Consider the following 57,671-nt stretch of genomic DNA (forward strand, 5'->3'; position numbering starts at 1 on the left):
TTGTCGGTAGAGTTTTTCCAACTCTTCGATACTTTTGTGTGGTTCTAGCTTTAACAATCTCGGCATGGCGATCGCCCAACTCTTACTATTCATCCCTTAATTTATCAGGTTTAATTTTTTTATACCGATGCTACCGGATTTGATATAATTAGTTATAAAAAAACTTTCTCCTTCTTCTCCTGTTGTTCTTCTTTATTACCTCTTTCCTCCTGACTCCTGACTCCTGAATCCTGACTCCTCCGTAGTTATTTATTTATCACTGTTTAACCGGACATGATATAAAATCACTAGCGACACTCTCAACTGGTGAGGTATTTCCTGGTGCTAAATCTTATAGAAAGTTAGAAGCTAAACTCTCTCAGTTGCAATATTTAAACCGACATAAAACTAAGTTCTCTAGCAATGGGAAAAAGGCTAAACTATAGCTGGAATCTGCTGTATGTTGGGTTTCATTCTTCAACCCAACCTACGCCTGTAGCAAGATTCTATGTCACAGATTACTTTTGACTCTTGACTTCTAAAACTCCTGTTTTTTCAATTTGACAAAAATATCATAATTAGTTGTACGATTATTACTTACAATAGACGTCACTCCAATAGATTCCATACCATCTATCCAAACTTTTTGATTTGGAGGTAGTTGCGGAATAGAAAGATTTTGAGGATTGAAACTTTTACTAATATCAAGGAAAAAATTACCGTTAAAAGATTCTGACTCTGGTGGTAAACTTTTTTGTAATACCGCACTTTCAGCCATAGAAGTTGTTGGCGCGGGTAAAATTTGATTCTCTACAGAACCTCCTAATGTAAAAAATGCCACATTCCCATTCAACCAACCACGAATTACGGTAAAACCACCAAATGGTGAAGTCCACTTAACAACAGCTTCTCCACTGGCAACAGCTTCACCTACCTCAAATTCTTGGTTTTTCATGGCCTCATCCAACTTTTTCAGTGACTCCTCCGCAGCACGGCGATCGCTTGTTTTGATCATAAAGACAAACCCCGCAGCAAATTTATTTAACTCATCCTTACTTTTAGGGATAGGCAGCAAAGACAAAGAATATTCTCCTGCCATCCAGTTGAGAAAATCTTCTTCTAAATTCATACCAGTTGTATTCTTAACAGCTTGACGCAATGTTTCTGGGTTAATCGGAGCTACTGGGTTAGCTGCTGCATTTTTGACATAATCAGACCACATTTTCTGTAAATTACTGCCAGATATCATCATCAAAGCATTTCCCGGAATTCGATTTAACATTTCCATAGCTTTGTTTTCTACGGTAAACTTTTTCTGACTATTAGGTTTTAGCCAAGAAATAGCTTTTAAATTTATACCTTCAGGAACTAAATTGATGCTAGCTGCCACTCCTTGGTTATCCTCAAGTTGTTTGAGATTTTCCTCAGAAACAGGAGTAATAGATTTACTAGAACTATAAGCAGCAGCAACAGGAATATTCACATATACCAAACCAAAGGGTGAAGGAGTTTCCAGTTTCTTGATCGCTTCTGTATAACCAGGAACTTTTGCCAGAGACTCGTCTCCTTTATAAATATCGATCGCCTGATTTATTGAAGTCTGGGAGTCAGTAATTACTAAATACTGATTCCCCAATGCTGCAGCAGAAATATCTTGCTTGGGCACTCCTTCCGTTTCTGTGATTTCAATACCTCTATAAGTACGTTTAACTAATTGACCTTTTTGAAGAGAGCGTGGTCGGTCTAAAACTTGTTTGGCCTTAACTGGATCGGCGATCGGCAAGACCACCACAGTTGCTTGTTGAGCTGGAGGTGGAGGAGGAGAGTCGGGAGCAGTAGAGTTAGCTGGTTCTAGAGTTTGCTTGCGCAATAAAGCAATCATTATTTCCTCTCCTACCCAAGGTTGAATATCTCGTTGATAGTTATAACCATAAGTCGTGAGAAAGCGATCGCGCAGTTGCCCCAATAGATTTTTAAAAGCAGTTTGAGATTCTGGTGTGCCAAACTGTTGCAGTCTTTCCCATTGACTGGGGTTACTAGAGACAGAAATAGTCATCATTACATCTTTGGGCACAACTTCAGCACCTACTGGCAAATTATCTGCTGTTTCTTTGGAAGCTACTATAATGTAGCCAGCGACACTACCAATAATCATTAATACGGTTGCCCCTAGTAAGGTTAAGGGTAAGGTTTTATCTTGTTTTTTCATTTTTAATTAAAATAGGAAGTAAGGAATAGGAGTTGGCTAGAGGTAATAATATTTGTATCAAAATATTTATTCAAATGGTATTATAGATATATACAAAAATAATTTGCTATAAATTCAAAATTATATCAAGACTTATCCATAAACGCTATTGGTAGGGTGTGTTAGCGGTATCTTAACTGAGCAAAACCCTATATCTATTGTCAGCGCGTAAGTTCCGATATAGGCCCAGTAGGGTGTGCTTTGCTGTCGCATAACTCCGTTAACGCTCCACGACATGTTTGCAGAGCATGACTATAGGAAAAAGCGGTAGTGTAACGCACAAAACCCTATATCTATTGTCAGTGCGTAAGTCCCGATATAATTATTCAAGATAGGGAGTAGAGGAGATGGGAGCAAATTTCAACCTTTTTCCCTATTCTCTAACTGAACCTCCTGACTTCTGACTTTTGAATTATGACTTTTGACTTCTATGATAGTTGTTTATTGTAATTTAACGCTTATCACCCTGTGAGGACATTATCCCATACCTTACCCATTTTCTGATACTCACGCCTAATTCCTTGTAAAAGATGTTCCATCATTACTGCACTGTCAGCTTCAGCAGCGAGGAACGCAGCAGCTAAGGCAATATTTTTAATATTCCCACCACTCAATTTAAACTGCCTTGCCAAAAAATCAAAATCTATATCTGGTGACAAGGGGATTTCCTCAGTCCAAATTCCTTCCCAAATCTGCCGACGACTTGCTTCATCTGGTGAGGGAAAGTGAACCGTAAACGCTAACCTACGCACGAATGCTTCATCCAAATTTTGACGCAGATTTGTCGTCAGAATTGATATACCTTCATATTCTTCCATTTTCTGCAATAGATAGCCAATTTCAATATTGGCGTAGCGGTCATGGGAATCTCTAACTTCAGAACGCTTGCCAAACAAAGCATCTGCTTCGTCAAACAGCAGGATGGCGTTAGCTGTTTCCGCAGCTAGAAAAATGCGGTTCAGATTTTTCTCTGTCTCCCCAATGTATTTACTGACAACCTGGGATAAATCAATTTTGTATAGTTCAAGCTGTAGTTCATTGGCGATAACTTCCGCAGCCATTGTTTTGCCTGTACCCGGTGGACCAGAAAATAATACATTTAAACCTTTACCAATAGACAGCTTGCGGTGAAAACCCCACTTATCATAAACGATATGACGATACTTTGCTTGATTGCAAATTTCTTTGAGTTGAGCAAGTTGATCCGTTGGTAAGATAATGTCTTGCCAATTATACTTAGAGTTAACTTTGCGAGCTAATTCAGTTAAATTATTACCAGATTGCTCGCGAGCTGCTACTAATAGATCGTTTAGACTAGGTTGAATTGTATTGTTTAATGGCAATTCCTCAAATTCTGAAGCAGCAACCCACAAAGCTTGATTAGAGGCATTTTTAACTGCACCAGCTATTTGTTCTGAATTCAAACGAAAACGATTAGCAAGGGTATCTAGTTGGCGATCGCTAAGTACAATTCCTTTGGATTCCAAATTTGCTTGCCAGTGTATACGCCGTTGGGAAAAATCAGGCAGAGGAAAAGGCACAGTAATCACACCCTTCATATCGAAAGTTGCTACCCACGACTGTACTCCCGATAAGATTACCACATCTTTCACCTCAGCTAGTCTATCAAGTAAGCTTTTATATAACAGATGCTGCTCTTTCGTCTGTAGTGCATCTAAACTTTCCAGATAGAGGATAGCATTGTGAAAACAAGCTTCACGGAACAATAATTTGAGCAATTGGTCAAAGTCTTCCTTAATTGCTAAAGCTTGAGGTAAGTCGGCAATTAATAACTGCCTGTTAAGTTGAGCTGCAAGAGCGATCGCCCCACGGCGTTTCTCAGCAGGATGCAAACCAGAGAAATAGATAAGTAAAAGTTGGTGTGTATTTTGAGCTTGGGTGATTAGTTTAGGAAGTATCCGCTTGATTTCATCCCGAATGGGGAATTTTTCCTCAACAGCAGGATGAGCTAATAATTGACACCATGATTCTAAACGTGGTTCAAGTCCCTTTTGTTTTAAGAGAAAATGGATAACCTGATCGTCTAGCTTCAGATAATAGGATAATATTGGTGGCTTAACCTGATGGGGGTCAGGAATTAAGTGAAGTAAGCCATGTTTGATTAAGGGTGCATCAGGAGCAAAATGGACTCGTTGCAGCAGTTTTGCTTCAGCAGAAGGACAGAGTAAATTTAGGGCTAAATCAACACTAGGTCGCTTGCGAGTAACATCATCCTGAAGATAGGCATAGAGACGCTCGTAACGCAAATCAATTTCTGGAGCTAGAGCAATTAGCATCAAGTCCAAATCAAATTCAGACAAATCGAAAGTTTGTTTTAGCCAGTTTAATGGTATAATTTTAGTTTGAACAGATTCAGTATCTACTGCAAACAAAGGTATCCCGGGTTGACGATCTAGGAGTCTGTTGACCTCATCTGGATCGATACGAAGACCTCGATAAGGGTCATTAGCAGCTTCTGAACCGTAGAAAGTTTGTGCTTTTATTACTGCTTGCTCTAGTAATTTATCTAGCTTTTGTAATGCTGAGAGCAGGTCATTGAACATTTGTGGTATTTTAATATGTGTAGTTCAGAGAATTTATCAGTTTGGATGTATCGCACTACAAGATCCTGCGGTCGCTTTCGATGATGGCGATCGCTTCTTCTGGTAAGATATTCTCATCCATCACTGCCCGGATACCCGGTAAGTAGTAATCCATAATCGCAACGTTAGCATACACCAACCGTTTGATGACTTTATATGTCAGGATGTTGCCTTCAACAGCAATGCTGGTTTTGTAGCGAATTTCACCATCGTTAAAGTCCATCTCGAAATTGCCGATGATTAAACCATAGTTGATACGGGTGAGTAGTTCTGCCATGGCCAATCGTTTTTCTTCAGAGACCAATTCAGGGTAGATCGAATAAAAAACAAATTGTTCTTCAGTTTCTCTAGCTTGAGCATAACAGTTCCAGAGACCGTTTTTGCCCTGGTAGGCCATTTGTAAAACGGATTGTCCTTGGAGTTTGGTGAAGGTCCAATCGTCTTTCGTGAAGTAGGCAATGATGGTTGTCAGGATGGATTCTTCACGGGCCAAATCGTCAGTCTCGTTATTATCATCCTCAGAAAAAGCGTTATCGAGCCAGGTTTCAAATCCTTCAAAGAGGTTGGTGATTCCTTTGACGAGTTCCTCAGCAATATCTTCGGTTGCAGCGCTAAGGTTGGCAGCAGCCCAGTTTTCGGCAAAGTTGGTGATGCCTTCGGCAATTTGTTCCCTGGCGGTTTCCGGATGGTTAAGGATTGTTGGATTGACGTAATTCCAAAAGGTGGTATAGCCTGTTTGGCCAGAGTCTTGGTCTTGTTTGACAGATAGGCAGAACCAATTTTCGGTGTTGAGGAGGGGATTGGAGGACAATGGTGACTGTGGTTCGGTTTCAGAGGGGGAAGCAGTTGGAGGCAAAGAAGTCTGTTGGCTGAGGTTAGTGAGATAGGTCGCAACAGCTTCAGGGGTGTTGGCGTATTCTGAGAGTTGGGGGAGTAAGTCTGGTTTGAGGGTGATTTCCAGTTTAAGATTACGATCAGGCAAGAAATCACCGTTAGAGAAGGTACCACGAAATTCAGGGTTGAGGTTAAAGAGGGAGTGGGTTTCGATTTGTTGGTAGGTTGCAGGACTGACTTGGAGGGTCAGACGACATTCGTTGGGAGTGTTTTCTTGGTTAGTGAGGGCAAGGTTGACAAAACGAGTGGTCAAGGAAACTTGCGTGTCACTATTAAAAATTAAATTATGATTGAGTTGATAATTATCCATAGCTAAATTTTTGGAAATGTCTAATAATACCAGTTCGCGTTCAGAAACGTAACTTTGAATTAAGTTCCTAGTCTGCTTTATTAAGTTAGATAAGCTGTTTCGGATTCACTCAGATTTTGAAAATTACACTTTAGAAGGCGAATTGGTATAAATAAATCTAAGTTAATAAGTGAAGAGGAAAAAAATGACTGCCATTTACTTGTGTGAAGCTGTAGAAAAGAAAGATACTTTTTTGAAGCTCCGTGTTTATATCATCAATCCTGAGTGTCCTAGATTCTACTACTCCAAAAGTTTTATTTTAAACCTCCTATTTGATTATAGTAACCCTCAAAAAAGTGGTGACATTCTCGTCAAATTACCACTTTATCTATCTATTCCTCGATATTCGTTTAATGTGCACAATTATTTTCTTGAATTAAAGGATGAAATCATCAGTGATATTAATGTAAGGCAACAAATCAACTATTATCCCGATGAAGGGAGTCTAGAAATTCAGAATTGGAAAACACAACTAGCTGAGCTTCCTCTATGTGTTTTTGATATTTGGTTAACTGATAAAAAATGGATAATGCATATCGATGAAAAAGATAAATGGACTTCAGGCGCTACTGACTGGGAGTAATATTATAGAAGAAAGATAGCATAAGTAATTCGACAGAATTATTTCGCAGACTTTCAGGCTGTAAGTGTGATACAAGAACCTTTGTGCTGAAAGTGCAAAGTCGTTCAGTTTATCTAGGTTCCTGAAATTATGGTGGAAATACCCAACTTCTTCATCTTTTCTTGTGACATTAGCTTCAATCCTAGGCTGGTCGCCTCGGCCTCATAAAATGATTTGATATTTTGAATATCTGTTTTATCTAAAAATTCTTTTTTTATGCTTTTCTCGATATTAGTAGTCAAATATCTTGCCCATGTATATGCAGTTTTTTGTGCATCTTTTTGTTCTTTTCTAGCTTTCAAATAACGCTGAATATTGTTCTTAATACCTCTTATATTATTGTCTTTCAAAACAGTCTTTTGTTGAGCAATCATAGCAGCATCTCGATAAGGAATAGGTGCTCCAGGAATAATATGATTTTTCAACTGTGTTTTATAAGGCATATTTTTATTGGCTTCTTTATACTGAAGTGAAATCTTGAAGTTTTTAGGAAAATAACTAGCAGCAGCTCTTAATTCTGTTCCATCTTCTTTAGTTTCAACAACATCTGGTCCAGAGTTATAGTTAACAAAGACTTCAAATTTGTAAATATATTTATCACTATTATCCTTGATAAAATTTTCCACTCCAGTTAAGAATTGAGAATTTACTTGTGCTGTACCCCAAGCGACATTCCATACTTTGAAGGGACCATGCATAGCCTCAGTCAAAAGATGTACTTTTCGCCAATCTCTCTTTGAAGTTTTGCCACTTTTAGATAAAGTTGTTTTATTAATATATTCAATGACTTCATCTGCACCAATTTTAAGACTAGTATTAGTTCCTTCACCTCTTGTATTACCCTCGACCTTAGTTAAAGGATCGGCAACTACTCGTTTGGCTTTGCCGTTAGCCATGGTATAAGTGACTTTCGAGGCGACAAAACCCTTGGGTAAAGCATCGCCATTTGCTAATTCTGTAGTAAGTTTTTTTAGGCGTTGATCTATCTCGGTTTTAATATCTTTAGTTCTATTGGTTTGATAGCTCTTGCTAGCTGTACTTAATTGAGCTGAGGTTGTTTCTGTATATTCTCTCAAATCTTTAGAAATACCTTCAGCATTACTGAGTGCTTTACTCTGACTGGCAGTCAGTTTAGGCTCCGAGTTCCTTCGTTTACTTATAAGTTCTTCTATAGTCATTGCTTCACTAGCTACCATTAGTACAGCTTTCTTGCCCTTTCTAGTGAAATAAGCAGTATGCATTTGACCATCACTTGCTTTAAATTTCTTCTTAATTTTCCACCATGCAAGCAAAGCTGACACACCAGCCTTAACTTTTTTCTTAGCTTTCTTAGCAACTGCTTTCCCCTTCTTCAACAACTTCTTCGCAAATTTGACCATCCTGTCAATCAACTTATCAACAATCTTATTGACAGGTTTCGCAACTTTACCGATAATATTTTTCACCGTCTTACCAATACCACCTAAACCAGCAAGGGATGCCAGCAAACTAATCACAACAGGCAAGCTCCGACTCAAGGCATCTTCAACGGCTTGTTTTGCCTGGGAAAGATTACCAGAGGCAATGGCTGTAATGGAGTTGTAAACCGACATAACAAAATCTTTAATTTGCTGGAAACGTTCTACCAGGAACATGACAAAATCAAATATCAGTTTCAGCAACTTGGCGATCGCTCCCGCAGGAGTCAACAAACCCAACAACCAGGCAATACCTTCTTTGGCAACGGTCTTAATCACAAAATCCTGAATCCCAGATATCACAGTTTCTTTGAGATTGGAGAAACTCTGTTTGACCTCTTCCCATAAAGCTGCTGGCCCTTCATTGACCAGTTTCTGAACAATTTCTATTCCCTTTTCTACTCCATCAATTACCTGGGCAGCGGGCGGGAATTTCTTGATCACCTTGGCCTTGATATTTTCATAGGTTAATCCCAAAATCTGCATCACCAGAGATAGAATTCCTTTGGCATCAAAAGTTTCCGGTAGGGACAGATTCACTTCTGACAGTGCCCCCGTCAGCCAACCAATCAGTCCTTTAATCAGATGTTGTTGAATATTCTTGGTAAAATTACTAACCCCGCCGCCGATCGCCTCCATTACATTATTGAAGAATGTCTTAGGATCTTTCAGGATGGCCATGACTTGACCTGCGGCGCGATCGATAAAGTCAAAGATAGGTTTAGAGTCAATTCCAGCAATATCACAGGCAGCCTGAAGAGCAACTTTTAGAGCTTCAGCAAAGTCGCCAGTAATTACTGCACCAGCAATCTGTACTGCTGCCTTCAAAGCAGTTTGGTAGACTGAAAGAATCTTATCCAGTCCAGCAGCTAAACCATCAGCAACGGCTTCCACTCCAGCTATGGCTGCATCTGCCACCACATTTACTCCCTCGATCGCCGTATCGACTACGCTATCAATGCCGTCATTAATCCGCTTGGCCAGATTTGGGAAACGGTCTTTGAGGTACTTATTAACCTGATTTTTAGCCCAATCTCGGAATTTATTCAGCTTGTCAATCACCCAGTTACGAGCCTTATTGATGAGTGCTATTGCTGCATTCTTAGCTTTCTCGATAATGGTTTTGACCGCATCACGCAGGGCTGTAAAAATATCATCAATGGCACTCGTAATCGCCTTAACCGCACTTTTAACCGCACTAACGGCTCGATCCCACCAACTATCCTTTTCCTGAGACTTTTCTAGTTCCTTCTTCTTATCCGCTGCTTTTTTCTCACTCGCTTCTTTCTCTTTTTCTGCCTTCTCCTCACCCTTTTCCAGTTCCTTATCAGCTTCTCCTTCCGACTTCTCCACCCGATCGCCAATCTCCTTGCGGTTGGCAACCTGTTCCCGATCGGCTTCAGTTATAAATTCATTGACCTGATCGTAGGAATCATCAATGCCCTCTTGCTGCTGCTGGGCTACTTCCTGGCGATTGGCTACGACAATATCTCGTTGATCCTTGTCAGCTTTCTGATTAACGGCGACAGCGTCTAACTTAGCCTGATTAATTTTCGCAGCTTTATCCTTATCCCGCGTTTTGACGGCATCCTGAGTCTGGGTTTTTGCCTCTGCCAGGTTAGCATCTAGGGTAGGTTTCAACAATTTATCTGCATGGTTACGGACATCCGGTGGCAAAGGCGCATTGACATAATCCATTGCCCCAGTATCAGCAGGTGTTTCAATAGAGACAAAAGCTTCTGAACTCAGTTGAGCTGTTTTCTCTTCATTCACCTCCTTCGGTTGAATATTCTGTTGTCCTGGGTGCTGCTTAAAGGTATTCGCCGTCATGTCTCGTTGGGCTTTGAGCTGAGATTCCGCATCACTCTGCTGATTAGCCATGCGTTGGGGATCTGCTTCGCCCTTAAGTTCCACATTTTCGCGCTCTCCAGCACTGGTGTTTACTCCTGCATCAGTAGAGATACTGCTGAGAAAACCCTTGATATTGTTGCGAAACCAGCCTAGGAAAGAATTGTCATCTTGTCGATCTACCAGTTTTTCCTTTTCTTTATTGTTAGGGAGTGTCCCTAAATTTTCTGGAGGACTGGCTTTCAATTCACCCGGATCTGTCTGAGTTACTCCATCACTGATTTCTGCCCCCCCTGCCGAAATCTGTTCAGGAGCTTTCACCCCTTCCTCCACTGTGCCGCTTGTCTTAGCAACTAAGGTAGGAGCATTTTCAACCTCAGCTTGCTGCTCCTGTTTCAGGTTGCTGTCAAGCTGAGTACCGAGGTTGGGTTGGGTTGCTGCGATTTCGGATGGACTGGACTCCATAAACTTGCTCAGTGCCTGGTCGGATGCTCCTTCGAGAGAAAGAGAGCTAACCTCTGCAACCTCTTCCTCTCCAATGGCAGAAGGTTTTTCTAACTCAAGTGCAACGTCTGATTCCGATTCCTCTGCCGTTGATTTGAGAGATGGTTCGGTGTCCTCAACTTTTGTTTCTACACTCTCTTGAGAAGCAACATCATTTTTACCCCCATCTGTTTTGGGTTCAGGCTCAGTTTTAGTGTCTAGAGACTTATTACCACCTGCCTCCTCAGAACTTAGGGGTGGCAAGGAAGGTTCTAGCGCAGTTGGTGCTTGCTCAGGGTCAGATGGCTCTGCAACAAAGGCAGAAGGCGACTTAGGTTGTTGCTGGAGAGTGTGAACTAATTCATGGGCAAACAACTGCTTTCCTACGGTGGACTCAGGGGCGTAGCGACCGCTGCCAAAGAAGATATCCTGACCGACGGTAAATGCTTGGGCGTTGAGATCGCGGGCGGCACTGGCCGCTCGGTCGTCTGTATGCACCCGCACGTTGCTGAAGTCATAGCCAAAGCGCGGTTCCATAAAGGCACGGGTTGAGTCTGACAGGGGTTGACCACTCCCTCTAGCGGACTGGATGCGAGCTTCTAGATTGGCAGATACGTTAGGGGTTTGACCAGGGGCAGCTTTGGTTTGAACCTTTTCCTCCTCTTCGTCAGTTTGTCGTTGGAGCATTTGGACTTTTTCGTTTTCTTCCTCTTCTTCCATTTGACGTTGAACTAAAGGAGTAATGGGCTTGGCCTGAACCTCCTCTTCTTCTTCCATTTGACGTTGAACCAGAGGAGTAATGGGCTTGGCTTGAACCTCCTCCTCTTCTTCCATTTGACGTTGAACCAAGGGAGTAATGGGTTTAGTTTGAACCTCCTCCTCTTCTTCCATTTGACGTTGAGCCAAGGGAGTAATGGCCTTGGTTTGAACCTCCTCCTCTTCTTCCATTTGACGTTGAGCCAAGGGAGTAATGGCCTTGGTTTGAACTTCCTCCTCTTCTTCCATTTGACGTTGAACCAAGGGAGTAATGGGTTTAGTTTGAACCTCCTCCTCTTCCGTTTGACGCTGCACTTGTGGTGCTGGGGTACGCATTACAGTAGCTGCGACCTGATCAGCTTCTTGTTCATAAGTGTCCCCAGGCTGGCCAACTGTCATTTTTGTTTGAATCAGACGATTAACTGCCTGATTGCCCAGTTGTTGTTGGAGTTGCAGAATAGGGTGAACTGGGCTATTAATCGACAACGGTGGTTGAGTAGCCACTGAAGCCTTTCTCTGATTGTTTGCTTCTGTTGTTTTGATTTGAGTTGTTCGTTGATTACCCATAAGGTTCACCTTAATCAATTAGTTAGGGGACTTGTGGCATCTTCCTCAAGATTTTGAGCGTCGTTTTCTTCTGGTGTTTGAGATTCAGCTAGCAATTCTTCTAATATCTGTATTGCACCACTTATCCGAAATAAAGTCTCTCTGAGGTTGGTCTGTTTGGTCTCCAAATCAGACAGCGTTTTTTTTCCAGATTCAAATTCAGCTTTTAGACTAGCAATGCGTTTTTCTATTTTATCTTTCATATAGCAATCAGGAATGATTTATGAGACAACTTGAGGCTATAACTGAGTTAGGCAGGCAATCGGATCTCACAACTGTCCGGATAATTAGTGATCAAAAAACTTGCTCCTCCTGTTCCCCTCCACGGTCGGGGGAGGGGCGAGGGGTGGGTTTACTCCCTCGTTATTTAAACTATTCAACCGGACATGATATTAAGCTACTGTATGACATCTCTTATAGTATCGCCAACTATGACATCTCTTATAGTATCGCCAACTATGACATCTCTGATAATACCATCGCCACGAGTCGATGAACCTGCTCTAAAAGTAATTCCATCTAAAGAAACCCAAGCGCTACTTCCACTAATTCTTTGTACTCTTCCATTAGAAAAAATATCAACCCTACCAATAGTATTATTATAAGTTGCAACACTATGAAGTTCTCGAGCAGCAGGTCTATATCCTACTGGCAATGTAAAAATTGTGTTGGCTGTGCCATTTCTGACTAGACCTTTAAGGTGAACTATACCTAGGCTATCTTTAAAGTAGCCAGCACTGTTGTAACCACTACCGTAATTAACCCAGCCATTTTGGAGTGTTGGAGTTTGCCAGCTTTCTTGCTGTAAAGTAGTTTCACCTCCGGTAACAACTAATTTAGCACTTGGGTTCTTTGTACCGATACCAACATTGCCAGATCCTCTAATAACAAGTGCAGTTTCTTCAATTCCATCGTTACCTGTATTAACAAAAGCAATACCTCCATCAGGGTTACGGCCATTACCATCAGTTTTTTCGATCACTAAAGCATCTAGAGGACTTTCAAAGAAATCGGCATCGTACCTGAGTCGGAAACCATCACCTGTAGGCGGACCAGATTCATTGGTACTATGGAAGAGCAAAGTTCCAGTCTTTGCTAATTTTAAAGCACCTGCCACCTCTAATATGGCGCTAGGATTTAATGTACCGATACCAACATTGCCATTCTGAACAGTTAGCACGTCAGCCGTATTGCTACCAAGCATTAGTCGGTGGGTTCCGCCTTGAGCACAAATACGAACATCGCCAGCACCATTTCCACTTGTAGCAACTCCAATCTTTAAGCGATGGGTATTGTTGCCAATTTTCAAGTCGCCTTCTGTAGTTGTTAAATTCCAATTTCCTCCACTTACAGTCAGCGGACCTGTAACGTTTAAAGCATCATCTATTTGTAATATTCCAGAGGAGTGGGTGGAACGCAACACCCCATTAATGCTAACTTCATCGTTATCATCATTACCCAAGGAAACATTACCTTCAATATGTTCTGTATCACGAGCAATCACATCTCCAGTTATTTCAAGATTGCCCGAAACAGTTAAGTTTCCACCAATGCTAACATTGTTAGTAACATTCAGGGGAGTATTCACATTTCCAGTTACTGCAAAATCTCCAGAAACTGTCAGGTTGCCACCAATGTCAACATTACCACCAACACTCAAAGCATCTTGAATATTCAAAGGTCCTGAGAATTCTGCTCCCGGTGGAATATGAACACTAGCTAACCTGCGGACGGAATTATCAATAGTATCAACATCAACATTACCACTATCATCCAATTGAACCTCAGCTAGGAGAACCACTGCACCATCATCAGCAGGCTGTGTACTGCTTGTTTCAAGTTGAGGACGCTCAGTAGTACGAGTATATTTGATTTCACTCCCCAATGTGTAGCTGTCTGCCTCATCCTCGAAGTCTTGAACAGCAAGTGTAATATAAACTGTACTTCCTGCTGCAAATTCAGATAAGCTTACCGTTTTTATATCAGCAGGTTGCTCTTCTAGAACAACAATTTCCTTACCTTCGCTATCAATAGCCATCCCATTATTAACTGAGACTTGTTTATCTCCAGATTTATTAATTTCTAGTCCTGTTACCACACCCCAAGTATGCAGGGAGCGATTATGCAGATGGCGCATTCGGCGATGGTAAGCTTGTTCGTCCCGAAAATCGTTTTCTACTAAAAATTGGGATGTAAAATAGTTCAAACGTTTAATTTCAGTCATAATTTTTATCTCCAATAAAAAATCAGTTGCTAGTGCAGGATGGCGGAAATAACTAACCAGTTAAAAAAGGTTCAAAAGCTTGTACAATAACCTTTCTTCCCTTCTGCCTTCTGCTATCCTAGATAACTAAAGCTATCCTAGATAACTAAAGCTATCCTGCCTTCTGCCTTTTTGCACTAGGTCTCAGAAACAATTCCCAGTAGTGTATTAATCCCTACGGTTGAATATTTACCAATTCGCATACTGGGAAACTCAATATTAAGTTTGTAATAGGTATGAGCAGGCTTTTCTAATTCAATAATGGCACGAGCTATTGCCTCTTGTCTTGCTTGTTCTTTGGGAGAAGCTCGTGGTAGAGCTATGGTAATCTCGAAGAAGTGAGCTGGGCCACCACCAACGTAGGTATTTTGACCAACAGTTGAAGATACGCCTACCTGAAATGCTGAAACAACAGGTTCTTTAATAATGGGTTCGCCTTTAGTAAAAATTTTCAGCAGTTGTATCAGGTTTTCTTTAGTTCCTCGAAAGCGATAGCGTTGCACGATGCTGGCTACAAAGTCACGCTGTACCCCTGGTGCTAGATCTGCCCGTAGGCTTAAAGCTGTCCAACTAGCTAGCCACGACAAAAACTCTTTGGGTGTCTCTTGGGGATCGAAAAGTGTGGCAATATCCGCAATAGTTGTTTCTAAACCTTGAGGTTGAAACTTGATATCTTGGCTCAGAGGCGGAAATTTAATATCATCCTTAATACCCAATAATACCTTTTCAAATGCTAGCAAGAATTGACCGAGAAAAGGCTCGGTGTGATGGATGAGGGGCAGATAATCTAGAAGTTTACTTGGCGATCGCCTGGCTTTAGATGACATTAGCTGTCTCCTTATTTTTCAAGATGGGAATGAATTTTATACCAAATTCAAAAAAGGTAGTTACATCTTAGTTGATGATTTCTTCCTACAAGAAAAAAATATAAATTCCATAAATTCTAACAATTTAACCTTTTTTTCTCTTTTTTTATTCTGTTTTTCTTTCCCTATTCCCTATTCCCTATTCCCTATTCCCTGTGCCATGACTGTAGCAATATTTTATGAAATTGGTATTACTCTGATTTTATCGGTGATTCTGTGATTAAATCAATCTCTGCTTCAACCAGTTCATGGGACTTAATTTGTATCCCAATGAGTTCTTCGTTAACATTGCGGATGAGACGTTCAGGTTCACCACTTACCAATTCATCAATTAACTGAACTTCATCAAGTTCCTGTTGTGTTTCTACCTCCTGAGTTTTTTTGACATAATCGACTCCAGATACGCCATCAAGTAGTTCATAAATTTCTGAGATATAAACATTACGACCAAAAGGCCATCCTTTTCCTTCGGTTCCTCCTCTTAACGGATCGAAAAAATCTTCTAGAGTTTTGAAGGCTTTTGATTGAACCTCTGCTTCTGCTACATCCTGGTTCAGAAACACAGTTAACTGAACGCGAATTTTGACATAGCGTGCTTCAACAACATGAACAGCAGTAGTCAATAAACGCCTGGGTTCAAGATAGTCTTTGACAACCTGTTTCAAGTTATGTTGAATCTGAATTCGTAATACTTGTGCAACTTGACTAGGGTTGGTCTCAGTTGAAACTCTTAACCAATATCGTGTTGTACCATTTATATCAATTTGTTCCCAGTTATCAGGAACATTAAACTGAATTAAACCATTTTCATTCCAATTGGATGTTTGGTCTGTTAGAGAGTGAAGTTCAAAGGTCATCTCTACCCATTCCGAGCCATTAAAATACTCAATTTTGAGTTGGTAATTTGTGCCTGGTGTTCCAAACCGGAACTCAACAGAGCGAAATGTTGTTGTTAATCCCAAATAGAGAAAATGCTCGGGAGCGCTATTGAGTTCTAAGGGTGTTTCATTGTTTACTTGTGTTGTCTGGGTGTAGTCTGTATAAGTTCCATCAAAGAAGAAAATCTGAGGAGCGATCGCTATACCAGGAACAATAATCATGCTAATATGTCCGGGACTTTCTCCATACTGATTCAGGGGGTCTAATTCCAAATTGCGCTTTGGTACGCAATGAGTTCGAGCTATTCTAGAATCTGCTTCTTTTGCTAATTCTTCAAAATCCTGGCAGGTGACGGCACGATACCGCTGGCGTACTCCTAAAACTGCCAATCCTACTTCTTCTTGTAAATCTCTAGTCTGCTCCCAACTAGGTCCGTTGAGCAATTTCAAAAACATCCGCATATTATCATCTGTAACTCGATTTTGCCGATAAAGCAGCATTTCTGTTAAATAGGCAAACAGCTCAATTAGAGTAATCCCTGGATCGGAAGGATTATGATTAGTCCATTCTGGTGCATAGGTGGGAATCATACTCAGCGCTTCTTGCACTAAATCATCATAAGTCCGGTCATCAAGATTAGATAATTCTATTGGCATAACAATTAATTCCTCCTCAAGATTCAACAAATGTTAAACTAATCTCATGGTTGCCGGAATACACTAAAAAGCGACCTGTCTGTTTAGCACCTGTTAGTTCTTCCATTTCATCCACCTCCAAATTACGAATATGATCGACTCCAGCTATCCCCTCCAGAAGTCGGTAAAAATCAGATTTGTAGGGTTCGCGACCAAAATCCCAACCCATCCCCTCAAAACCACCAGTTAGAGGATGCAGAAAACTAGCTAATTTTTGTTCCACTGCTTGTGATACCTGACTGCCTCCTTCTAGGGAGATTAAAGCAACTTCTACAGTAATACTGACACGGACATAGAGAGGACCTACTACCGAGATATTAACTGTTGGTGAAGCATGAGTTTCCAGGTAGTCTTGGACACGGTTAATTAACTCTAAACTGGGCAAGGGTTTAGCTTCAGTTGAGCGGGGTACAATAATCACGCTGACTGCTCCCAATAATTCTCCGGTATCTAGGGGGTTGACTTTTAAATTTGTAAGTGGTATGCACTTGGCTCTAATAACTTCTGGTGAAGCCAGTTTGGCCAAGTCTTCGTAATCTTCTAGGGTGACAGCACGCTGACGATGACGAATTTCCCTCGGTGCGCGTTCGATGAGGGAGTTGAGGGTTTCTGCCTCTGCACCTCCTGCTGCTGCTTGATGGTTAATTACTTTGTCCACATAGGGGACTGTGGTTTTGAGTTGGACAATCGACCCAACGGCTTTGTTTCCGGCTTTTCCACCGCCTGTTTGATAGCGATTCATACGGATATTGCCTCTACCAGGGGGAGGAATTAATCCATTACGCCCATCGCCGAAAGTAATTTTTCCGGTAAGGTTGTCAAGTACATAATGGCGATCGCGGGTTCCTGACTGATAAAAATCTTTGACTTGGTGCCAACGTACCCAGATTTCTTTAGGTCTTCCGGTTGCGTCAGTGATAGAAGTAATAGCATCTTCTCCTTCTTCAAAAACAATTTTTTGCTGTTCTTGAATAGAAGGTATTTCTCGTTCCCGAACTTCGAGTTGTTGACCTGCTAAAATTGGTTGCTTAGTTGTTTGAAACTTTTGATTTTCATTCCCATCACTAGAGCCAAGAATTTCTTTTTGAATAGTCAATGTTTGGACTGCCATTGTGGTGTTAAGTAAGACTCGTTTTAGTCTAGGTTCAACTTCGTATTCACCACTTAACCATTGAACTCTCAGCCAATAACGGGGAGATAAATTAAAGTCTTTTCTTAATGCAAAATCTGATGGTGGGAGAAATTCAATTAAACCCGGACGGGTAAAGTTTTCTGTTTCATCTCTTACTGTCAGGTTTCCCCATTTTTTGCCATTCCAGTATTGCCAAGATAGTTTTATTTGCTCATTCTTCGGCAATTCTTGACCTACAAAAGTCTCAATTGTTGCATTATAAATAATTGATGAATTATTAACTTGCCTAAGTTGTAAAAAGCAGCGATCGCTACTATCTAATTCAGCTTCATCTGGAATTTCTACGCTTACTTCTACCTCCTGTACCGAATCAGCTTCTACTTCTAATGAATCCTGCACATTAGTATCCCAATTCATTCCCAAAATAGTCAATTCAAATTGCACTGATTCAGAGGTATTATTAGTTAGCCAAAACTTATGAGTAACTGTTGAATTAGCTGCTCCAATTATTCGACTTTTAGTAGGGGAAAGTGGCACTAATTTTTCTCCATATTTCACATCAGCCATACTGTTAAATAAGCTAATAGTACGATTGGGAAAATCTGTTCGGCCAGGGGGTAAAGTAAAGCCAAAATAGCAAGCTGGTTTATCAGTTTCTGTTTTCTGAAAAGGAATTAAAGGTTTGGGAAAAACTTGATTCTGGTTATCAATACGTTGAATTAGGTTATCTGAATAAACTGTGTCATTATAGGTCAAAATAATTTCTGGTTTTTCTTGTTTTGTTAATGTATAGTTAACCGTAATTGAGTCAATCAAAGGTGGAGCAAAAGTTGCCTCAATAAATCGATATCCTTGTGATTCTCGTGCTAGTGATGACTCTCGAATAGATTCTCGTGCTAGTGATGGCTCTGTCGCAGATGTGGCAATGTTCTGGTAGCGAACTTCTCTACCATAGTTACCAGAAATAATTCTCACACGAATCCAAAAATCTTTGATTCCGTTAACAGTTGTTGGATAAGGTTTTTCAAATAAGTTAAACTTTACATGACCTTTTTGAGTAAAAGCCCGGGTGGTATCTTCAAATCCAGCTTCTTCTTCAGCAGTTGTTAATTCTTTCCACTGTTTACCATTCCAAAATTCCCATTTTAGTTTGAGATTTTTAGAGGCTTTTGTGGGTTTAACAAATTCTTCTTCATTATCTTCTGATGCTGGATTAGTTAAATTTATCTGAATAGTAATGTCAGCATTTTGTTGAGAAAAAGCTTGATTATTTGCTAAATAAAAGGTATCTCCAAACTTTGGTTTTTCACCAAAAGGAAAGAAATCTTTAGTTACATCTACTGGTAATTGATTGGCAAATGCAGTTTCAATTAATAAGTCAATAGAACTAATTCTGGCCTCAAGTTTAATATCCTCAATTTCTGGCAGTTCACTAGCAGATACCATATCAGTTGCAGATTCATCGGCAAGACTAATAGGAGTTAATAAACGGCAACGTAGCCAACGATTAGTAACTGAATTAACTGTAGTTAAGGGAACAGCATTAATATTGGTAAATTCAATTTCGCGATTTTCTCCACTTTGAGTGAAACCTTGAGTCCCATCATTCCTCGGTGTAATTTCCTCCCAATTAGCTTCATCTTCAGTTTCCTGCAAAATTTGCCATTTTATCTCCCCTCCTTCACCAAGAGCTTTTGATAAATTAATCTTGAACTTGAGACTTTCAATTTTAGGAAATCCCAAAAGTTTGCTATGTCCAATATATAAAATGTGTTCAATAGCTTGATTTCCCCGAAAAATAGGAACGCCCAGTAATTCAGGAGTAGTAAGAATTGAACTGGACTCAGTATACAGGTCTTGTTGTGGATCGCGCACAAAAATAGACTCTAATTTTGCTGCACTTACCACTAATTCCCGTTCCGTTTCAAAAATTACGGGGTCTTTTTCGCCTTCTGCTGGGGGTGCAGCAACTTGCGTCCTTTTTGGTACTACTGCATCAACCGTCGTTCCAGCAGCTAATAAAAATGTCAGAGGTACTCGTGCTGGTTGGGGTGGTAAGCGAGAAGCTCCTAATAAATCCAAAAATGCTAAGAAATTTTTATCTGGAACTTGATTTAGCCTTTCAATAATAATCTCGGAAAAACGAGCAAATATATTAACTAATGCTGCCCTAGTTCCTTGAATTGGTTTATTTTCTCCTGTATATTGTTCCAGAAGTTCCTGCACCTGAGCAGCAATATCCTCTGCGGTGCGTCCATCTATTTTGGGCGCTAGTTTCCCCATTAACTTCCACCTCCTTCTAGATAAAACGGATAAACTAAGTTAAAAACGTTATTAGTTGCCCGTACTTGATAATCTATAGTAACCAGCATCTTCTCCCTCTCTTGATTTGATGGAGATTGGACTCGCACATCTAAGACATCAATACGAGGTTCAAATAACAGCAACGCTTCCTGAACAGCTTGGGATACTTTGCCAGCAGTGGACGGTGAGTTAGGCTCAAAAACTAAGTCGTAAATGCTACAACCAAAGTCAGGGCGCATAACTCGCTCACCTTTGGCAGTACCAAGGATAATTAAGATTGACTGGCGTACACTCTCCTCATATTCAGCAAGTTGGAAATCTCCCTCCGCATCTAAACTGACTGGAAATCCCACACCTACACCTAAAAATGGTTTAGACATCATGCCCTCCGTTTCATCCAATAAAAACTGTACTGACTGCCACTACTTGACCCACTGGTGTATCTACAGGATCGTTACAAGTTTCAGCAGTATCTCCATTCCTGGCTGCTGATTTACCGTTGATATTCACCGTTGGGCTACCAATTTTGACCGTGCCTTTATTAGCCGGGGGATTTTGAAAGCCAGTCCCTGGAGGTGTCGGAATATGAGGTGGAGTATTGTCAGCAGTGCTATCTACAGTTGCTGCTGGCATTCCCATAATATTGATATCACTGCTGAGGTTGCCGTTGATAATACCAGAAAAAGGATGAGGTAAGGGAGTCGGTGTTCCTGACGGTGTTATGACAATGTGAGTATCAACTGCAATAATTTGGTCGCCTTGTTTTGCTGCTGGTTGTCCCATAGACATCTCCAATAATAAAAAATAAAATCAATTATCCTACATAAATTCTCAATTCTTTTCATCCTGGGAGGGGGGGTCCCTACTCTACTCCCTCTTTACTAATTGAGATTAATAGTTTGACCTTTAAGATTCATGGTGCTGCTAGCTTGAATATCCACTCCTGCGTCAGCTTTAATTTTTGTCTCTGCTGCAGATTTGATTTCAATATTCTGTGCTTCTAGCTTAATATTGCCTTGTGCTGCTGATAAAGTTATGTCTCCATCGGAGGTAATAGCAATCGTGTTAGTAGCAGTATCAAAAACAATGCTGTTTTTTTCTGTTTTATCAACAATTTCAATAGTTTCTTTACCCTCTTTATCATTGAGACGGATTACATGACCGCTACGAGATTTGATGACTCGGATATTATTGTTGCCATCTTCATTACTGGCGGGAGGTTTATCCTGACCATTCCATAAAAACCCGATAATATAAGGAAAACGCACATCCCCATGTTCAAAAACTACTAAAACTTCCTCATCTACTTCTGGCAAAAAATAAATACCTCTTTCATTTCCTGCCATTGGTGCAGCTATTCGCGCCCAGTCACTTTCATCTTCATCACTCAACCAGGGAAATTTCACTTTGACTCTCCCTAGTCCTTCTGGGTCTTCATTATTGGTAACTACACCAACCACAACACCATAAATACGAGAGGCGATCGCTTCTCTTTGTTCATTATCCGTCAATAGGTCAAATAACCTCATACTGAGTTCCTCCGAACTGTAAAATGAGTGCGATATCCAGATTGTGCTTGATAACGATTCACAGTAGCAGTAACATAATACTGACCGCTAAAGCGTCTCCCTATCCCATCAATTTTGATCGTCTTGCCTGGCCGTAAATCTGTACGTCCCCAACAAACTCCTTCACCAGTAATTAATGTCAGTGCGAGATTATTGAAACGAGCTTTGGCAAATTGATCTGCTTCTGCTTGAGTTAAAACTGGGCGATCGCTGATTCTAGCAACTGCTGTACCGAAAGCATCTTCAACAATTGCAGCACCGCTATTTTGTCCCCCCATAGTTGAAACCTCATCCCCTACTCTTGCCTGTCCGACAATTTCTTGCTTTTCTTTAGGATTCCAGCCTCGCACTGTTAACTCACTAACTTGACCCATAGAAGACAGACGGGGATAAAATTCCATCAAGTCATCATCAAAGCTAAGTGTTAAAATTTCACTTTCTGCATTGCCTACAGGTCGGAAAAATAGAGTTTTATCTTCAACGACTACCTCATAGTTAATCCGCTTTGCCCTCTCTTGCAAAAACTCAATGTCCGTTTGGGACCCTTGTAAAATATAATCATGCACCACTTGGCTATCTTCAACTTGAGCAGTGAGTCCTGCATCCTGGGCAATTTGGGTAGCAATATCACTATCTTTTTGCTGGACAAAAGTTTTGGTCTTGCGACCTCGCTGGAGACGATGGCGACGATCATAGCCACGCACAGTTAAACTAGGTAGGCGATCGAAGGCGAATTCTGGTTCTATACCCGTAATTTCACCAATAATCAGGGTCTCTAAATCATTAGCATAGCCAAGTTTAACTTCAACGACATTGCCAATGGCAAAAAGTTCTTCGTCATCAATCCAGATAGTTTCTTCTTCCTGGCTATCTGAACCTGTAAGTTCCAGTGTAAACATTCCAGGTAAGTTAACATCATGGTCAACGGTAAGGCGTTGGACGTGCAATTTTGCTTCAACAGGCAAAGGTGAGCTGTTGATAATAATCTCAAAATTAGGAACAAGAGGGCTTTCGCGATTAGCAACTGGCATAGATTATTTCCTTCATATAGAATCCGGTTATATAGAAGCCATTTGATATCTTTGCATGCGGTACGGTTTTTTTTCGCAAAGGAGTCATTTCAGTTATCAGTTATCAGTACCTCCTACTAAAGTACGAGGCTTGAAATACTGAATCAACTTTTTTTCATCCCCTTGTAGAGCGACAGCTCGTGGCGCAGCCAAGGGGAGGCTTGAGACCTTATTTCTTGGTTAGGAATCAACCCACCGCTAACCCCTCCTGGGAGGGGAAGTCCGGAGATTGATAAATAAAAGATATTTCCATCTCCCTATCTCCCTATCTTCCTATCCCCCCATCCCAACTATATAACAAGTATTCAACCGGATTTGATATCAACCCAGTTTTGGAATAGTTAAGGTGCGACCAATCTGCATTTCTAGATTGCGTGGATCGTCAAGCTGATTGGCTTCAGCAATAATCCGCCATAGTTTAGGATTTCTGTAAACTTGGGCTGCTATACTACTTAAAGTATCACCACGCTTGATAATACGGGTGGTCAGTTCAGGATCGGTGTGCCGTTTGTCTACTAACGGAGCTAGAAATTCTAAGAAACTAACGCTCAAATTTGCTCTCAGGGGTTTTCCATTGCCTTTAAAAAGCGTAAAATTTTGCGTCAAACTGGTAATTACGCCAATAAAGGGGAAATCAGAACCTACAGGAGCCTCACCCCAGGCCACTTCGCAAACTCGCGGATGAGCTTCGTCTCGCTCAATCCGAGTTAGAGCTACAATTTTATTAGTTTCTTGTCGCACATCCTCCCCATTAACTGCTTCAGTCACGTCGAAAAATAATTCCAAAGTGAGCTGACGACTGCCACCGCCTTTAAATTCCACAGTGGGCGCATTAACTTGTCTTTGAGTGTTTGTTCCTTGTCCACTGGAATTTTCCGGTGGTCCCCAGTTGACGGATTTAGTGATAGAATAAGCTTCTGGATTAAATTGCACTGAAATTGCCTTTTTCAGCAACCTGTTGTACTGTTCCCCCTGCTTTTCTAAAGGAGTAATTGTCAATTTTGCTAATTTTTGTTGTCCTATTACCATTTCCCAATCCCCCGACGTTCCCTTTCTACTGCAAGTTGACGACCCAGAATCCTACTTACTTGTTCAGCAACTTTGGCGACATCTACCGATGCCCCTGATGCTGTTTCTGGAGCAGACATTGGCGTTGTAGAATTTCCGTCCATTGCCAACTGAACTGTAGAATTATCTACTGTATTAGTTGTTTGACGAGCGAGGACACCATGAGTATTTATGGGAGTTATTGCTAGAGGTAGAGCAATTTTCTCACTATAAGGATTTTTGGTGGATAATCCCTCATTAGCTTGTAAAGCATCGGTGCTTTTGAGCCAAACCATGTTTAACTCAGAACTAGGGTTACTGGCGATCGATGGTTCTGGCGATCGTTGTAAAGGTAAGTTTGATTTTTGTCCCTGTAAGGATAAAGGCCGAGATTGAGAAAGGTCAGTCTTTGGTACGATTGAAGTTAGGTTAAAATCTTCTGGTTTAGTTTGAATAATCCCTTTAACTAGAGGTAGATTAGTTTTTGGCTGGGTCCCAGTTACTAAACTATTGGGATTAACAGAAGTATCCGCTTTCCTTTGAACCGTACTTGTCGATAATTTAGTAGCTCGGGTAAGAGGCAAATCCTGATTCTGTTTAAAGTTAGGTTCAACTTCAACCCTAGCTCCTAGATTGCTGGCATTAACTTCTGAAACAGTTGCTTTGCGACTAATCCGAAAATTATCAGTGGATAGCTCCTCATTTGCTTTAGTTTGAATAATCCCTTTAACCAGAGGTAGATTAGTTTTTGGCTGGGTTGCAGTTACTAAACTGTTGGGATTAACAGAAGTATCTGCTTTCCTTTGAACCGTACTTGCCGATAATTGGTTAGTAGCTTTGGGAAGAGGCAAATCCAGCTCCTGTTTAAAGTTAGGTTCAGCTTCAACCCTCGCTCCTAGATTACTGGCATTAACTTCTGAAACAGTTGCTTTGCGACTAATCCGAAAATTACCAGATGTCTCAGGGGAAGCAGGTAGGGAAGCTCTACTGGTTTGAAGTTGAGTTTCAGTTACTGTAGGATGAGAATTTGAATGAGTATCTACTTGCCGTTTTCCAGAATCAGTCTTTGGTACGATTGAAGTTAGGTTAAAATCTTCTGCTTTAGTTTGAATAATCCCTTTAACCAGAGGTAGATTAGTTTTTGGCTGGGTTGCAGTTACTAAACTATTGGGATTAACAGAAGTATCTGCTTTTGTTTGAACCGTACTTGTCGATAATTGGTTAGTAGCTTGGTTAAGAGGCAAATCCTGATTCTGTTTAAAGTTAGGTTCAGCTTCAACCTTAGCTCCTAGATTGCTGACATTAACTTCTGAAACAGTTGCTTTGCGACTAATCCGAAATGGTCGGTTTGTTTCTCCCCTACTTGTCTTCACAACAGAAGTGTCAGATTGTGGTTTTTTTTCCACTGGCTTTGTCATTACCGTTGCTTTCTGGGTTATAGATGGCTGCAGGGGATTTGTGTGATATCTGCCTAATTTATTAGTGCTTCTCCCTTGAATCTCCCTACTATTCTGAAACTGCCTTGATTGAGGCGGTATAGAACGTTGAACCATTTCTCCCATTGCTGAGTGAGCGTCAGGAGTTGCTGGAAATTGCTCATTAAGAACCTCCGCTGATTCCGTGCGCTGTCGCTGCAGACGTTGAATTATTGATGTAGGTTGCAAAACTCCAGAGCCATAGCGGAATTTTACCTGTTCCGGTAACCCTAACCTTTGTACAAGTCGTCCAGCTATTCCTTGAGTAGCTTGGTAATGGCAATGTAGCTGCTGGGTATTAATTACCCCAGCAGGTTCAACCACTCGTCGCTGTATACGTTTGCCCAAGGTTAGACTGCTTGAATTATTAGAAGGGTGTAAAGGATAATCTTCCATCTATCTTAAAGTACCAATAGTAATATTATCAAAACTTACGCAAAGGCAATATATATAGAGTATTGCTTAGTTACGCTAGCACTAACACGCCCTACTGGACTGGCACACCTAAAAATGTAGGTTGGGTTGAACGATAGTGTTAGCGGAGCTTCCCGGAGGGAAACCCAACAAAACCTTGCCAATGTTGGGTTTCGTCCCTCAACCCAACCTACGCCTTAGCCTTTAGGTAAAATCTATCTGCCCAGCTCCTGATCAAGCTAAAATGGTGCGTTACGATGGATTGTTAAATGCCTTTCACAGTCTAAATTTTGGCCGTCTAACACGCCCTACTGGACTGGCACACCTAAAAATGTAGGTTGGGTTGAACGATAGTGTTAGCGGAGCTTCCCGGAGGGAAACCCAACAAAACCTTGCCAATGTTGGGTTTCGTCCCTCAACCCAACCTACGCCTAATGCACTACTCCCCCAGCCCCTGGCTCAAGTGGGCATTCAAACGCCTATTAATCTGGGCAACTTCCTCAACCCACCGTCTCCTTTCCCTGTGTTCCATTACCATGATTGATTCATAGTGCCAATGGAAGTGATATGCCAGATAGGCTACCTCCTGATGGAGTTGGTCTAGGGGGTAGCCTAAAATTCCCCCGATAGATCCAACTCCACAGCAAAATCCTTTTCACAGTGAGGACAGATAATTTGGATTGATCGCGTTCCATTGCCATTAATGCGATTGTACAAATCCTGTAGATAGGATAAGTCAGAAGCGAATAACCCTTCAATCACTTTAGGATTAATCGCTTCTACAGAACCTAGTCTAGTTATAACTCGAGATAGCAGAATGACAATTAAGTAGGCTGGGTTAGATTGTACGCGAGGGTCTTTCAGGGGTATAATTTCATCGGCAGCAGTTGCCAATCGCATTATCCCTTCCCGATGTAAAGTGCCTTCTTTGTCCACATAACCTGCTGGTAATGTAAATTCATACTCAGTTTGCAGCATAGCTGTTTGCTCAGGAATACTCAGATTAGTCATTTCAAATCCGTTTTTCATCAAAAATTTTGTTTTCCCATCACCTTATGCTCGCACCAGAAGTTCACAAACCATAGTTAGGGTCACAACGGCAAATTCACTTCCCTTCGCATCCAAACCAGGTGCTTCATACTTACTAGCCCAAGCCTGGAAAAAGTTCCAGCGCACTTTCTCCTGTCCTGTATCATCAAGCACAATGATAGAACCATTTTTACGTTCAATTTGTCCATTGACTGCAGCTAAGTGCCAATCATAGAGTTCACGGGAATCAGTTAGTCCCCATTTGAGGGAAATGTCAGGGTAACTCGCTTTCCCTCGCAGCTTACGCACTGTAGCGTCGTCTCCACCTTCACGATATTCAACGACTTCTACCTCAGAACCAAAACCACTACACTCAGAAAATCCTGCCTGAACAATGCCATCAATCTCCACTAGGAAACGATAGTTTTTATACGGATCAACTCTTGGCATGACTAAATCTCCTTTTTAGTTGGTTCAACAGATGACTACTCGCCAGCCGTTTGCTGGATGCGGAAGATGACAAATTCCGCTGGCTTGACAATTGCTACCCCAATCAGGGTGACTACTTGTCCTAACTCCCTGACTTCTTTGGGATTAGTTTCTGCGTCACATTTAACGAAGAAAGCTTTATCGGGTGTTTCTCCAAACAAGGCTCCACTGCGCCATTCATTTAATAGGAAGTCCCCTACTGTTCGTTTAATTCGTTGCCATAGTCCTAAATTATTGGGTTCAAAGACAGCAAACTGGGTTCCCTCATCAATAGACTCCCGTAAGTAGTTCAAATAGCGGCGGGTGCTAATGTACTTATTTTCTCCGTTGTCTTCGCCTCCTAGGGTGCGGGCTCCCCAGACTTTGATATTGCCTTTAAAAGAGCGAATGATATTAATTCCCAGAGGATTTAAACCGTCTTGGTCTGCTTTCGTGAGGTTGTATTCTAAATCTAAAGCACCTCGAATTACTTCATTAGCTGGTGCTTTAAAGACACCCCTTTCTCCATCTACTCGTGAGTAAACCCCAGCCAAGTGTCCACTAGGAGGCAGAATTATACTGCCATTACTTGATGGATCTAAAATTTGTTTGGCAGGGTCAAAAACCTTGATCCAGGGGAAGTAAAGAGCAGCATAGTTACTATCTCTGGTATTACCTTTAATGCTGTCTCGGTCAATAGGGTCAGGATTTTGTTGGCCATCAAGAATAGCAAATCGGTCTTTGAGGTTTTCACAGTGTCCTATGACAGCTTCTTGTTCTGCTTGGCTAATGATGCCAGGAATAGCCACCATGGTAATTTCGTCAATGGCGGCAAAAGTATTGAGGGCAGCAGCTAACTCTGTATTACCATTAATACGGATGACATAGCACCTAGTTCCACCATTATTGAAGAAACCGTAAACTGCTTGGGCAAAACGACTCCAGCTATTAAGTGAAGCAGTATCAAAACTAGATTCTTCTACATCTGTGAGATTGTCAAGAGTCTTATCCCCAGCTAAGTCAGCAAATGTGCTAACAAACTGACTCCAATTAGTCACCAACTTTGCTATTCCGGCATCGGGAAGAGTCTTTTCTTCCACTTTGAGGGTGACAGTGGTAGTACCATTTGTAGTAGTTTCAACACGCTCGGCAGGAAGTTGGATACTTTGGGGTACAATCCCGATAAATCCAGCTATACTGGTAGCGACTCCGGCAATAGGTCGAGATGAGGGAGGAACTTCTTCAACATAGACTCCGGGGGAAAGATACTGTGGCATATTATTTTCTCCTTGATGATTAAGAAAATTATTGTGGTAACTCCACGTTGTAATTACTTTCTGTGTTTTCTATTGGAATAGTAATATTAACCTCCTGTACTAAATCTTCCAACTGCACCCTCAAGGTATAAGCACCAGCAGGAATTGCCCCTATGCTGTACTGTCCATTTCCATCAGTGGCTGCAGTAAGATTAGGCTCAACTAAAATAACTTTTGCACCTACCACAGGTTGATTTTCGGTATCCGTAACTTCTCCACCAATGCGGAAAAATCTTTGTTCGGTGCCTGGCACAAGTTGTTCTGAGGATGGTGAAAGTTTCTGACCTAATTGTAAATCTTGAGTAATGACAATGGGGGTTGGTTCGGGTTCAAACAGTTCCTTCATAGAAACGGTTACTGTAACTGTAATTGAAGGACGCAATTGATTACCCAACGCCGTCCAAAGTTCAGCCACACTTTGCACTCCATCGACTTGAGCTGTTACCAATGGTAAGGGTGGTTCTTGCCCTGCCAGTCGGGTACTTTCTAAAAAAGGTATTTCTGGAATAGTTGGATAGCCTGAGAATACTTGCAGTACTTGGCTAAGTAATCGGTGTTCTTGCAGGGGTAATTCTTCCCCACCAACTGGCCAAGCTGTAACCAAATAAGAACAGGCTATGCGCTTTGGTGGATTATGAATAATTGCCTGTCCATTGCGCCGCTCAATAGTCGGTTCATTACTGCGCAGTTCCAGGTGTTCCCGAATGTCGTAAAGAAATAAATTAACAGTGGTTTGCCCAGGACTAAAAGTTTCTGATGGACGCTCAAAGGAAATTTGGGCTTCCGCCAATTCTGGAAACCTGGACGATAGTCTCGAATCTTCCAAAATCCTTCTCAAAACTTGACTCAGATCGCGAATCATTTTGACTTACCTCGTTAGACTTTATGAGCAGCCATGCACCATAATGTGACTTTCATAGCCTAGAAGCTTTCTGCCAACTACATCTTTTGTAGTTTTGAGGTTAACTTTTACTCACAGTTTTAATGAGTAGTCCCAAATACTGTAAGAATAGAATAAATTTTTTAGTTTTTAACCCTGATATGTATAATATTAACATCTTAACTTAAATATTAGAGACTGTTTGTAAAGTTTTGTAATAGAGTTGTCGCTAAATAAAGGGAAAAAATCACTCTAACCTAGACAGAGCAATAATTCCCAGCATTTTTGCCCTCCAATAGCTACAATCCTTACAGAACAAGGTTTTTGGGGGATTTTTAAGTTATAAAGCGACAAGTCTAATATACAATGATTGACCTTTAAACTGTAACAACTTGGTTATTTATCCCAGATTTATAGGCTGAAATACCCAATTTGCCAGGGGTAAAAACACTTCATAATTCGGTGGTGGTGCATAGTAATGGTAGAGAGAGTGTGGGGAGATGGGGACCCACCCCTAACCCCTCCCAGGAGGGGAGTATGGGGAGATGGGGGGATGGGGAGTATGGGAGAAATTAAAAAATATATATCTTCACCAAAACCCATGCAGGACTACCCATAATTCTTTACAAACAACCTCTTAGGATCTTAACTTAAATGTGGGTGCTCCCATGGTGTATTTTTTACTTCTAACAGCTTTTCTAGTTTTCCCACTCGATCAAGGGCGTTGCACAGTGACAAATGATTTTAGATTTTTGATGAACAGGATTTTGGATTAATCAATTGCTAAAATAGACATCTGATAAAAATCCAAAATAAAATCAATTCTCACACATAAATTATCAATTATTTCCCCTCCCCCTCCTGGGAGGGGCGAGGGGTGGGTTCCCTACTGCCTACAGCAAAGCTGCCTACTGCCTCTTTTTGGAGATTTTTACTCAAAGTCTAAACTAATTTTTGGCCTAATCATTCCATAATGTGCAAACCCCGATCAAGTGTGATCCAAGGTGTAATAGTTGATTCATGGCGACCTAGTAGCTTGGACAGTTCTGGGCGAGTCGATACTAGACTGGTTTTTAGCCAGTAAATCATCTGTATTCGTTCTCGTTCTCTAGCTGTTATTGATTTACCTAAATGCTTTTCAAGTTCGGAAACTGTTTGATTAATTTTAACTTTTAAGGGACGAGCTATAAATAGAAACCGCGATCGCTCTATAGTTTTCTTGACTGTTATAGGTTTTGTTGCACTAATATCCTGAAACTCTTACAGGGCAGCACTTTCTCATTTATAGATTTTCTTGATTAACCCTTGTTTTATAATGCTTATAGCACTTTCATGCAACAAAGCCACTATTATATTTTAATTAACTTATTTTCCCAAACAGAAGATTTTCCCGTAGCGTTATTGCGTGGGGGTAAAGGTTTACCGGAAGGGGGTTGGGAAGAAGTTAGACAAGAAGCGCAAGCGAAAATTCAAGCGGGGCGCGATGTTAATATTAAGACTAATACTGCTGGGCGTGATATAGATAGGGGAGATAAAATAGATATCGATCTTTCTGGCAGCAGCGGAGTCACAATTCATGGAGGTATCGGTTCAAAATAAAACAAGCTAGTCGTAGGTTGGGTTGCTCACACGGATTATGCCACGGATATACGGATTAAGAGGAAAATTGCAAACACAGGCTAGTCGTAGGTTGGGTTGAGGAACCCGAAACCCAACAAATTACAGCGCTTTTCCAATTGATGAACCATATTGTCATAACCAAAATCCTGTAGGGGCGATTCGCGAATCGCCCCTACGGCCCGACTCCTCCCTCGTTATCTACACTAACCAATTTCTTAATTTTGCTGATAATAAATCAATTATTGAAGTTGCCAAGATTAAAATAATTAAAATTGCACAAACTTTTTGATACAAAAACGAACCAAAACTTTGATAAAGAGAAACTCCTATACCACCTGCACCTACTATTCCTAACACGGAGGCAGAACGAACATTTGATTCAAAACGATACAAGACGAAGGAAGTCCATAAAGGCATTACTTGAGGAATTACTCCAAAGATAATCTCTTGAATTTTACTAGCACCCGTAGCACGAATACCCTCAACGGGACCAGGTTCAATAGACTCCACTGCTTCAGAAAAAAGTTTTCCTAAAGTACCTGCTGTATGTACAAATAAAGCTAAAACACCAGCAAAGGGACCTAAACCAACAGCTACTACAAATATTAGAGCAAATACCACTTCATTAATTGCCCGCATGGCGTCTAAAATTCGACGTATAGGCTGTACAATCCAAATTGGACTCATATTTTCTGATGCCAAAATCGAAAATGGAACGGCGAAAATCGCGGCTAAAATAGTTCCCCAAAGACCCATTGAAATAGTAATTATTGTGTCTTCTAAATAAATTTTCCAATCGGAAAAATCAGGGGGAAAATATGACTGAATATACTCAACCATATTACCGCTTTTTTGGAATAAAGTTAAAAAATTTATTTCACTTTGTAGAGCAGAAAAAACTAGAACAGTCGCAGCACCCAATACAAACATTATGCGAGTATTAGTAACTCGTTTCTTTTCTTGGGCTAACATTTCTATAACTGCTGGAGTAGCTATAATAGTTTTATCAATACGGTTAAAATTATTAGTTATTTTGTTCATTTTTATTTATAGCAATCCTATTTTATTTGTGTATAACAATCTTACCGCTTTTAGGGAACAGGGAACAGGGAACAGGGAACAGGTAGGAGTTTCAGTTTTTTTATCTACTTTTTGATTTGTCACAACTCATTTAGGATTGCTATATATCTTTCTACACAGAAAATTAAGTTCTAATTTTGTTTCTTTTGGGTTTAATACCATGTTCAGATAATTAGCGATCAAAAACTTTCTCCCTTTTAACTTCTTAATTCTTTATTCTTAATTCTTTATTCTTAATTCTTGCTTTTGACTTCACATGGCTTTTAACTTCTTAATTCTTAATTCTTACTTTTGACTTATTTTCACACCCTTGAATATTTGATAAATTAACTATACTAATTCTCCATGACCTTTCAATATTAATTCTTCTGCCGCTGCACCATAAAGTTCGTCTAGTTTACGATCGCTCAGATTAACTGTTGGATCGTCAAATACAACTTCTCCATCTCTCAGAGCAATAGTACGTTCAAAATACCGACGTACCATTTGAACTTGATGTAGAGAAGTAACAATAGTAATATTATTTTCTCGGTTGAGTTTGCATAATAATTCCATTATCTTCCGAGCAGACTCCGGGTCTAGAGAAGCTATGGGTTCATCTGCTAGAATAATTTTAGCTCCCTGTACTAAACAACGAGCGATCGCTACCCGTTGTTGTTGTCCTCCAGAAAGTTGGGCAGCTTTTTTATAAGCTTGTTCTAAAATTCCTACTCTTTCCAATGCAGCAAGTGCCTGTATTTTTTGCTCTTTTGTAAATAGACGTAGTGCCGAATTTACAAGAGACATTTGCCCCAAGTTTCCCACTAAAACGTTGTCTATTACTGTTAGTCGCTTGACCAAATTAAATTGCTGAAAAATACAACCTATTTGGCAACGTAATTTTCTAATATGTGAGTGAAAAATGCCATCTGTTTGTAAAGCTGTACCAAATATGTAAATGGTACCTTGATCTCCATGCTCTAAACCATTTATCAGTCGTAGTAAAGTAGATTTTCCCGAACCAGAAGCACCAACTAAACCTACCATTTCTCCTGCTTCAACACAGATATTAACTTGCTGCAAAGCAGGTTTTCCTTTAAATTTTTTATCAAGATTCTTAACTTCTATAGCGCTGTATTTAGACATTTATATTATAAATTATTAACAAAACTAATATATATTAGAGCTTGTAGGTTAATTTTAGGTTATCTTTCAGTAAAAAAAATTATTGTAACTATTCAGCTGAATGCTGAATGCTGAATGCTGAATGCTTGCATTGCTATACAATACTATGTCAGACAATTATCTAAATCTATGAAGTTTATTTCTTTATCTTATTTGTTTTTGTTGCTAACTTCCCTATCCAGAAAATTACTCAAAGTCATAGTAATGTTCTGCTTAATAATTACCATTGCATTGATTTTTCCTACCCAAGCAAAAAGCGACAGTTATTTAGAAAATTCTATTAATCTAAGTTTAATGTACAGTGGCCCAGTTTATAACTTTGGTGGTGGTGGCCTTGATATAGACTCTGCAATTCAGTGGATGATTAATCAAGTCCGAGGATGCAATTCTTGTCGCGAGAAAGTAGATGTGATTGTCATTCGTGACTCAGGTAGCGATGCCTATAATCGACCAATTCTAGCTATGGATGGGGTAGACTCAGTGGAAACTCTGATAATTTCTGATCGAAGAGATGCTCAAAAACATAATATAGTAGACGCAATTGAGAATGCCGAAGTAATTTTTTTTGCAGGTGGCGACCAGTGTCAATACCTACGGAATTATCGAAATACGGAAGTTGATAAAGCTGTTAATTCTGTTATTGCAAAAGGTGGGGCAGTTGGCGGAACCAGTGCTGGTGCAATGATTCAAAGTAATTTTGTTTTTAATGCTTGTTCTGAGACAGTCACCAGTAAAACTGCACTAAATGACCCTTATGAAGATATTTCTCTTGACGAAGGTTTGTTTTACAGACAAAAATTTCAGGGAACTGTTATTGATACTCACTTCTATGAGCGCGATCGCATGGGTCGGTTAATGACATTTGTTGCTCGTTTGCTCAGAGATGGAATATCTGATACTGCTCTGGGTATTGGTATTGATGAAGATACTTCGTTAATTGTGGATAAAAGTGGTTTAGCTAAAGTAGTTGGAAATGGGTTTGTTTATTTTGTCTTGGGAGACCATTTACCAGAGAAATTTAACCCTCAAATTCCATTAACTTTTAGTGGGTTCAAAATCTGGAAGAAAGGAAATGGTGACACTTTTGATTTGAATCATAGGCCATCAACTGCTGATTATCAAGTTAGTGTCGAGAATGGAGAACTTGATTCTAGTCCTTATTAGAAGAGGGAGTAGGGAGTAGTCATTAGGGAGTAGGGAGGAACAATTGATATAGCGCTGTGCGCAGGCAACAGGCAACAGGTAACAGCTCATCTGGGGGAATAAATTGCTGATAATATAAGACTTTTAGCTATTTGGCCTCTCCTGCAATTTGTAAATATACCAGCGCTCATTGCTATAATTTCTGGAAAAGAGATGGGGAGATGGGAAGTATTTTTCAACCTTTTTCCCTTATACCTTCCCTCTACCTCCTGACTCCTGACTCCTGACTCCTGGCAAAAAAACTGAATCGCCGACAAAAATATGATCGAGGGTTCTATATGTATTCTGTGGCGAAATACTGTTCTTGGGTTGAATAAAAAGTCATGCTTAGGGGCAAGTGAAACCCAATAATAAAATACTACCACGATTTTTTTGGGGATGCAAGGGGAAATACCTTGTCGTTTTTTTTGGAGCTTCACAGGATGATAATTGGATTGAAAAGTTAATATAGCGTTGGCGGAGCCTAGCGGTAGCTACATCGCTTCTACATGAGTAAATATATGGATGTGTTGATGAGGTGAAAATTTTTCGGTGTCACTACTTCTTTTTGGAGTGCTGCACAGGATGATAACTTTTCTAGTGCTTTGATGGTGTGAGTATCCCTTCTATATGTATTCAGTGACGAAATGCTGTTTTTGGGTTGAATAAAAAGTCATGTGTATGGGCGAGTAAACCCCAATAATAAAATACTATCACGATTTTTTTGGGGATGCAAGGGGGAAATACCTTGCCGTTTTTTGGAGCTTCACAGGATGATGATTTAATTTGGTTGTGAATATAGCGCCATTCGGAGCAACTGCGGTAGCTACATCGCTTCTACATGAGTAAATATATGGCGTTGCATAGAGTGCGGGATGAATTTTAGGCTCTCAAACACAGGAAGTTTAACGAAGTCAGAAGTCAGTAGGGGCGAATAGCCATTCCCCCGTACAGAAGTCAGAAGTTAACCCACCCCTCGCCCCTCCCCCTCCCAGGAGGGGAAGTAGGATTTGAGCTTCGCTGCAAAAACAAAAATATTTCCCCTTAAAAGGCGGGGTTATGGGACCCAATTATTTTGATAAAAAACAAAAAATGGGATTTACCTTCTGCCAAAAATTTCATCCCCTAATTCAGCAACGCCTAAAATTCAGGCAACTCAAAATTTTCCGTTCTTAATTCATTCTTTGATTGTCAAATTATCAGAACTGACGCATTATGTTTAGCCCAAAAAATTTCTTTTAGGTATCAATATTATAAGGTATAGTAATCTATATTATTAAAACTTTGCTTATAAGTACCTATGATCGATTTACATCTTCAAGTCCAACTACAAAAAAGAAAAAATCCATTTGGAAGTAGTCGAGTCGATCATCCTTTTCAGACACATAGCGATGCGGATAATGTTTTTAGTAAAGAATTTCACAGAATACAATCTACTCTCAAAGATATTAAACAAGATATTAATCATCAAAGCAAAGGGGTTGTTGTTGTAGGGGAACCAGGGTTTGGCAAAACTCACCTGATGATGCGACTGGCAAATAGCAGATTAAAAACTAATCGACTCTTATTTATCCGTCAACCGAATAATCCTGATGCTATTATTTATCATATTTATAGTCGTATACTTGAATCGCTCATTAGATGTATACCAAAAATTAACTATACTCAACTAGAATATTTGATTGCTAATAGTTGTGCCAAAATTTTTCAAGAAATTATTATAGAAAATCCAGATTTGTACCCAAAAAAAGAAAGTAAAAAAGACCAGACAATTATAGAATTAGTCAAAAATGGAAATCTGGAATTACTCTCTTTTTTATCATCAGATACTCAAGCTAAACGAGAGTTTTGGGAACATATAGAAAATCGGTCTTATATGTGGTGGAGTACAAATTATTCAACGGCAGGATATGCACCAGAAATATTCAAAGGAATTATCAAGTTTTGTGGATATAGAGCTATAGATTATCGTCGCATAATTCGAGAATGGTTGGCAATGAATGATGTACCTCAAAAATTATTAGATAAAGTTAAAATAGCATCTTGGAATAAAAGCATCAATCGAGAAGAAGTATCTTTAGAAGCGTTAAAAGTATTAGGTTATTTATCACTTTTAGACGAACCTTTAATTATTGTCTTTGACCAGTTAGAAGGTTTAGGTAGGGAATATAATCAGAATCTTTTGCACAGTTTTGGAGAAGCAATTAAAGAAATTTTTACTCATATTCCTAATAGCTTGATTATCCTAAATTTATTCCCAGACCGATGGGAGCAGTTTAAACAAGAATTTGATGATTCTATTGTCGATAGAATTTCTCAGTGTCAAGTATTCTTAAATAAGCCATCTGAAGAACAGCTAATAACAATTCTTAATGAAAAATCTAAGTCTATTAATATGACGATTGAACAACTTTTCACGCCACACGAAATTCAGAAGATATTAAGTAAAAATTCTATACGCTCAATTATTAATTCTGCTGCAGATTTCTATAATTATAAAATTCATAATATTCCCCTGCCCGATTATCTGAAAGTTGAGACAAATAGTCAAATAGCACTACAGAATAATTCCAATTTACAAAATTTGGTCTCAGATATTAAACAAATTAAAGAAGTTGTTCTGAAGATAGCTGAAAAACTGAATATTGAATCGAATCTAGAAACAAAAATTGAGCAAAATAGTGAAACATATATTCATCAGGAGACTCAAACTGATACAAATAAAATTATCGGAGATTACCTGAATCAAAAATATCAGCAAATAGAAGAAGAATATAGTGAGTCTCAAGTTATTACAAGTAGTGATGACCGGGGAAAATTGGAGAAAATTTTTGAATCGTTGAAAATAATTCAACCATCTCTCAAGTTAGATTTTCTGACCTTTGATAGACCTAAAAAAATTCCAGACCACCTGGTTATTCAAACAGAAACTCAAGGTTATGCTATAGGTTTTTTATATGATGGAGGTAACGCCTTTTTTTCTCGGATGACTAACTGGAATGAATTAGTAGCCAAAAATTCTCACCTCAAGTTTTATCTATATCGAGATGCTAGAGGGTATCAAGTTAGTGGTGAAAAAAGTATCGCAGAATTAGATAAATTTAAAAATACAGATAATGGCGAATATATTGTTTTGATCAAAGATGAACGTATTACTTTTGAACTTCTCTATCAAATAATTGTGGATATTCAAAATCAAGATTTGGAAGCTAAGTTGGATGAAGCATTATTAATTCTTTTAAAAAGATACTCACATCACTCGTTATTAAAAATAGCCATAGAAGCGATCGGAACTTTTGAAGTCTAGCTTGATTAAAGAAGATTTTAGATCCCCTGAACAAAGTAGAGTTTTAAATCCAATTGCTGAGGTCTTTAGGTATTAGGTAAACTTTTTTTCATATACCACCTATGATATCAAATCCGGTAGCATTGTTGTAATTAGATTCATAGTGTGGGAACCCACCCCTAATACCAAATTATAGCGGTTTTCATTAACATAGAATACAGCTATTAGGTCTGTAATTATTAAACTTTAAACATACTTATATTTTGTTTGTAGTCTACCTTTGTGAAAACCGCTATAATAAATATTTGCTACAAATAGCTAGGATATTTCTGAGGAGTCAACCCACCCGCGTGCCCAACCAACCCCCGCCCCTCCCAGGAGGGTAACTCAGGAGGACTGAGTCACATGGGAATAGCTTCAATACCATTTTTCAGGTCGCAAATCATTCTTTTGTCTTGGTGCGCTACCAGGTGCGACTAGCGTCGTCGCGGGGTCGCACCGCTCTCTTGGTCGATGGTCGGTCAGCTCCGAGACCCGAAGAGTGCAGACCCGCTCCGAAGTACGCCATCCCACCCTACGGGAAGCTCCGAAGATCGACCACTTTGTCAAAGGACATATCCTGCATTTGTCTTTTTATTCCTGTTACTATTCGAACACATTCTTTTTTCACCCTTGGTATAACCCCTCCCAGGAGGGGAAGATGGGGAGATGGGGAGATCAAGAAAGATTTGGCAATGGCGCTGTGATGGAACATTTTTTTAGACCGAGTCCTAGCGGATTTGATATGACTTAGCACTTTCGGAGCATAGTGACAATCAATTTTATGAGCGATCGCTACTAATAAAAGTATAAATATAAGTAAAAGCGATCGCTAGTACCTATAAAATATTACGCTGAGGATAAAAAGCTGATCATATAAAATTTTGGCGTTGGTAATTTGAGGTATGATATCATGTCCGGATAAGAGCTTTATAGAATTCCGTTCCCTTTACGCCACCAAAAAACTTTCTCTTTCTACTCCTTCTAATCCTTTTTCTTCTTCTTTATTCTCTCCTGACTCTTGACTCCTAAGTAATTAAGATTAATATTATACACGCGCTTTACCAACGCCAAAATTTTTAGTTATTCACATATTTGGCTTTTTAAATAGCTACAAAATAAAACTCAAACAGTCTCACGCAATTCATTAATATCCGATCCACAAATCGCCTGTAAATTACGAGTAATTTTCTCAATTTCCCAATCCCACCATTTAATCTCTAGCAATTCTTTAATAATAGCTTCCTCAAATCTTTTACGAATTTCTTTAGCAGGATTTCCACCAACAATACTGTATGGTTCAACATTCTTTGTCACCACAGAATTTGTCGCTATAATTGCCCCATCTCCTACTTGAATACCAGGCATAATTATCGCTCCATAACCAATCCAAACATCGTTACTAATAACAGTATTTCCTTTGTCTGGCCACGAGTCCGGCATTGCTTTTTCCCAACCTTCTCCAAACACAGGAAAAGGATAATTTGTCAACCAGTCAGTACGATGATTTCCTCCATTCATAATAAACTTTACATCAGAGGCAATAGAGCAGAATTTACCAATAATTAATTGATCTTCAATAAAATCAAAATTATAGAGAACATTACGCTCAAAATTCTCTGGATTCTCAAAATCGTCGTAGTAAGTATAGTCTCCGACAATGATGTTGGGATTTTTAATAATGTTCTTTAAATAGACTAATCGAGTTTGATTAGGTATTGGATATTTAAGGTTAGGGTCAGGACCGTTATTCATATTTTTTGATAGTTATAATCTTCTTCAAAGTTTAGCAATAAAAGTTTTTATAGCAATTGTTGAAATGGTATAAGTATTGAATAACTTTTGTTATTTTGATGGTGACTTTTGATAAATAGTATGAAAAAAAGAGTAGTTCATAAGTGGAGCGACTCTTGTCTAAACTAATTATCTTCACTATGTTTCAAAGATAGTGGGTGGAGCGGTGTAAGAAGGCGATTTTTCCCAGCACCATTCTCCTAAATTGGCTTGAAAACTCTACCATCACGAGAGGTTTCCACAATTGATTGAGCTTGAATATCCAATATAGTAACTGCCATTAGTGCTCTTGATATCATGTCCGGTAGCATCGGAGCGTGTATAGAATTAAGTTTCAATTGAAAGAAATCCTTTAGCATAGTAGCATAACTGCCCTCTGCTTTCCTTCCACCAAAGTATAAGTATTCAAGTCGAGACTGTAGCAATATTTTATGAAATTGGTATTATATAGCAATCCTAAATAGGTCGTGACAAATCAAAAAGTAAATAAAAAAACTGAAACTCTTACCTGTTCCCTGTCCCCAGTTAAGTGTTCCCTAAAAAGCAGTAAGATTTTTGACACGAATAAAATAGGATTGCTATAGAATATCTAAAACAACAGAATATTAATAATCAACCCTTTGTCCTAGATCACTAAACGCCTTCTTCCTTCTTACTTCTTCCTTCTGCTATAAAATTGAACTAAAAACCTACCACCTTCTTCAAGAATTTACTTCAAAACATACTTACTTAATACAGAATAGACTTCGTTAATATTCACGGAACGATTAAATTCATGACTAATTGGTTCTGATTCACTACCTACCCAAATCTTTAACTCTGCATCTAAGTCAAAATGTCCTGCACTTTCTTTAGAAAACTTGGTAATTTTTGAATAGGGAATAGAAAGAAACTCAATTTTATGTCCTGTTACTCCTTGTTTATCTACCAAAATTAAACGCTTATTAGTAAACACAAACATATCGCGAATAATTTGGTAAGCTTTTTCAATTTGTTCTCCATCTACTAAAATATCGTTGAATAACTTATCTAGTTTTTTGGAATCAATATTAACTTCGGCAGCATTTCCGAGTAGACCACTAATTAAACCCATATTTTACTCCTTTTAAATAATTTTCAGTAGTCATCTTTAAACCAGTAAACTTAAGTTATAGGATTGATACTCAAGGCTGAAAGCTGATAGCTTATTAATACTGTAATTAACTATCAAATCATTAGAAATCTCCATAAATTACATCAACCTTTTCTGAAATCCTTGTCGGGGCGTTACATGGAATGTCCCTACATTCTTTTTCGGAGATATCTATTAGCAGAATATCATTTTTCTTTTCTATCTTAACAAAATCTGGAGTGATATCAAATCCCCTCAGTTTCGGTCTAAAAAAATGTTCCATTACAGCGCCATTGCCAAATCTTTCTTGATCTCCCCATCTCCCCATCTTCCCCTCCTGGGAGGGGTTATACCAAGGGTGAAAAAAGAATGTGTTCGAATAGTAACAGGAATAAAAAGACAAATGCAGGATATGTCCTTTGACAAAGTGGTCGATCTTCGGAGCTTCCCGTAGGGTGGGATGGCGTACTTCGGAGCGGGTCTGCACTCTTCGGGTCTCGGAGCTGACCGACCATCGACCAAGAGAGCGGTGCGACCCCGCGACGACGCTAGTCGCACCTGGTAGCGCACCAAGACAAAAGAATGATTTGCGACCTGAAAAATGGTATTGAAGCTATTCCCGTGTGACTCAGTCCTCCTGAGTTACCCTCCTGGGAGGGGAGCGCGGGTGGGTTGACTCCTTACGAAATATCCTAGCTATTTGTAGCAAATATTTATTAATTTGATATTAGGGGTGGGTTCCCACACTATGAGTCTAATGACACCAATCCTACCGGATTTGATCTGAAGCGATCGCCATTATTTTGATGAGAGTTTTTTGACTCAAGTAGATCCATCGCTTCTAACTAACTTAAGTTACTACAGAAGTTAAATTGATCGCGCAATACTACACTATTTCATTTCTACCACATCATTACAGCAGTTTCACCACTTAAACCAGGAAAATACAAACGAACTCTGAGAATATAAGTACGACCTCTCAACAATTTGTGAGTAATGAAAGCATTATATTCAGTACCACTATCATCATCTCCATTCAAATACCTTGGGTCGCCATTCTCTTCCTCAAACAAAACCATTACAGTGTCTGCTTCACCAAAAGTTTGAAACTTGTAATCTCGCGAATTTTTTGGCTTCACAATAAAATTAACCTGTTCTCCAGGGGATAAAACCAATGGCACTGAAATAAAAGGTTTAAGCTCAATGTAATCGTTTGATTCCAGCACAGGATAAAACTTTTGCATCCAATCCTTATCCTTTTGTGACAAACCAGGTTCTGGAAAAATTCCTTGCTGATTATAGGGAGCAGGACTATTGATCAGTTCTGCTTGAAACTGATAGTGCATAATTGAGTTTGGGTTCCAGTCAGACCCTGCAACTTCATTTGTTGCTACTTTACGCAAAATATTATATTCTATCGTTTCTAACGACCAATTGTTCGGAAGTCCACTTAAAGAAGCTCTGACTGCATCTTCATTCCACTGAATACCTGCTTTAGGATTTTGATGCTCGTGTGGTAATGCTAGTGTATGTCCCACTTCGTGAAGTGCAGTTTCCTTACCATAGCCATCATTAGCTAAAGGCCAACCAAAATTCATAGTTCTTTGGTTTAATATCATGTCCGGTTAAACAGTGATAAATAAATAACTAGGGAGTCCTCAGGAGTCAGGAGTCAGGAGTCAGGAGTCAGGAGGAAAGAGGGAAGAAAGAAGAACAACTGGAGTTGAAGGAGAAAGTTTTTTTATAACTAATTATCCGGACATGATATAAAGGAATATTCAGCACATCAGTTCCCAGATAAGACCAAGACCCATCACCTTGTTGGAAACCAATGCGAACTTCTGCATCTGTGGGAGCATCAACCTCTTCAAATCAGACTTCTGATGTCTTTATGAAGACGCTCAAAACTTCCTGAGAAACAGAAGCGGTTTGAGATTTAGTTATAACCACGATGCAACAAAGCCGTATCAGTAGCTTGAGTTTCAAGCGAATTTAAGCCTGTGGAGAAGATTAAGTTGCAGACTGAAGAGGATGAGAAGGAGAATTTTTTTTTGATCACGCTTTTATCCGGACATGATATAACTTCTAACTTGCCCGTAGCGCTATACCTCTACAGATGCCGACGCGGGGTCGCACCACTCTTCCATAAATGTAGCAATATTTGATAAAATTGGTATGATTTATTTTCTATTGCCAAAAAAAAAAGGATATGATTGCATAAAATACTATTTATATTTATACTTAATAATAGCTAATATATGGAGAAAGAGGAAAATTCATACCCTATCAACTTAAATTTTGTTCTCAAAGCTATAAACCGCAAGCTACTCGAAATTGATTATCCTCCTCTAAATAATATAGAAAGGATAATTATCCAAGGCATCTGGAATTATAAAACCTATAATCTAGTAGCTCAAGAGGCTGGTTATAGTCCAGGTTATCTGAGCAATGTTATAGCTCCTCAGCTATTGAGACGAATTTCTGATGTTGTAGGCCAGAAGGTAACCAAAAAAAATTGTCGGGCAAAGCTTGAAACATATTTTACCTCAAAAGCAACATCAAAAAAAACCATTGCCAACCAAAATGCTACAACACTGTCTACTAATATTAGGCAAGTGATGTCACCAAGATTTCCTAGTGGAGGCATATCTCTAGATTCCCCATTTTATATACAACGATCTGATATTGAGAAGCAAGTATATGCATAAATTGAGAATCCGGGGGCTTTGGTAAGGATAAAAGCGCCACAAGAAATGGGCAAAACCTCCCTGCTGCTGCGTGTTATGGACTATGCAAAACATTTTTTAGATTATCACGTTGTTAACTTGGACTTACAACAGGTAGACCAAGATATTTTTAGTAATATTAATAGGTTTTTACGCTGGTTTTGTGTTAATATCAGTCGCCAACTAAACATAGAATCAAGGTTAGATGATTATTGGGATGAAGACATTGGGTGTAAAATTAGCTGCTCTCTCTACTTCCAGGACTATTTACTAGATTCAATTGATTCGCCCATACTTCTAGCTTTGGATGAAGTGAACCAGATTTTTGAGCATCTGGAAATAGCAAAGGACTTTTTTCCCTTGTTACGTTCGTGGTATGAGGATGCCAAAAGACTCCCCCTGTGGCAGAAATTGCGTTTAGTAGTAGTTCACTCAACTGAAATTTATGTGCCTCTAAACCTGAAACAGTCACCTTTCAATGTAGGGTTGCCAATCCAGCTACACAATTTTTCCTTGAAAGAAGTGGTAAAATTAGCTAAATGTTACAGACTTAATTGGACAGATGGAGAGCAAGCAAATCTTTTGATGGCTATGACAGGAGGACATCCTGCTTTAGTACATCTTGCTATTTATCATCTTAGTCAGGGAGATGTAACACTCACGGAGCTATTAAAAACGGCTCCTACATCGACGGGAATTTATTCGAGTCACTTGCAGCGTCATCAAGCAAAATTGCAAGATGAGCCGGAATTAGCGATCGCTTTGAGTACAGCGATACATACCACTGAACCTATATTACTAGAACCTATCTATGCTTACAAGTTAAACAGTATGGGGTTAGTGAAGTTAGATGGAAATAAAGCAGTTATCAGTCATCAGTTGTACCGAGACTACTTCCAACAAACATTACAGGCGTTTTCATTTCGGTAGAGCACAGTAGGGACGTTTCATGGAACCTCCTTACTGGGTGCCTGATTGTGACGATGTGGTTCATCAATATGAAAAGCGCTGTATGATAATGTCTGCAAGCGGATATCTTTGGCGCGCAAACAGCTTAAACAGAAGTTGAGTGACTATTTTCGAGCTTCGGAGTTGGAAAGTACAAGTCTAAATATTGAAGAAGGAGTCAGGAGTCAGGAGTCAGGAGTCAGGAGGGAAAATTGCATGGGGATAGTCAACGAAGGGCCGCTCCGCGTCTACGCTCCCCCAAACAATTTTGAGCACCGTGTAGACGGTGGGGTATTAAACCCATAAGGGAAATAATAAAAAAATATATTGAAGAAGGAGACAGGAGACAGGAGACAGGAGACAGGAGGAAAATTACATGGGGATTCTCACCCCAAGTAATTTTGAACACCCCCGTTGACGGTGGGGTATTAAACCCACAAAGAAAATAATAAAAAAATAATAATACGATATCTGTTAGGAGTTAGATCGCCAAATCACCTCATCTTCTCATCACCCCATCACAACAGGAGCGGGAGAGAGTTAATTGTATAGCGCTGTGCGCAGGCAACAGGCAATAGGCAACAGCTCCGGAAGGGGGAATAAAAAGCTGATAAGATAAAACTTTTAGCTATTGGACACCTCCTGTAATTTGTAAATATGCCAGGGCACATTGCTATATCTATTTTCACCCCCAAACTGAATAATTTTGGATAATAGATGATCGTATTTATGATCCAGATAATGACAGCAAAACTCAAATATATCATGTTGAAAAAATGATATTTAATGTGATAAATAAGAAGAAATAACCATTGAAAACTGTATTAATGGAGAGTTGGTATGGAAGACAAAGATGAATGGCATTGATAGATAACTTAGGAAAAAATTATTATTGGCACTTAAAAATAAATCGCGCACGTAGATGACACAGGTGGTGTATGAAAATCGAAAAATCTTGCTGAATTAAACTGGAATGAATCAGAAAAAAATCAGGTAAAATCATTAAAAAGAAAGGGTTTCAAAGGGGTAAAAAAGTCAAGGGATTCTGGGTAAATGCTTCTACCAACACCAACAGAATATATTGCTACTAATGACCTCAGCAAATGCAGTAAAGATGATGTCTAATTTGAAGTTAAAATGAGATGAAAAATTGAGGAATGTCAGAGAGGAATTAAGCAATTCACAGGAGCCAATACCTGTGAATGTCGTCTGAGAAAAATTCAAATAAATCATATTGCTTGTGGAATGTTAGTCTGGAATTTTGTCAAAAGATTAGCAGTGAAAATAGGAAAAACTATTGCTCAAGTCAAACATTAATTACTCTCAGATTACCTGCTCCAAGAGCTGAATAAGCCTACAATAAAATTCAGGGCTATTTTGATTTGATAGAGGTTTTTTACCTTTGTTTTAACTATGGAAATTGTCTTGACGCGATCGCGCTTGATTTTTTTTCAGCGTTAGCGGAGCTTGGCGTCAGCAATCGCTCTATTTACCATGCGCTATTATATATAGTGTCTTTGCGTAAGTCCTGATAAATTAAGAAGACATTCAGAGTAGGGACGTTGTATGTAATATCCCTACTTTATGTTTAATACTAAGGTTAGTGGGAGAGCGATATAGCTGCCGCACTTGCTCCGCCAACGCCGACTTAAGGGTTTGAACTAGAATATTTTAAAGTTCTTGAGCAGCCAACATAAATAATTTATTTACTTCTCAATTGCATCATAGATATGCAATTCATAAATTAATCAGACATTCAGAGTAGGGACGTTGTATGCAATATCCCTACTTTATGTTTAAAACTAAGGTTAGTGGGGGAGCGATATAGCTGCCGCACTTGCTCCGCCAACGCCGACTTAATAGAAGTAAGAAGTTGGGCAATTTTTGTTTCTTTTTGTAAAGAAGTACCAAAAAATTATATCGAGTAAAATATAATAGGTGCAGGTGCATTGCAATAGTCATCCATTGTAAGACGAGGAGCGATCACTACCTTACTCGATCAAGCTAGAAATTAAGGGTATCTAACTCAAAAAAGTCATAAATTTTGCTTTCCATCGTCTACATAATAGACGAGTATACCACTTAATTATGATGATAACTTATCAAGTCTCGTCCCAGTTTTGCACACAATCCTAAAATTAATCAAAAATAGGAGAATTTTATGAACGAGCGTCGTCAAAAATCTTATTCCGTTCGCATTGAGGCCGCTGAATTAGCAAGAAGCCGCCAACATCCAACCCATCAAGCTAATGGGGACGAAGAGCGCTACGCAGGCGATCGGTATTTCATGTCCTTTACCAAAGGTTTAATCCATAACCCCAACACAGGATTGCTACAAGATCCAAGAGACTTTGTAGAATTTCGCCGAGCGATCGATGATGGCTTCATCGATCCTTTTACTGATAGAGTTCGTCATGGTGCAAAATATAAGGTTGTTAATGGCAACATTGTAGAAGAGGAAAATCCGAATTTCCTTGATGGTTTTAGACAGTGGGAAGCCCCAACTGCAGGGGTTGTGCATGATTTAGAAGGACCTGATGCTCAAGCAGTCACCATGCCTCCCGCACCACCATTGTTAGATGCCACTGGTAACACGAACCCGGAACTGATTTTTGAGATGGCTGAGGTATATGAACTGGCCATTCTTCGCGATTGTCCTCTTAATGATTTTGAGTGCAATGCAACCAATGAAAAGGTCAACAAATCAATTGCTCGCCTCAATTGCCTTGATTACATCAAAGACCAAAATGGACGACCTCGAAAAGTCAATGGAAATAACTGTCTCGACAAAAATACAGTATTTCGTGGGTCTTCTCCGGGGGTAGAGGTGGGACCTTACCTGTCTCAATTTTTGCTGATTGGTAACAAAGGCGTCAACGGAGATAATGGTGTCACTAAGGGAAAAATCGCCTATGGTGTTCTGGAAATCAACCAACAAGTTCCCATAGCCACGCCAGGAACAAACTATATGACCGATTTGACAAAGTATGTTGAAGTTCAGCGGGGTATTAGACAGGAACGAGAAAGCTATGATACTGGACGTCGCTTTATTTATACACCTCGTGATCTGGCAACCTATGTCCACTACGATGCTCTTTATGAAGCTTATCTCAATGCTTGTCTGATTCTGTTGGGAATGGGAACTCCTTTCAATCCTAGTTTCGATCATCTCTCTGGAGGTGGTGTAGCAGCACAAGATCCAAAAACTCGCCGTCACGCTAATGGTTTTGCTCTTTATGGTGGTCCCCACATTTTGACCTTGGTGACTGAGGTGGCAACACGAGCACTTAAGGCTGTTCGTTTCCAGAAGTTTAACAATCATATTCGCTTGCGACCAGAGGCTCTAGCAGCACGAATTGAGCTGTTGCGTTCTGGCAATAGCATAGATAGAGATTTGCTCCCAGAAGCCTTGAAAAAAAACGTTCAGGGGTTCATAGATAAGTTGGAAGGCAATGGAACTTGCGGTTTGAACACAAGTACTCTCGGAAATATTTCCGCAATAGCTGAAGGTAGTTATCTGCTACCAATGGCATTTCCTGAAGGATCTCCCATGCACCCTGCTTATGGTGCAGGACACGCTACCGTTGCTGGTGCTTGTGTAACCATTCTCAAGGCATTTTTTGACACCAGTACAGTGCTTGTAAAGGATAGTAGTAAGGAATATAGGTTCAAACGTATGGAGGAAGGCGATAAGTTGGTTGCTTTCCGAGTTAATGGTTGCAATCGGACTGCCTTGAAAGAAAGAACGATTAATAATATTTCTGAGGCTCTCACTCTTGAAGGTGAACTGAATAAACTAGCAGCCAATATTTCCATTGGTCGAAACATGGCAGGAGTTCACTACTTCACCGACTATTACGATAGCGTTCGCATGGGCGAGGAAATTGCCATTGGTATTCTTGAAGAACAGGCATTGACTTTTCCTACAGATCCCTTTGTCTTGTCTGTACCAACCTTTGATGGCGACGTTGTGAGAATTGGTCGGCGATAAACGTTGGGTATAGAGATGCAAAGGTTACTCTTCGCCGGCATCCTGAGCTTGGTTTGAGAGAATTAATCTCTCACTCATACCCGCTAGATATCTCCAATAATTATTCTAGAACCGGCGTTGATGAACCAAGCTATGAAACCTAAATTTGGCCAAATAGAAAATGCTTTTCAGTTAATAGTTAGGTGATTGGCATTAATGCGCAGTCATAGCCAAAATCACCAACGCCCTAGAACCCTATTGGAAAAAGGCACAGCTAAAGATAGGGCAGCGATCGCACTCTATCAAGACAGTCTGTTTTATTAGATGGGAATCCCGCGCTGTACCGTCAGGTCAGCGTCGGGAGGATGTCAAAGCCTGTCTGGTATCCTTCCGAGGAATAGCACGCAGAGTTAGGCGTGCTTACTGGAGCTTACAATTTTAGTGCTGTTGCCAAAGACTGGGGCAACTTGGAGAACTTGCTCGTCAGGGAGCGAGAAACCTGGGAGGTGATGAGTTTGCTGATGGGTTGAAGCATGGTCTGGCTATTGCCTGGCAAAATATACCTCACCAAAAAGGTGGATGGGCACAATGAAATACAGTTGAGAATAGAGAAATTCACTTTAACACTCTGGTTAAGGGCGACCAAAATTTTTATATTGTTGGGGACTAGCTTTCTCACCTAACGGGTTGGCAAGAGGGTGCAGTTGCTTCAGCTCTGAATGCAGTCTGTCAGATTGCAGACCCAATCAATGTATCGCGTTCCTGATATTGACCTCCTTCCAGATACGCGCTTGACTGTGGAAGGTGCATTTTGGGCTACTCTGCCTGCTTATGTTTGATTGACTCCCAAGAGAAATGGCTGAAAAATGCACTAAAAAGCGTTAGCTCCGCCTACCAAAAAGCTAATTTGGCTAACGTTCCGGTGGATACTTATCTCTTTGGTCATTCTTTAGGTGGGTTGTTTGCTCTGAGTTGGGCTTATTATATTGAACAAGAACATCTTCCTGAGAACCTGTTACCCCAGCAGGTGCTTGTGGCAGATCCGCTTCCCAATACCAGTGTGGCCAATATACCCGGGGAATTGGGGGATTTGATTACAGCGCTTTTGAGATGAATAAACCACAATGTTCAAACATTCCCCATGGCATCATCTTCAGTAATTTGAGCGATGTAGCTGCCGCACTTGCTCCGCCAACGCTTCGCTGATAACTCGATCTAATTGTTCCTGAGGAAAGAGCTTGACGAGAACCGAGAAACTCTTTAAATTTTGACCAACATAGTTCAATGGGTGACAAATCTGGTGAGTATGCAGGTAAGAACATTAACTTGGCTCCTCTATACGGAAATTAACTCTTGAATTCTAGAACCTTTGTGGACACTTAAATTATCCATCAGTACAATTGCCCAAGCGCCATAGTTGAGGTACTAAAATCTGCTTTATATATGTTTCAAATACATTTCTATTTGTACTACCAATTACTGTCATTGATGCAATTAGACCATCTAGACTTAAAGCTCCTAAAACACTTGTATTCTTACCTTGATTTCTAGGGGCATTGGTAACTACTCTCTCTCCTACTTTTGCTGGACCATCAAGACGAGTCATATCATGTTCGGTTGAATACTTATAATATCTGTGGACTAAAAGCAGAAGGCAGAGGGCAGCTATGCTGAAGGGAAAGAGCAAGGTTAGAAGGCAGAAGGTTTATTATAACTGATTATCCGCAATTCGTAGCTCCCCCGGAGGGGAACATGATATCATCCCTAAATTAACCCCTGATTCGTCAACAAAAACCAAATTATTTATGTCTACTAAATCAGCGCCATTTTCCATACTCATAGCGTTTTTGTTTAATATCTTCTCTCTCTTGTTCTGAAGCATAAAGACTTTTTTTTTCTACTTATATTGAATTTTTTGAAAATTTGATACATTGTTGATACACTCACTTTGACTCCGGTTCTAATTTCTAAATATTCCCATAACTCACAAAGTAAAATATCCGGTTTTTGTTGGATTTGCTGCGCTCATTAAAGAATCAAAATTGCCATCAATTTTAATCTTTGGTCCTCCTCCATGTTGCTTTGGATTTACAGTTCCTGTGGTTCTATAATGCCTTCATAAATTACGGACAAAACTCAAGCTAACTTGAAATCTTTGCGCTATTTGACGTTGAGAACCTTCTTGATTTTGATCGGCTCTAATCACACGAAGACGTAAATAAGCGTGAATATGGTCTGGCCATTTTTCAGGATTGGCGTTGGCGGAGCAAGTGCGACAGCTACATCGCTCTAGATAACTATATTTGTGTTTAGTTATATTTTACAATTAACGTGGTTCACCCATATGAAAAGTGCTGTAAGAAAATTACCGATGATGTGGATGTTAAAGTAACTGGAACCACACAAAACCTGAATATTCAAAACTATCACCTGGGCAAATTTATGCGGGAGTTCTCAAAAATAGGCTTTGATGCTTTACAGGAAGTTCAGCAGCCTGATGGGGATACAATTTGGGCTATGGATATGGTAATCGACAATCAAGATTTCAACTTTTACCTGAGTAAGGCTGAGATTCTTAATACGATAACTTTGGCGGAAGTTCAAAGCGAACAACAAATTGACGAAATAACCTCAAAGTACAAAATTGAGAAAGATAGGAGTTATATCATCATTGATGGTAAAAAATATTGGCGTTGGTAAATTAGGGTATGATATTTCCAAAAAGTCCTTATAGAAACCATTTAGGTTCTCGAAGAAATTAGGCGATCGCCACTAATCTCTTCAACATCAGCCTGACAAAACAAACATTAATTTTGGTGGCACCATGAGCAAGAGTTGTTTTCCTGCCGAATGCTGCGCAAACAACATTTTTTACTAAACTTTTACATCTTTCCATCCAGGAATTGGTTCTTTCTATCACCCACCTAGCTGTGACGGGTACAAATCCTGTTTTGCCTTGTTGATTCTTTTGAGCTTTTGATGGTTTAGGCTACAGTTTCAAGGGAATCTTCGTCATAATTGCCGGAGCAACTTTTTTCAACTCCTCCATAATTTTTTGAGGATGATATCCATTATCCAGTAGAATGGTGATTTTCGGAATGTTAACTGGCTGGGATTTAAAGTAGTCGATATTATTTGAGAACATCTCAATTAATCCGACATGATCACAGACCGATGCTTTGGTGCAATGGACAAAAAAAGCGCACCGCCCGCTCTGAGGAAACCTCAGAGTAAGGACGGAGCAAGAAGGAAAACCGAGAGTATCGACGGCTAGATGCCGTTTAATTCCATTGGTGGCTAATTCAAAACAACACCCCTTGGACTCTAAACTGTCATTACAAGTATTTTTCACGGCTTGGGAATCAATGATCATTAAAGTTGTCCATTTGCCTTTTTTTTACCTGTTGACCTATTTGAGCGTACAGGATATCCCTAATCTTCTCAATTAGTCCTTCTTCCCTCCACTGTTGATCACGCCAAAATACTGTGGAGGTTGGCGGTAAATCAAGTATTACCCAGTAAGCGTCACCGTGGGGTTGGCCAAGAAACTGGTGATACAAGTTATATTGAACGATTCAATCATACTTGACGTCAAAGAGTTTCCAGCTGAGTAAGTAAAACTTGATCATTCTCAAAATCTCTCGACAATCATATTGGTGCAATTTGGTATTTTGTTGATCACTATAATGCTAGTTTAATCACTTAGATCATTACTATGCATTACTACCCGAAAAAGATATAGACTTTTTGTAAAAGTAGGGAATAGGTATGGAGGGAACAGGGAAGATATTTTTAGGAGAAAAACACGGAAAATGATTTTTTGAGTTATTACACTCTAGTTTATAGTAAATAAAGGGCAAGTTTATTTTCTGGAGATGTCTATCATACAATTATCTACCAAAATCAGGAAAAATTACTAAATTGACAAATTAATACTAATTGTGATAAAAAACTATTTTGTACACTGATAACTGATAACTGTTAACTGAAATGACATCCCTAACTCCTGAGCAATACAAACAGAAAATGCAGCGCCGCAAAGAAGTACAAGAACAACGAGTATCTCAAGCTGCTCTGGAAAAAGGCTTAGTTATTGTCAATACTGGTAACGGTAAAGGCAAAACTACAGCAGCATTGGGTATGGTGATGCGCTCCTTGGGTCATGGTTATCGAGTGGCAATAGTTCAATTTATTAAAGGTGCTTGGGAACCCGCAGAAAAAGCAGTGTTTACTAAATGGGGCGAACAAATATCTTTTCATGCTTTAGGTGAAGGGTTTACTTGGGAGACTCAAGACCGCGATCGCGATATTCAAAAAGTTTATGAAGCTTGGAATTTGGCTTTGTCTTATATCCGCAACCCAGAGTTTAAATTAGTATTACTTGATGAGGTGAATGTTAGTTTGAAATTGGGTTATTTAAAGTTAGAAGATTTGTTAACTGGGTTAGAAGAGAAACCTGAAGATTCTCATGTTATTCTTACAGGTAGGGGTGCCCCTCCAGAATTAATTGAAAGGGCGGATTTAGTTACAGAAATGAAAATGATTAAGCATCCTTTTAGAGAGCAAGGTGTGAGGGCGCAACCTGGTATTGAGTATTAATATTAGTAGGAACAAAGAATTAGTTAAAATGGCAAACTTTAGATTCGATTAAAATCTTAATCAGCATAAATTAGTTTTGTTCCCGATAATGTGAAATAATTGCTGAATAATTGCTGAATTATTACCAAATAATTAAGGTTTAAACCCTCTCCTTCTTATAAAGGAGAAAAAAGAAAAAATTTTCCTTAAACGTCAATCCTCTTCCTTTCAAAAAGAGGTAATTACTAATTATTAATTATTAATTATTAGTTATTGAATATAGCTTCCAAGTTTTAAGTCCATAAAATCTAACTTTTGAGCTTTGAGTTTTAACAACAAGTATTACCAAGCCAAATTTTGATAGTTAGTTTGGCAAGTATTTAATATCCTGGCATCATTCTCACTAACTTGATTTATGGGGTAATATTTCTCTAAATCTACTATGTAGTCAGAAGCAGTATTATCATAACTATCTACAACTTTTACATCTAAGCTATTTTGCTTATAAAATCCATAAAAGCAATAAAAAGCTGAATGGGGTAGATAAAGAGCGCCTATTACCTTACCATTTTCTAACTGAAATACAAAATACTCATTCTGAATTTTCTCTGGTTGAGAAGACTGACCAAAAAGGTAAATTCCATCACTGAGCAATGTACGATCTTCATTTGTTTGTGAGGAAAACTTTGGTCTTTCTTCCTTGAATTTAAGAGAAATAGTTTTATACTGTACTATTGGCCTATTTGCTGTACTATAGGTCAATATTAAGTAGGTGGCGATCGCCACTAACCTAAAAATCACGAATATTACTTAATTGTTATCTACACCATTATCATATCCGTAGAAAAAGGTAAAAATCTATTGTTTTAACAATTTGTGTTAATTTCTCAACTGTTAACAAAAGTTATTTCTTCCAATAGTTACTAAAGGTAGATAATAAATCAAAAAAAATCCTTGTAGAGATAATCATTAAAAATAACTATCTCTACAAGGAACGATCAAAATTTGATATTGACAATAGAGGGATCGATTTTAGGCAGATTTTAATACCTAACTAGCGACATATTCCCGCACCTTAGCTTGACGACGACGCAAATGGGCCAGAGCTTGATGTTCTAGTTGACGGACTCGCTCGCGACTAAGTTGTAGTCTCTCTCCCACTTTAGCCAAGGACATTTCTCTACCATCCTCAAGACCAAAACGTAACGTTAATACACGACGTTGTTGATCGGTCAATTCTCCCAGTAGAGTATTTAAGTCCTGGCGCAACAACTCACGAGTAATATAGTCATCTGGAGAAGAAGCTTCGTCCTCCAAAAGTTCTTGCAGTTCAGTGTCCTGATTATCTCCTACTCGTAAATCCAACGATATAGGATGGCGGGCCATTAGGAGATATTCTCTAATTTGAGAAGGTTCTAGTTCTAAAGCTTGAGCAATTTCAGAAGGAGTAGGGGTACGGCCCAAGCTTTGAATTAGTTCTCTCTGAACTCTTTTGATTTTGTTGAGCTTTTCAGTAATGTGAATAGGTAAGCGAATAGTACGAGCTTGTTGTGCGATCGCTCTGGTAATTGCTTGACGTATCCACCAATAAGCATAAGTAGAAAATTTGTAACCTCGCATGGGGTCAAATTTTTCCACTCCTCGCTCCAAACCTAAAGTACCTTCTTGAATCAGATCCAAGAATTCCATATTTCGTTTTTGGTACTTTTTAGCGATCGCTACTACTAAGCGAAGATTAGCTTCAATCATTTTTTGTTTGGCACGGCGACCATGGTTAATTATTTGGTTGAGTGCTTCTTCACTTAGCTGTACATATTCTGCCCATTCTTGCTGAGTTGCTGCTCTGTCTAGCTTCTCCTCTAATTTTTCCTTTGACTCCAAAAGTTCCATCATGTACTTAACTTTCTTGCCATACACAATTTCTTCTTCACGAGTCAGAAGTGGTACACGGCCTATCTCATGTAGATAAGTACGAACTGTATCCATTGAGGAGTAGGAGCGAGAAGTTGATTTGTTTATCTTTTGAGTTTTCTTATTTTCTTTATTTAGTGTTGACATTTTCCATAAACTCCTTATTTTAAATATCGCAGTAGTTATTGTGTGTTCGTACAATGGGAAGAATTTGAGATACAACTACATGAGAATAGGCTTTCCCATCCCTACACAAATGCCATCAAGTGGTCATTTCAGCGATCGGGCACGTCTCCTATGGAGGAACTTTCCTATCTCCTGCGCAGAAGCTGCGCTAAAGTCATGCTGCGCAAACGTTAACAGTTATCAGGCACACCTCCTGGGGAGGAACTTCGGACTTGAGTACCTCTACAATAAGGAGGTTTGAGATCGGGAATATTCTCTTTTCTCTTGGTCGATTCGCTGAATGGACTTATAAGGGAAGTTTGATTTTTACATTATTTACATTGATAAAAATTATACTTTATTCTCTCTATTAAAGTAAACTCAGTATGAGTCCGCTTTTTTTCTTTGTAATACAAATCTAGACTAAATTTAAAGGCAGAATGTTCATCTAACATAAGTAGAAATTTAATTTGTCCTTAAAATTGCTAGTAGATTAGATTAACTACAATCTATGCTTAAGGATTTCCGCAAAATTTTGTTAAGATTATTGTTTAAGTTATTTCCCATACATCGATGATGGCTCAACCAGCTTCTAAGAGGCAACTCTCAGAACATAGAGATAACCGAACTATTGAACTATTCTCTGCAATTGACAAAAGGCAATCATAATTCGTCTGTTTGTAGCTCTGATTAGCATCTCTTGAGAAATACCACTTAAAAACAATAGATTTTTTAACTATTCTCTAGTGATGTATTACATCGTAACACATAAAGCTGATTTTTGCATCAATCAAAAGAAATAACTTATTTTGACTACTCGCCTGGCTCTTGCCGAGGGTATTCTAAGTAGATACTACGCAACAGGATAAATCCGTGTTGCTCCGTCTATTCTTAGCTGACCAAAGAAAATATCTTTGGGTACAAGTCAAAGTGCCGCTACGCGGAAGTTAGAAGTCAGAAGTCAGAAGTCAGAAGTATTAATTGGTAAGGCTTTTAGGATATGGAGAGGCTTTATACCTTAATTTTTCGGTAAAACTCAGAACTCAGAACTCAGGAAATTCAGGAACGAGAATAGGGGAAAAAGTTAGAAAAATGCTTCCATCTCCCCTACTCCCCTGCTCCTTACAAGGGTAGGTTTTTTAGCTTTGATCTAAAACAAGTGTGGTTTGTGTAGTCGGTGTGGGGAGAGGGAGAAGTTTTGAGCTATTTATCGTATAAACAAAGTACATTTTTGTGGAAATTTTATACTGAATCAGGACTTACGCAGAGACTCTATATATAGGGAGAAAGAATGCTATTTACCCCTACAAATGGTGCTTTAAAAGTCAATTTGCGTAAGTCCTGTGAATAAAAGTGATTACTCACACCTTTGTTAAAAACCTTCCACACTTCCCACACTTGCCACCCTTGCCACATCTCCCACTTCCTATCTTCAAATAAGTGGTTAGAAAAAACTTCCTGCATCAGAAAACTGATTGATTGGCGGATCTCCTGCCACAATTGGACCGGCCGTAGTAACTCCTAATCTCACTGGAGCAAGACTAATAAAACCATCAGGGACACTTGCACTGAAGGAAAAACCTCCAATGGGAATAATAGGTAGCTCTGTATAAGTCAGACGCAACAGATATTGAAACTCTGGTGCTAGAGTTAACTCCGCAGGAACACTTATGGGAGTATTGGTTCCTGGTGAAAGAATTGTTACATCTGATGGCGCTCCCGGCCCAATTCTAGCATTAACACCACCACCACCATTATCGCTAGCTGCAACTAGAGTGGTTTGTTGGTTAGGCTGAAGCACAGGAGAATTTGAGGGGAGTTGATAAACTTCTAATAAAGGGTCAAAACCACTATTTATACCGACCATATCGATTGTTAATGGAACACCTGGTGTAGCATTTAATAGAAAATCTTCTTTAAAAATGAAATTTGTGTTTTCACGATTTCTCACAGCTTCATCACTTCCATCTATCTGTCCATCAAAACTGATGATTTGTGGTTGTGGGTTAGGGTTTGGTGGAATTGGTGGTTGAGGATTAGGGGGTGGTACAGGATTAATGTTTGCACTTGCTGGAAACAGGCTTAAATCATAGTTACTGGTAATACCAGGAGCAGTCTGAAAAACATTGATAAAATATTCGCCGGGGGTAAAGAAAGGTGCCTGAAATGCCTCATTTGATGAGTCCAGGTTGTTACCACTGGCAATTAAGTTACCATTGCTATCTAATACTTCTACATCAAGATTGCCAGTAATATTTTGCAAGGCAACTCCTGAAGTTATGGGTTGATCAACTGTAACGCGATAGTAATCTACTGTGTCAAAATCATTAATTGTAGCCGAGCGAGTTATGGGTATTTCGGGAACTATACGACCTAAAGGAGTTGCTGTGTTTATACTGTCATTACTATTATCAGTAAAACCAGGAGGGTTGATGGGAGGGTTGACTGGCGGATTGATTGGTGGGTTGGTGGGAGGATTTACTGGTGGATTGATTGGTGGGTTGTTGGAACTAATAGAGGCTAAATCAAGTTGATAATTTGTGCCTCCTAGAGGAAAATCATTAAGTGGTTGAAATACTAATACTTGATAGTTACCAGGATTGAGAGGAATTGTAAAATTTTCTGGGGTAGAAAGTGGCTGACTTCCTGCTCCACCAGGAATAGGATTTCCATTACTATCATTTACTATGATATCAGCACTGGTGATAATATCGAACAAGTTAACTTCTAATAATTGAGGTTCATTGATAGTAATATCATAAGAGTCAAAGCTATCTATTGCTCCTACAGTGCCGAATCGTGAAACGGTAAATCCTGGTACAAGATTAATTTGATTAGAATCAATT

46 protein-coding genes (1 of these 46 running past the window's edge) are annotated in these 57,671 nt (G+C 39.5%); 12 read left to right on the top strand and 34 right to left on the bottom strand.

Annotation, left to right across the window (positions count from 1 at the left end; genetic code table 11):
- Positions 1–517: 517 nt before the first annotated feature.
- The 3 genes from F6K06_RS17550 to F6K06_RS17560 form a co-directional block, all read right to left on the bottom strand.
- Positions 518–2,188, bottom strand: a complete 1,671-nt coding sequence (locus F6K06_RS17550) for a DUF3352 domain-containing protein (RefSeq protein ID WP_287243901.1) — start codon at positions 2,186–2,188, stop codon at positions 518–520.
- 500 nt (positions 2,189–2,688) lie between these two features.
- On the bottom strand, positions 2,689–4,791 hold the full coding sequence (locus F6K06_RS17555) for an ATP-binding protein (protein ID WP_287243900.1): 2,103 nt from the start codon (positions 4,789–4,791) through the stop codon (positions 2,689–2,691).
- A gap of 55 nt (positions 4,792–4,846) precedes the next feature.
- Positions 4,847–6,034, bottom strand: coding sequence for a YbjN domain-containing protein (locus F6K06_RS17560; protein WP_287243899.1), 1,188 nt, complete (start codon positions 6,032–6,034; stop codon positions 4,847–4,849).
- A 184-nt stretch (positions 6,035–6,218) separates the two neighbouring features.
- Here F6K06_RS17560 and F6K06_RS17565 point away from each other — a divergent pair, with 184 nt between their 5' ends.
- The gene (locus tag F6K06_RS17565; protein ID WP_287243898.1) at positions 6,219–6,656 is read left to right on the top strand and encodes a hypothetical protein; all 438 of its coding nucleotides are present in this window, start codon (positions 6,219–6,221) and stop codon (positions 6,654–6,656) included.
- Between the two features lie 113 nt (positions 6,657–6,769).
- Here F6K06_RS17565 and F6K06_RS17570 read toward each other — a convergent pair whose 3' ends face one another.
- From F6K06_RS17570 to F6K06_RS17645, 17 genes are all read right to left on the bottom strand, one after another.
- Positions 6,770–11,806: a DUF4157 domain-containing protein gene (locus F6K06_RS17570; RefSeq protein ID WP_287323278.1), complete on the bottom strand. Its 5,037-nt coding sequence runs from the start codon at positions 11,804–11,806 to the stop codon at positions 6,770–6,772.
- A gap of 14 nt (positions 11,807–11,820) precedes the next feature.
- Complete coding sequence (locus tag F6K06_RS17575) at positions 11,821–12,048, bottom strand: hypothetical protein (RefSeq protein ID WP_124145270.1); 228 nt, start codon at positions 12,046–12,048, stop codon at positions 11,821–11,823.
- A 194-nt stretch (positions 12,049–12,242) separates the two neighbouring features.
- The gene (locus F6K06_RS17580) at positions 12,243–14,069 is read right to left on the bottom strand and encodes a hypothetical protein (RefSeq protein ID WP_124145271.1); all 1,827 of its coding nucleotides are present in this window, start codon (positions 14,067–14,069) and stop codon (positions 12,243–12,245) included.
- Positions 14,070–14,245: 176 nt separating this feature from the next.
- Positions 14,246–14,935, bottom strand: coding sequence for a phage tail protein (locus F6K06_RS17585; protein ID WP_124145272.1), 690 nt, complete (start codon positions 14,933–14,935; stop codon positions 14,246–14,248).
- A gap of 230 nt (positions 14,936–15,165) precedes the next feature.
- The gene (locus F6K06_RS17590) at positions 15,166–16,509 is read right to left on the bottom strand and encodes a hypothetical protein (protein ID WP_287243895.1); all 1,344 of its coding nucleotides are present in this window, start codon (positions 16,507–16,509) and stop codon (positions 15,166–15,168) included.
- 16 nt (positions 16,510–16,525) lie between these two features.
- Positions 16,526–19,963: a putative baseplate assembly protein gene (locus F6K06_RS17595; protein WP_287243894.1), complete on the bottom strand. Its 3,438-nt coding sequence runs from the start codon at positions 19,961–19,963 to the stop codon at positions 16,526–16,528.
- Complete coding sequence (locus F6K06_RS17600) at positions 19,963–20,367, bottom strand: GPW/gp25 family protein (protein ID WP_287243893.1); 405 nt, start codon at positions 20,365–20,367, stop codon at positions 19,963–19,965. Before F6K06_RS17600 ends, F6K06_RS17595 begins: the two co-directional genes overlap by 1 nt.
- A gap of 10 nt (positions 20,368–20,377) precedes the next feature.
- Positions 20,378–20,767, bottom strand: a complete 390-nt coding sequence (locus F6K06_RS17605; protein ID WP_287243891.1) for a PAAR domain-containing protein — start codon at positions 20,765–20,767, stop codon at positions 20,378–20,380.
- 98 nt (positions 20,768–20,865) lie between these two features.
- The gene (locus F6K06_RS17610) at positions 20,866–21,513 is read right to left on the bottom strand and encodes a phage baseplate assembly protein V (RefSeq protein WP_287243890.1); all 648 of its coding nucleotides are present in this window, start codon (positions 21,511–21,513) and stop codon (positions 20,866–20,868) included.
- Positions 21,510–22,583: a phage late control D family protein gene (locus F6K06_RS17615; RefSeq protein WP_287243889.1), complete on the bottom strand. Its 1,074-nt coding sequence runs from the start codon at positions 22,581–22,583 to the stop codon at positions 21,510–21,512. Before F6K06_RS17615 ends, F6K06_RS17610 begins: the two co-directional genes overlap by 4 nt.
- A gap of 360 nt (positions 22,584–22,943) precedes the next feature.
- Positions 22,944–23,651, bottom strand: coding sequence for a LysM peptidoglycan-binding domain-containing protein (locus tag F6K06_RS17620; protein ID WP_124154262.1), 708 nt, complete (start codon positions 23,649–23,651; stop codon positions 22,944–22,946).
- Complete coding sequence (locus F6K06_RS17625; RefSeq protein WP_287243888.1) at positions 23,645–25,540, bottom strand: hypothetical protein; 1,896 nt, start codon at positions 25,538–25,540, stop codon at positions 23,645–23,647. The genes F6K06_RS17620 and F6K06_RS17625 overlap by 7 nt, the downstream gene beginning before the upstream one ends.
- A gap of 457 nt (positions 25,541–25,997) precedes the next feature.
- Positions 25,998–26,186 carry a DUF6760 family protein gene (locus F6K06_RS34055; RefSeq protein WP_353734946.1) on the bottom strand — a complete coding sequence of 63 codons (189 nt, stop codon included), beginning with the start codon at positions 26,184–26,186 and terminating at the stop codon, positions 25,998–26,000.
- Positions 26,171–26,569 carry a phage tail assembly protein gene (locus tag F6K06_RS17630; protein ID WP_353734891.1) on the bottom strand — a complete coding sequence of 133 codons (399 nt, stop codon included), beginning with the start codon at positions 26,567–26,569 and terminating at the stop codon, positions 26,171–26,173. The genes F6K06_RS34055 and F6K06_RS17630 overlap by 16 nt, the downstream gene beginning before the upstream one ends.
- A 42-nt stretch (positions 26,570–26,611) precedes the next feature.
- Complete coding sequence (locus tag F6K06_RS17635) at positions 26,612–27,037, bottom strand: phage tail protein (RefSeq protein WP_287243887.1); 426 nt, start codon at positions 27,035–27,037, stop codon at positions 26,612–26,614.
- Positions 27,038–27,072: 35 nt separating this feature from the next.
- Positions 27,073–28,332, bottom strand: coding sequence for a phage tail sheath subtilisin-like domain-containing protein (locus tag F6K06_RS17640; RefSeq protein WP_287243886.1), 1,260 nt, complete (start codon positions 28,330–28,332; stop codon positions 27,073–27,075).
- A gap of 28 nt (positions 28,333–28,360) precedes the next feature.
- Positions 28,361–29,233 carry a Pvc16 family protein gene (locus F6K06_RS17645; RefSeq protein ID WP_287243885.1) on the bottom strand — a complete coding sequence of 291 codons (873 nt, stop codon included), beginning with the start codon at positions 29,231–29,233 and terminating at the stop codon, positions 28,361–28,363.
- A 496-nt stretch (positions 29,234–29,729) separates the two neighbouring features.
- Between F6K06_RS17645 and F6K06_RS17650 the strand changes: the two genes are divergently transcribed.
- Complete coding sequence (locus F6K06_RS17650; RefSeq protein WP_161564557.1) at positions 29,730–29,870, top strand: hypothetical protein; 141 nt, start codon at positions 29,730–29,732, stop codon at positions 29,868–29,870.
- A 344-nt stretch (positions 29,871–30,214) separates the two neighbouring features.
- Here F6K06_RS17650 and F6K06_RS17655 read toward each other — a convergent pair whose 3' ends face one another.
- Positions 30,215–30,340 (bottom strand): hypothetical protein, encoded by a 126-nt coding sequence (locus tag F6K06_RS17655; RefSeq protein ID WP_275670383.1) that lies wholly within the window; start codon positions 30,338–30,340, stop codon positions 30,215–30,217.
- 243 nt (positions 30,341–30,583) lie between these two features.
- Here F6K06_RS17655 and F6K06_RS17660 point away from each other — a divergent pair, with 243 nt between their 5' ends.
- Positions 30,584–30,850, top strand: coding sequence for a hypothetical protein (locus F6K06_RS17660; RefSeq protein WP_124145280.1), 267 nt, complete (start codon positions 30,584–30,586; stop codon positions 30,848–30,850).
- Between the two features lie 219 nt (positions 30,851–31,069).
- Here the strand turns inward: F6K06_RS17660 and phnE are convergent, their stop codons facing one another.
- Together phnE and phnC are read right to left on the bottom strand one after the other, a co-directional pair.
- Positions 31,070–31,912, bottom strand: a complete 843-nt coding sequence (gene phnE / locus F6K06_RS17665) for a phosphonate ABC transporter, permease protein PhnE (RefSeq protein ID WP_205127384.1) — start codon at positions 31,910–31,912, stop codon at positions 31,070–31,072.
- A 369-nt stretch (positions 31,913–32,281) separates the two neighbouring features.
- Complete coding sequence (gene phnC / locus F6K06_RS17670) at positions 32,282–33,076, bottom strand: phosphonate ABC transporter ATP-binding protein (RefSeq protein WP_124145281.1); 795 nt, start codon at positions 33,074–33,076, stop codon at positions 32,282–32,284.
- 168 nt (positions 33,077–33,244) lie between these two features.
- On the opposite strand from phnC, the gene F6K06_RS17675 reads away from it, so the two are divergent.
- Together F6K06_RS17675 and F6K06_RS17680 are read left to right on the top strand one after the other, a co-directional pair.
- Positions 33,245–34,279 carry a cyanophycinase gene (locus F6K06_RS17675; protein WP_287323280.1) on the top strand — a complete coding sequence of 345 codons (1,035 nt, stop codon included), beginning with the start codon at positions 33,245–33,247 and terminating at the stop codon, positions 34,277–34,279.
- 1,318 nt (positions 34,280–35,597) lie between these two features.
- Positions 35,598–37,604 carry an ATP-binding protein gene (locus F6K06_RS17680; protein WP_124145283.1) on the top strand — a complete coding sequence of 669 codons (2,007 nt, stop codon included), beginning with the start codon at positions 35,598–35,600 and terminating at the stop codon, positions 37,602–37,604.
- Between the two features lie 1,143 nt (positions 37,605–38,747).
- Here the strand turns inward: F6K06_RS17680 and F6K06_RS17685 are convergent.
- The 4 genes from F6K06_RS17685 to F6K06_RS17700 all read right to left on the bottom strand — a co-directional run bounded on the left by F6K06_RS17685 (position 38,748) and on the right by F6K06_RS17700 (position 42,146).
- Complete coding sequence (locus F6K06_RS17685; RefSeq protein WP_124145284.1) at positions 38,748–39,377, bottom strand: CatB-related O-acetyltransferase; 630 nt, start codon at positions 39,375–39,377, stop codon at positions 38,748–38,750.
- A gap of 748 nt (positions 39,378–40,125) precedes the next feature.
- Positions 40,126–40,509: a PH domain-containing protein gene (locus F6K06_RS17690; RefSeq protein ID WP_124145285.1), complete on the bottom strand. Its 384-nt coding sequence runs from the start codon at positions 40,507–40,509 to the stop codon at positions 40,126–40,128.
- Between the two features lie 121 nt (positions 40,510–40,630).
- On the bottom strand, positions 40,631–41,014 hold the full coding sequence (locus F6K06_RS17695; protein ID WP_287323282.1) for a hypothetical protein: 384 nt from the start codon (positions 41,012–41,014) through the stop codon (positions 40,631–40,633).
- A gap of 415 nt (positions 41,015–41,429) precedes the next feature.
- Entirely contained in the window at positions 41,430–42,146 is a 717-nt protein-coding gene (locus tag F6K06_RS17700; protein WP_124154268.1) for a hypothetical protein, read from the bottom strand.
- 639 nt (positions 42,147–42,785) lie between these two features.
- On the opposite strand from F6K06_RS17700, the gene F6K06_RS17705 reads away from it, so the two are divergent.
- The 5 genes from F6K06_RS17705 (at position 42,786) to F6K06_RS17725 (ending at position 49,285) form a co-directional block, all read left to right on the top strand.
- Positions 42,786–43,235: a hypothetical protein gene (locus tag F6K06_RS17705; RefSeq protein ID WP_287243609.1), complete on the top strand. Its 450-nt coding sequence runs from the start codon at positions 42,786–42,788 to the stop codon at positions 43,233–43,235.
- Positions 43,236–44,183, top strand: coding sequence for an AAA-like domain-containing protein (locus F6K06_RS17710; RefSeq protein ID WP_287243624.1), 948 nt, complete (start codon positions 43,236–43,238; stop codon positions 44,181–44,183).
- Between the two features lie 135 nt (positions 44,184–44,318).
- The gene (locus F6K06_RS17715; protein ID WP_287309084.1) at positions 44,319–44,507 is read left to right on the top strand and encodes a hypothetical protein; all 189 of its coding nucleotides are present in this window, start codon (positions 44,319–44,321) and stop codon (positions 44,505–44,507) included.
- A gap of 1,855 nt (positions 44,508–46,362) precedes the next feature.
- Positions 46,363–48,192, top strand: a complete 1,830-nt coding sequence (locus F6K06_RS17720; protein ID WP_124145288.1) for a vanadium-dependent haloperoxidase — start codon at positions 46,363–46,365, stop codon at positions 48,190–48,192.
- 790 nt (positions 48,193–48,982) lie between these two features.
- Positions 48,983–49,285: a hypothetical protein gene (locus tag F6K06_RS17725; protein ID WP_124145289.1), complete on the top strand. Its 303-nt coding sequence runs from the start codon at positions 48,983–48,985 to the stop codon at positions 49,283–49,285.
- On the opposite strand, the gene F6K06_RS17730 is transcribed toward F6K06_RS17725, so the two are convergent.
- Both F6K06_RS17730 and F6K06_RS17735 read right to left on the bottom strand, forming a co-directional pair.
- Positions 49,266–49,493 carry a transposase gene (locus tag F6K06_RS17730; protein ID WP_124145290.1) on the bottom strand — a complete coding sequence of 76 codons (228 nt, stop codon included), beginning with the start codon at positions 49,491–49,493 and terminating at the stop codon, positions 49,266–49,268. The genes F6K06_RS17725 and F6K06_RS17730 overlap by 20 nt on opposite strands.
- A gap of 62 nt (positions 49,494–49,555) precedes the next feature.
- On the bottom strand, positions 49,556–49,777 hold the full coding sequence (locus tag F6K06_RS17735; RefSeq protein WP_124145291.1) for a transposase: 222 nt from the start codon (positions 49,775–49,777) through the stop codon (positions 49,556–49,558).
- Positions 49,778–50,502: 725 nt separating this feature from the next.
- Here F6K06_RS17735 and F6K06_RS17740 point away from each other — a divergent pair.
- Positions 50,503–50,871 (top strand): hypothetical protein, encoded by a 369-nt coding sequence (locus F6K06_RS17740; RefSeq protein WP_287243612.1) that lies wholly within the window; start codon positions 50,503–50,505, stop codon positions 50,869–50,871.
- A gap of 58 nt (positions 50,872–50,929) precedes the next feature.
- On the opposite strand, the gene F6K06_RS34060 is transcribed toward F6K06_RS17740, so the two are convergent.
- Together F6K06_RS34060 and F6K06_RS17750 are read right to left on the bottom strand one after the other, a co-directional pair.
- Positions 50,930–51,067, bottom strand: coding sequence for a hypothetical protein (locus F6K06_RS34060; RefSeq protein ID WP_353734926.1), 138 nt, complete (start codon positions 51,065–51,067; stop codon positions 50,930–50,932).
- A gap of 93 nt (positions 51,068–51,160) precedes the next feature.
- Entirely contained in the window at positions 51,161–51,316 is a 156-nt protein-coding gene (locus F6K06_RS17750) for a hypothetical protein (RefSeq protein WP_240038971.1), read from the bottom strand.
- An 845-nt stretch (positions 51,317–52,161) separates the two neighbouring features.
- Here F6K06_RS17750 and cobO point away from each other — a divergent pair.
- Positions 52,162–52,770 (top strand): cob(I)yrinic acid a,c-diamide adenosyltransferase, encoded by a 609-nt coding sequence (cobO, locus tag F6K06_RS17760; RefSeq protein WP_124145293.1) that lies wholly within the window; start codon positions 52,162–52,164, stop codon positions 52,768–52,770.
- A 321-nt stretch (positions 52,771–53,091) separates the two neighbouring features.
- Here the strand turns inward: cobO and F6K06_RS17765 are convergent, their stop codons facing one another.
- The 3 genes from F6K06_RS17765 to F6K06_RS17775 all read right to left on the bottom strand — a co-directional run.
- Positions 53,092–53,550, bottom strand: a complete 459-nt coding sequence (locus F6K06_RS17765) for a hypothetical protein (protein ID WP_124145294.1) — start codon at positions 53,548–53,550, stop codon at positions 53,092–53,094.
- A 249-nt stretch (positions 53,551–53,799) separates the two neighbouring features.
- The gene (locus tag F6K06_RS17770) at positions 53,800–54,807 is read right to left on the bottom strand and encodes an RNA polymerase sigma factor, RpoD/SigA family (RefSeq protein ID WP_124145295.1); all 1,008 of its coding nucleotides are present in this window, start codon (positions 54,805–54,807) and stop codon (positions 53,800–53,802) included.
- A gap of 1,462 nt (positions 54,808–56,269) precedes the next feature.
- Positions 56,270–57,671 carry the 3' portion of a hypothetical protein gene (locus F6K06_RS17775; protein ID WP_287243614.1) on the bottom strand. It continues 23 nt past the right edge of the window, so only the last 1,402 of its 1,425 coding nucleotides appear in the window; the start codon falls outside the window, past its right edge — the gene reads right to left on this strand; the stop codon is at positions 56,270–56,272.

The sequence above is a fragment of the Okeania sp. SIO1H4 genome (genome assembly GCF_010672695.1).
GTDB classification, from domain to species: Bacteria; Cyanobacteriota; Cyanobacteriia; order Cyanobacteriales; family Microcoleaceae; genus Okeania; species Okeania hirsuta.

What these genes read in the sequence shown, in the direction of transcription:
- F6K06_RS17550 (WP_287243901.1), bottom strand. Translation starts at nt 2,188, where the DNA reads ATGAAAAAACAAGATAAAACCTTACCCTTAACCTTACTAGGGGCAACC.
- F6K06_RS17555 (WP_287243900.1), bottom strand. Translation starts at nt 4,791, where the DNA reads ATGTTCAATGACCTGCTCTCAGCATTACAAAAGCTAGATAAATTACTA.
- F6K06_RS17560 (WP_287243899.1), bottom strand. Translation starts at nt 6,034, where the DNA reads ATGGATAATTATCAACTCAATCATAATTTAATTTTTAATAGTGACACG.
- F6K06_RS17565 (WP_287243898.1), top strand. Translation starts at nt 6,219, where the DNA reads ATGACTGCCATTTACTTGTGTGAAGCTGTAGAAAAGAAAGATACTTTT.
- F6K06_RS17570 (WP_287323278.1), bottom strand. Translation starts at nt 11,806, where the DNA reads ATGGGTAATCAACGAACAACTCAAATCAAAACAACAGAAGCAAACAAT.
- F6K06_RS17575 (WP_124145270.1), bottom strand. Translation starts at nt 12,048, where the DNA reads ATGAAAGATAAAATAGAAAAACGCATTGCTAGTCTAAAAGCTGAATTT.
- F6K06_RS17580 (WP_124145271.1), bottom strand. Translation starts at nt 14,069, where the DNA reads ATGACTGAAATTAAACGTTTGAACTATTTTACATCCCAATTTTTAGTA.
- F6K06_RS17585 (WP_124145272.1), bottom strand. Translation starts at nt 14,935, where the DNA reads ATGTCATCTAAAGCCAGGCGATCGCCAAGTAAACTTCTAGATTATCTG.
- F6K06_RS17590 (WP_287243895.1), bottom strand. Translation starts at nt 16,509, where the DNA reads ATGCCAATAGAATTATCTAATCTTGATGACCGGACTTATGATGATTTA.
- F6K06_RS17595 (WP_287243894.1), bottom strand. Translation starts at nt 19,963, where the DNA reads ATGGGGAAACTAGCGCCCAAAATAGATGGACGCACCGCAGAGGATATT.
- F6K06_RS17600 (WP_287243893.1), bottom strand. Translation starts at nt 20,367, where the DNA reads ATGATGTCTAAACCATTTTTAGGTGTAGGTGTGGGATTTCCAGTCAGT.
- F6K06_RS17605 (WP_287243891.1), bottom strand. Translation starts at nt 20,767, where the DNA reads ATGGGACAACCAGCAGCAAAACAAGGCGACCAAATTATTGCAGTTGAT.
- F6K06_RS17610 (WP_287243890.1), bottom strand. Translation starts at nt 21,513, where the DNA reads ATGAGGTTATTTGACCTATTGACGGATAATGAACAAAGAGAAGCGATC.
- F6K06_RS17615 (WP_287243889.1), bottom strand. Translation starts at nt 22,583, where the DNA reads ATGCCAGTTGCTAATCGCGAAAGCCCTCTTGTTCCTAATTTTGAGATT.
- F6K06_RS17620 (WP_124154262.1), bottom strand. Translation starts at nt 23,651, where the DNA reads ATGGTAATAGGACAACAAAAATTAGCAAAATTGACAATTACTCCTTTA.
- F6K06_RS17625 (WP_287243888.1), bottom strand. Translation starts at nt 25,540, where the DNA reads ATGGAAGATTATCCTTTACACCCTTCTAATAATTCAAGCAGTCTAACC.
- F6K06_RS17630 (WP_353734891.1), bottom strand. Translation starts at nt 26,569, where the DNA reads ATGACTAATCTGAGTATTCCTGAGCAAACAGCTATGCTGCAAACTGAG.
- F6K06_RS17635 (WP_287243887.1), bottom strand. Translation starts at nt 27,037, where the DNA reads ATGCCAAGAGTTGATCCGTATAAAAACTATCGTTTCCTAGTGGAGATT.
- F6K06_RS17640 (WP_287243886.1), bottom strand. Translation starts at nt 28,332, where the DNA reads ATGCCACAGTATCTTTCCCCCGGAGTCTATGTTGAAGAAGTTCCTCCC.
- F6K06_RS17645 (WP_287243885.1), bottom strand. Translation starts at nt 29,233, where the DNA reads ATGATTCGCGATCTGAGTCAAGTTTTGAGAAGGATTTTGGAAGATTCG.
- F6K06_RS17650 (WP_161564557.1), top strand. Translation starts at nt 29,730, where the DNA reads ATGGTAGAGAGAGTGTGGGGAGATGGGGACCCACCCCTAACCCCTCCC.
- F6K06_RS17655 (WP_275670383.1), bottom strand. Translation starts at nt 30,340, where the DNA reads ATGATTTACTGGCTAAAAACCAGTCTAGTATCGACTCGCCCAGAACTG.
- F6K06_RS17660 (WP_124145280.1), top strand. Translation starts at nt 30,584, where the DNA reads ATGCAACAAAGCCACTATTATATTTTAATTAACTTATTTTCCCAAACA.
- phnE (WP_205127384.1), bottom strand. Translation starts at nt 31,912, where the DNA reads ATGAACAAAATAACTAATAATTTTAACCGTATTGATAAAACTATTATA.
- phnC (WP_124145281.1), bottom strand. Translation starts at nt 33,076, where the DNA reads ATGTCTAAATACAGCGCTATAGAAGTTAAGAATCTTGATAAAAAATTT.
- F6K06_RS17675 (WP_287323280.1), top strand. Translation starts at nt 33,245, where the DNA reads ATGAAGTTTATTTCTTTATCTTATTTGTTTTTGTTGCTAACTTCCCTA.
- F6K06_RS17680 (WP_124145283.1), top strand. Translation starts at nt 35,598, where the DNA reads ATGATCGATTTACATCTTCAAGTCCAACTACAAAAAAGAAAAAATCCA.
- F6K06_RS17685 (WP_124145284.1), bottom strand. Translation starts at nt 39,377, where the DNA reads ATGAATAACGGTCCTGACCCTAACCTTAAATATCCAATACCTAATCAA.
- F6K06_RS17690 (WP_124145285.1), bottom strand. Translation starts at nt 40,509, where the DNA reads ATGGGTTTAATTAGTGGTCTACTCGGAAATGCTGCCGAAGTTAATATT.
- F6K06_RS17700 (WP_124154268.1), bottom strand. Translation starts at nt 42,146, where the DNA reads ATGATATTAAACCAAAGAACTATGAATTTTGGTTGGCCTTTAGCTAAT.
- F6K06_RS17705 (WP_287243609.1), top strand. Translation starts at nt 42,786, where the DNA reads ATGGAGAAAGAGGAAAATTCATACCCTATCAACTTAAATTTTGTTCTC.
- F6K06_RS17720 (WP_124145288.1), top strand. Translation starts at nt 46,363, where the DNA reads ATGAACGAGCGTCGTCAAAAATCTTATTCCGTTCGCATTGAGGCCGCT.
- F6K06_RS17730 (WP_124145290.1), bottom strand. Translation starts at nt 49,493, where the DNA reads ATGTTCTTACCTGCATACTCACCAGATTTGTCACCCATTGAACTATGT.
- F6K06_RS17735 (WP_124145291.1), bottom strand. Translation starts at nt 49,777, where the DNA reads ATGACTCGTCTTGATGGTCCAGCAAAAGTAGGAGAGAGAGTAGTTACC.
- F6K06_RS34060 (WP_353734926.1), bottom strand. Translation starts at nt 51,067, where the DNA reads ATGGAAAGATGTAAAAGTTTAGTAAAAAATGTTGTTTGCGCAGCATTC.
- F6K06_RS17750 (WP_240038971.1), bottom strand. Translation starts at nt 51,316, where the DNA reads ATGTTCTCAAATAATATCGACTACTTTAAATCCCAGCCAGTTAACATT.
- cobO (WP_124145293.1), top strand. Translation starts at nt 52,162, where the DNA reads ATGACATCCCTAACTCCTGAGCAATACAAACAGAAAATGCAGCGCCGC.
- F6K06_RS17770 (WP_124145295.1), bottom strand. Translation starts at nt 54,807, where the DNA reads ATGTCAACACTAAATAAAGAAAATAAGAAAACTCAAAAGATAAACAAA.